Below are 54,750 nucleotides of genomic sequence, written 5' to 3'. Positions count from 1 at the left end.
AAACAATGCAAGGCGTGTGTAGGTATTTAGAATGATCTCTAAGGTGTCTCTAAGCCCCTCTGAGGGACTTTCTCAGGGGGTAAGGGGTATCAATTAGCTAGCGCTAAAAGTGGCTCAGACCGCCGCCCAGTGTTATTTTCACACCGTCAAAATGAGAGAATGTTTTTTAGTCAAAAGACTTGACAAGAGCAAAACAAGTTCATGTAGAAACACACCTAGCATAGTGTGTATTTTAGGCGTGAAGGACGACGCCATTTTTTAGACAAAGGAGATAATACGACGATAGAAATATTAGCTACTTGAGATGCCTGTATGATTTGACGTATTCAGAAAGTTAGACTTTACTTAAATTAATTTTGCCCTAAACAGTCAATGTCGTATGAGCTGAGTTTTCAATCGAAAACGCCCCAAAACTATATCCCCCTTTTTCAAGACCTAATACTTGATAGCCGCACGCTAGATAGTAGCATTCCTATAGAGTGCTTAAAGAATGCAAAAGTAGTCAACTTGTTTTGTGGTCCTAAAATGAATGACACAGATAAGCGTATAACCAATCAATATCCTGTATATGGCTTAATAAAAGCGAGTAAACCTGTTAAGTTTGAGCAAGTGACATGCTTAGGACAATTACCAAATAAGTTCATGAGTCGTATACCCATTAACAACGTTTTCCATATATGGAAGTTGTGCGTTAAAAAGCTGTGGGTTAGTGATAAAGGAGTTATAAAGACAACTATTGATATATTACTACCGGAGGAAAATTTTAAACAATGGCAGGACGCCCAAAGAAACCAACAGCCCTCAAGGAACTAGAGGGAACTGCAAGACCAGACCGAACAAACCCCAACGAACCAAAACCCGCCCGTGGTGCTAGTCCTCCAGACTATCTTGAAGAGGACCAGAAAAGAGACTTTCTTTCATTAGCGCGAGAGTTTAACGCCTGTAACTTATTGACGGTGTTAGATGCTCCCGCGCTTGCTATGTTTTGCGAGCTAATGAGTGACTACCGAGATTTAAAAGCCATCATAAAAGAAAAAGGAATGTTGGTTGATCATGTAGCAACGGGCGGGTTTACGGTTCAAAAGCTCAATCCTGTAGCACCTCAGTTAAATAAAACTCGTGACCAGATCCTAACATTACTTAGGGAGTTCGGTGCTACGCCAGCGGCTAGGAGTAAAGTTAGTACGGTGCAAGACATTGATAGCGGAACGGACCCGCTTGACGACTATTTAAAAAATAAAGGATTGTAATAACAAGGAGTGAAATATTAGTAATGGACCTTACTTTTTAACACCGAAAGATATCATCGAATACGCAGAAAAATCAGTCAGCGGTGAAATTGTTCAAGGCGAGCCTATGCGCTTAGCCTGTAAAAGATTTCTCAATGATTTAATGCGCTCAAAGCTCGAACCTAATTACCCTTATGAATGGGACCAATCAAAAGCGAAAGAACACTTAGACTTCTATCCGCTCTTTACTCAACACGTTAAAGGTAAACTTGCCGGACAGCCGATTGAGGTTGAGCCGTGGCAAGGTTTTATTGTGGGTAATCTCTTTGGTTGGGTACACAAAGAAACACGCTTAAGGCGCTTTAAAATCGCTTATAACGAGGTTGCAAGGAAGAACAGTAAATCGACTTTATCAAGTGGCATAGGTCTGTACATGACTGCCCTAGATAATGAGGGCGGTGCAGAAGTTTACAGCGCTGCTACAACCCGAGACCAAGCGCGGATTGTATTTAACGATGCTCAGCAGATGGTAAAAAAATCGAAAGCCTTATCAAAGCTTTTTGGTGTTCACCAACGAAACATACACCATCTTGCAAGCGGCTCTAAGTTCGAACCGTTATCAGCAGATGCAAATACACTCGACGGATTGAACGTTCATTGTGGCATTATTGACGAACTACACGCCCACCAAAAGCGGGATGTTTACGATGTTATCGAAACCGCCACAGGCGCGCGAGAGCAGCCGTTAATTTTCGTGATAACAACAGCAGGCTTTAACAAGCTAGGCGTGTGTTATGAGTTGCGCGAGTACGCAATGAAAGTCTTACGCGGTGTTGTTGATGATGATTCGTTTTTCGCTGCGATATTCACACTAGACGAGGATGATGATTGGCGCGATGAATCCGTGTGGATGAAGGCTAACCCGAACTTGGGCAAGTCTAAAAAATGGGATGACATGAGAAGGCTCGCGAAGAAGGCAAAGGAGATGCCCACTGCGAGAAATAACTTTCTAACAAAGCACTTGAATATCTGGGTGAATGCCGCAAGCGCATGGATGAACGCTGAAAAGTGGGCGGAGCTTCCAGAGTTTAAAGTTACTCATTCGTCCTGGCCTTGCTGGATTGGTTTAGATTTGTCATCAAAGCTTGATATCACCGCACTCATTGCACTTTTTCGGAATGGCGAGAACTACGCTTTCAAATGTAAGTTCTTTCTACCGGAAGAAACCATAATCACCAAAACGCAAACAATCGCGAATCTCTATCAAACATGGTGCGACTTAGGTTATTTGGAGTTAACCGAGGGAAACGTCATAGACCATGAAGCCGTGAAAGATACGATTCGAGAATGGGGCTTGTCTTTCAACGTTCAAGCGGTTTGTTTTGACCCTTGGAACGCTACGCAGTTAGCAACGGAATTGCTCGCCGAGGGTGTCCCAATGGTGGAAGTTCATCAATCCGTTAAAAACTTATCTGAAGCGATGAAAGAATGTGAGGCGCTGACTTATTCAGGCCGTATTGCAAAAGAAGTTAACCAATGTATGGATTGGATGATTTCAAATGTGACATGTCAGGAAGACAGAAACGGCAATGTTTTCCCAAGGAAGGAACACAGAGACAACAAAATAGATGGACCTGTCGCGTTGTTTACCGCACTTTCGCGCGCTCTTCTTAATGATGTCGCATATAACCCTTATGAAGATGACGATTACGAGGTGTTAATTTTATGAGAAACAACTTAATAGACTTACTGTTTTTACTGGGGCTTAGTTTTATAGCGTCCGGTATTTACTTACTTTTTGGATTGCCCGCGACACTGTTAACCATTGGCACAATATTGACAAGTTTAACGTGTGCGGCGTCCTTGAACATTTTTAAAAGATAAAACATGCTTACCTATTTATTTGAAAAAAGGAACGCTGAAAACCCAGATAAACCACTAACTAGCATGGCCCTAGAAGACTTAGGAGGAAACGAAAGCGCTTCTGGTGTTTCTGTAAACGAGGCGAATGCTTTACGACTCTCTGCGGTGTATACGTGTATTAATGTCATTAGTAAAACACTGGCGATGCTACCCGTAGAAGTCGGAGAGAAAACCAAGGAAGGTATTAACGTAAAACCTAAGCACCCGCTTAAAAACATCTTAAACCTTGAGCCGAACATGAGAATGACCGCTTATTTTTGGCGATTACAAAGTACAGCTCATGCGGCAGGCTGGGGGAACGCTTATAGTTACATCGAAAGAGCGGCTAGCGGAAGGCCCTTAAACCTCTTACCGCTTAATCCTTGGGAAACCGAACCCATAGTTAAAAATAACGGTGAGCTGATTTATAGAACGCTGGTTGGTACAGAGTATTTCGATGTACCCGCGCAAGATATTCTACATATACCCGCGTTAGGTTGGGATGGTGTGAAAGGAATCTCACCGATTAAACAGAACGCTGAATCGATTGGTTTAACCATCGCTGCTCAACGATTTGGCTCACGTTTGTTTAAGAACAACGCGCGACCCTCTGGTGTTTTGATTATGAAAGACCAGCTAGGGAAAGGAAGCAAAGCCGCAAGCAATCTTGCCAGTGCATGGAAGAAAGCACACGGAAGCGATGGTCAACTGGGTACAGCGGTGCTTGAGGGAAACATTGAGTATAAACAACTTACGATACCGCCAGAAGACGCTCAATATTTGCAAACTCGAAAGCTAGGACGCTCAGAGATTGCGGGAATATTTGGAGTACCCGCGCACATGATTAATGACTTGGAAAAGGCCACGTTCAGCAACATTACAGAGCTTAATATTTTCTGGGTGCAACAGACTGTGCAACCTTGGGTTACAGCTTGGGAACAAGAGATAAATAGAAAGTTATTCTTACCGAGTGAGAAAGGACGCTTATTTGTTAAGTTTAATTTGAATGCGCTTCTTAGAGGTACACCCAAGGACAGGGCTGACTATTACGGCAAGGGAATCAAAGACGGTTGGCTAACAAGGAATGAAGCCCGCGAACTTGAAGACCTTAACCCAATAGAGTCACTAGACGAACCTCTTGTACCGCTCAACATGACAACACCCGCACTATTGGAAGAACAAAGCAAGGAGGAAACGAGAGAGGAACCCGAAGAAGAACCACAGGAAGAGGAAGAAGATAACGACAAGGAAGAAACAAAGGAAGATGACGACGAAAACGGAGACAAGAAGCCATAACGGAGAAGTAAGAGCCAATAAAGGCGATGACGGACAAACCACTATCACAGGTTATGCGGCGGTTTTTAATTCGCTCTCTGAGAATCTAGGAGGATTCAGAGAACAAATCGAACCAGACGCATTTAACGAAGTGTTAGCGAACGATGTCAGAGCGCTATTCAATCATGATCAAAACTTTGTACTAGGTCGCTCTCAGTCAGGCACTTTGAAACTGAGTGTCGATGAAACTGGATTGCATTATGAAATCACACCGCCTGACACTCAGACAGTACGTGATTTAGTGCTTGAGCCTATGGCGCGTGGTGATATTTCGCAAAGCTCATTTGCGTTTACCGTCGAGGATGACGACTGGCGCGAAGATGACGAGGGGCGAATAGTAAGGACGATTAAAAAGGTTCGCTCATTGCTTGATGTGTCCCCCGTCACTTACCCCGCATACACCGATACAACATCGGCAAAACGTTCTTTAGATGAAGCTAAGGAAAGCAACACGATTCAAAAGAACGACGCCGAGCAACTTAAAACTGAAACGGAACAAAGAGACCGAGAACTTTATTTACTAGGTCTCTAATTTTTAATTTATAAAAGGATATTTAATTGAGTTATTTAGCAAAACTGAAAGAAAAACGCTCTAAGCTGGCCGCTAATATGGTTGCACTGAACAAAAAAGCCAAGGATGAAAAGCGAGGCTTTACCGCCGACGAGCGTGAACAGTGGGAAAAAATGTCTGGTGATATCACCGACTATGACCAACGGATTGAAACTGAAGAAAGGGCCGCTCTCCTAGAAGCCGAAGAAAGTAAGGTAACCAATCCTTTGCCAACTGGCGAGCAACGTAATAAAGAAAATGAAGACAAAGAAACGGCGTTAAACGCTGCTTTTGATAAATTCTTACGTCATGGACTCAGCGCGCTTGAAAGTGATGAGCGTAACTTGCTGCGAGAAATGCGAGCGCAGTCTGTCGGCACTCAATCCGAGGGTGGTTATTTAGCGCCTGACGAGTTTGGCAACCGCATTATCGAAACCATGAAAGCATTTGGCGGTATTCGTAGCGCTGCGACTGTCTTAACGACTTCTAACGGTAATCGTCTTCCTTTCCCAACAAATGACGGTACTAACGAAATCGGTGAAATCATCGACGAGAACACCCAGCACAATGATGGTGATACCGTATTCGGCGAGGTAGATATTAACGCCTACGCCTATAGCTCTAAAATCATTCGAGTGTCTGAGGCGCTGTTACAGGATTCTGCAATTAATCTTGAAAGCTTTATCGGTCGCCGTATGGGTATGCGTATTGGACGCGCTCAGGCTATCCACTTTGCCAAAGGAACAGGCACAAAGCAGCCTAAAGGTTTAATGGTGGCCGCGCCTGTGGGTTACACGGCTCCTTCTGCGACTGCGTTAACATGGCGTGATTTTATTAAACTGAAACACAGCGTTGATCCTGCTTATCGTTTGGGTGCGCGTTGGGCGTTTGCCGATTCTGTTCTTGAAGCTGCAAAGTTACTTACAGATGGGAATAACCGCCCCTTGTGGATGCCAGGTATTGCAAGTGCAAACGCTTCCACGATTGACGGTGATAGATACGTTGTTGATCAAGGTATTGATGCAATCGGGAATGCGAAGAAAGTCGCGGCGTATGGCGATTTAAGTCAATACTTAATCCGTGATGTGCGTGGTATTCGAGTTAAGCGATTAACCGAACGTTACGCCGACTATGATCAAGTGGGCTTCTTAGCCATCATGCGAACCGATGCCAATCTATTAGATACTGCGGCCATCAAAACTTTACAGATGGCTGCATAAAGAATCTAATCAAAAAACTCTAAGGGGGCTTCAAGTCCCCTTTTCTTTATCAAGGAATGATAAGAATGACACGAAAAATCGTAACCATGCTTGTGCCGATGTCTGGTGTTACACCGAGAAGTCAAGGCGATGAGATTGAAATGAATGCAAAGGAAGCAGAACGACTTATAAAGGCCGACTATGCAAAACCCTTCAAAGGAAAACAAAGTAAAAAAACCATCATCGAGTTCGATGAATCTGAAAAGAATGAAGATGCGGAAGATTCGGAGGTTGAATAAATGAGCTTGAGCAATCTATCCGCTCAAAGCCTAGTGACACTCGAAGACATCAAAAAGCACCTAATCATTGATAATAACTTTACTGAGGATGACACGTTAATCATGAGTTACGGATTAAGCGCGACTCAACATGTAGAAAGTTATTTAGGTTATGAACTGAAACTTGATGCTTTACAGAAAGCAACCGGACTGACTCTTGAGAAGTTTCCCGAGACCATCAAGCACGCTGTGCTTTTGCTCGTAGGACATTTTTATAACAATCGAGAAGCTACCAACACGTTAACCATTAAAAACGTGCCACTCGCTTTTGAGGCATTGCTATCGCCTTACAAAATACAATCAGTAGGTTAAAGAATGCAAACAGGGAAGTTAAGAGAAAGTATCACGCTTTACTCGACAGCCACCACGCGCAACGACCACGGACAGGTTATTGATTCAGAGGTGGTGTTAGGGACCATAAGAGGCGAGCTTTTAAACGAGTCAACACAGCTTACACATTCAGAGAGCCGAGACAACACCATATTAACAAAGCTCTTTCGTGTACGAAAAGACTCAAGGATTATAGCGGGCCTTAATGTATCACATAGAACTCATAAAGGAGAGTTAACGAAAATTGAGCATTTAAATAACCCGCTCCTTCTTAATATCACTATGGAGGTGAGAGAGTAAATTTTGAAAATGGATTTTAACGTTGAGGGGCTAAAGGAGATAGAAAAGGCTTTGTTGGAAGTCGAAGCAAAAGCAAGCGCTAAAGCCTTACGTGCAGCAGGAAGAAAAGCGATGAAACCTGTTAGAGAGGACGTGATAAACGGCGCAGGCTTCGACCCTTTATCGACAAGTAAACACATGCGCGATGATATCAAAATGTCTGCTCGCGTTGCGGGTCGTCGCTCTACAAAAACCGCTTTGAGCGTGACGGTATTCCCTCACAAAGCACATAACCATAAAGCGATTGCTCAGGAGTTTGGAACCGAGAGGCAGAGCGCTAAGCCCTTCTTAAGACCCGCGCTTGATAATAACGCCAGTCTGGTGATATCGATTTTTACACAAGAGATCAGAAAGGCACTTGAAAAGATAAACAAGAAAAATGGAAAGTAATCTAAAGGAATATTTAGAAATGCTCACAGGCTTAAAGGCGTATCCGTTCAAACGGCCAGAGGATAAAGGCCCCTGTTTAATTTACTTCTTAGTGAGTGAACAAAGAGGCCATGTGATAACACAGCGCTGGCAAGTCGATATCTGGGGCCAGGATTTTATAGTAACTCGAAACACTAGTAAGCTAATCGCAAACACCTTTGAGCGTTTCAGAGGAAATATAAACGGCGTAGAGATACAAAAAGGACATGTAGAGAACCGCCGAGAAAGTTTTTACAACAACGGGGAGTTAATAAACATCTCTCTCGATTTAATTTTAATCCATCAAATAAGGACATAAACATAGATGGCAATGGATGACGTTACAAAATACGCCAAAGTACCAGCGGGTACAATTTTCGAATTTGAAGACCCCGCAACACCGGACACATTTATAAAGCTACCTAACATTGATTCACTGGGTGAGGTGGGTCAAACGGGTACGTTTGTGGAAGTAACAACCCTAGTGGATAAAACAAAGAAATATGTAGCTGACCGACCGGACGCACCCGAAAAGGAACTGGTATTTATTGATAACGCAGGTGACGCCGATTTTAAGAAGTTTCTCGACGAAGCTGAAAAAGGTTCTAACGTGCGTTGCAAAATCACTTTTCCCAGTGGACGGGTTGCAGAAACAAAAAGCCTGACGCTTGCAGGCTGGAAGATGCAAGATGTTAGCTCAGGGGATAACAGCGCTATGAAAATTTCAGTGCTAGCTCGCCAGAATGATATTACATGGAGTAAGTCAGCATAATGGGAACGAAACACAATTTACTAAATCCAGTGAAAGCGAAAAAGAAGTCTCTGGATATCTTGGGGCGAAAGTACTTTGTTAGAAAGCTTCCCGCTAAGAAGCTTATTCGATACTTGAGCTTTGCAGACGGCGAGGCCGATTTCAAAATCATGATAGATGCCAATGCTGAATTGATAAAGCAATCGGTTATTGATGAAAACGGCAAGGTGGTATTGAAGGCAGAAAAAGCGGAAGTCTTAACTGAGATTTACGACCCGTTTGAATTACAAGAAGCCGCCGAGAAAATCATTGAGTTTAATTTACCTCAAGCGGTCGAAGTGGAACAAGCGAGAAAAAACTAATTAACTCTCCCTTAGTCGGCTTTCTGTTTATGTTAGCGGACCGACTCGGGGAGAGAGACCCGTATAAACTGGCAGAAATGCCTATAGACACGCTTATCTATTGGATGGGCTATCACAACATAGAAATAAAAGATAACAGCGCACAAGGAGAGGAAGAACGCGCGATTAGCCTATGGGAGAAGTAAAGGAATATGAAAAACGTTATAGGCACACTAACGCTGGCTTTAAAGGCAAACTCTGCGCAACTCGTAACGGCTCTTAAAAAAGGCCAAGACCGTATAAAAGAGTTTTCAAAGCAAGCAGGAAGATATTTAAAGAAAGCCCGTAAACATTTCAACAGTGTCGCAAAAGGATTTGCGGCGTTGGGTGCAGCGGGTGTTGCAGGATTAACCGCGCTTTACAATAAGCAAGCGGATACCATTGATCAACTGGCTAAGTTTGCGGATCAACTAGGTGTATCAACAGAATCCCTTATGGGGTTAAGGCATGCCGCCGCTTTGACCGGAACAGATACGGGAGTGCTTGACCGTTCATTAGTTAAGTTGCAAGCGAACATTGGGCAAGCGGCTCAAGGCGTGGGTGCGGCGGTAAGAAACTTTGATAAACTGGGTTTGCAAGCTAAAGACTTAGCAAAACTTGGCGCTGACGAACAGTTCAAAGCGGTTGCAGATGCTATGCAAAAGGTAGAGTCTCAAACCGAACGCAACACAATCACCTTTGAAATTTTCGGCCAGAAAGGTTCAGCGCTTCTTAATACAATGAAAGGCGGCGCTCAAGCTTTAACAGCAGCACAAGAAGAAGCAAAGAAACTAGGAATTACTTTAAACCGTTTAGACGCTGCGAAAGTTGAGGCGGCTAATGATGCGATGTGGCGAGCGTCGCAAGTAACTGAGGGTTTCGGGAATAAAATCACAGTGGCTCTCGCGCCTTACGTTGACGATTTAGCAACGCGCTTTTTTAACACTGCTAAAGAATCAGGGAACTTCGCAAACGTTGCATCAAGAGGTCTTAAGGTCGTTTTTGATGGTGTTGAGCTATTAGCTAAATCTTTACACGGTTTGTCTTTGTTATGGTCAAGTTTAAAAGTGGCTGCAAATGACGCCTTAAAGGGAATGCTTGAAGGTATCGCGGATAGCATCAAATGGATCAATAGCGCACTCGATACAGACATAGGGACAGGCTTTTTAGATGGTATGGTTGAAAGCTTTGATATCCAATCAAAACAACTTAATGAAGACCTACAAGAAAAGTTATTAAACCCGCTTGATGAACAGTTTGTAACATGGACTGAGGAAGTCGCAAGAAAATCAACCGAAAAAGCAAAGCTGGTTGCCGATGCGGCACTTGATGAACTCAGCAAGCAAAACCCTTATGCCGTATCAGCGGTTCAACTGGAAGAAGGCGAAAGCAACAAGGATAATAAGGAGGATGATAAAAAAGGGGCTTGTGGCGACGGCTGTGACGACCAGAAGCGGAACGAGTGCTTTAACAAAGAGAAAGGCTTTTTAGACCGATTGGCGGCATTAAAGATTAAGAACTCAAAGAAAATCTTTCTTGCTCAAAAAGCCATTAAATTAAAAGAAGCGATTGTAACGGGTTTTCAAGGCATTCAGTTGGCCGCGAGTTCCGCGCCGCCTCCCTTAAACATTCCTTTTATTGCTATGGCAACGGCAGAGATGGCCGCGAACATTGCAGGCATCAAAGGACAGCGGGCTAACGGTGGTCCTGTGGGGTCAAATCAATCATATCTAGTTGGTGAACGTGGGCCGGAATTGTTCACACCAACAACTAGCGGAAACATTACCAGTCATGAAGCACTAAAAGCTTCAAGGCCCGTAAGCGGTGATAAGACGCTCAACTTCAACATTAACGCAACGGACGCAAACGGTGTTGAAGAATTATTAATTAACAACCGCGCTCTGATTCATCATCTTGTTAGTGAAGCAATGGCCGAAGAAGGCACAGCACTATAAATAGAAATAAACAAAAAGGATTTTAAACAATGTCTACATTTCCAAACTTGATTGGCATTAGCGGTGTTACGCTGACCAGTCAGGCCCCCACAATCAGCACCGAATCAAAGAGTTTTCGGCGACATGTCGGAAGAATCCCCGCGCATCGTTTTGAGGTGCGCTTAAAAACAATCCCGCTTAACCAATCACAGCACCGCGAATTGTGGGGATTTATAACCGCCCTTGAAGGTTCTTTTAATTCTTTCTCGATGGCTTTACCGATTTACTCAGAGCCTAGAGGTGTTGCAACAGGCTCACCCAATGTTAAAGCGAATACGAACGCGGGCGCTAAGACAGTTCTGATTCAAGGTTATACGCCAAGTATTAATGGTATTGCTAAGGCGGGTGATGTCATTCGCTTTGCAGGCCATACAAAGGTGTATCAGGTTCGCGAGGATGCCAATAGTAATGCACAAGGAGAGACAACATTAAAACTTAGCTCTAACTTGATTGAAAGTGTGAAAGCCAATGAAGTATTAACGGTGCGAAATGTGCCGTTTACCCTTTCTTTGAAAAACGACGCTCAAGAATTTAAAGCGAGCGCACAAACAGATTTTATCACTATGGAATTGGACCTACAGGAAAGTTTTTAAAACATGTTGAATTTATCACAGCCCATCTTAGAGGCTATCGCAAATAAAACGGAATTTTGTCACCTCGTAAAAATAGATTTTACACCTACACCTCAATACTTCACAGATTGTATTTTCGATATCGAATATCAAAGTAACGTCTATCAAGGCAATGGATTGTTGTTAGCGCTTGACCCGATTCAAAACAAAACAGAGTTAACAGTTGGTATGGTAAAGCTCGAACTTTCAGCCGTAGACCAAACATTGATTTCTATTCTACTGAACCAGTCACAGGTTAATCGCGATATTACCATCTATCGGGTGTTTCTTGATGAGGGGAATGTCATAGATAAACCTATCGAAATCTGGAGCGGCATGATAACGGATGCGGCGATTGCAGAAGGTAAAGACGCGGTTATTAGGTTAAACGCGGCGAGTGAGTGGGCCGACTTTAAGAAAGTCATAGGAAGACGTAGCACCACTAACAGTCAAAAAAAGTTATTCCCAGATGATGAGGGGATGTCCTTTGCAAGTGTTGCGGGTGTGGAATATAAATGGGGACGTAATTAAATGGGACTAGGAAGTAAATTAAAAAAGGTTTTGAATATAACCTCACTGGGTTTATTCGGAGCGATTGAAAAATTCAGAAAAAAATTAGAATCTTGGCTTTTCCCAGAAGAAGAGCCGCAAGGTATCACAGTAGAAAAGAGCGGGACTGATCACGCTATTCCTGTTGTTTACGGTCGTCGAAAAGTACCGGCTATCAAAGTCTTTAAGGCGACCACGGATAGTCCAGGCGGTGCGCGTAATGAGTTCTTGCACTTGATTTGTGTATTCTGTGAGGGTGAAGTTGAGCTAATTGAAAATATTTTCTTTAATGATATCTCTGAGTTTACCAAGGGTAGTAAATGGCTGAAAATCGAAAGATACAACGGCTCTGATAATCAACAAGCGAGCGCTGAATTACGCGCCGCGTTTCCTGAGTGGACCACAAAGCATAGATTACAAGGTTTGTGCTATGCGTATATCCGATTGCAACAAAACTCTGAGGTAAATATCTGGCAAGGCGAGCCGGAAATTAAAGCGATTATCCAAGGTAAGAAAGTAAAAGATATCCGCACTAACACTATTAAGTTTTCAGATAACCCCGCGCTTTGTCTTTATGATTACCTTACCAATACGCGCTATGGTAAGGGCGCAAGAGAATCAAGGATTGATTTAGACAGCTTTAAATCGGCTGCGGATTTCTGCGAGGCGGGCGAAACCTATCGCCGCGCTTTATATACGTATTATTACGATGAAGAACAAAGGCAAACTTTCAGACGCTTTGCAGGGTATGAAGTATTGACCACCGCGCGTATGAGTTGCAATGCGTTGCTCGATACTAATCGAAAAGTGTTTGATAACGTTAAGACCCTTCTTTCTGGTATGCGTGGTTCTCTTCCACCATTAGGCGGTAAAATCAGACTGCGCATTGAGGACGCGGGGCAACCTGTCTATCACTTTGATGACCGGAATATATCTGGAAATATCACCAGCGGTCACGGAGGAAAGCGCGAGCGCTACAACCGTGTGATTGTTCGTTATGCAGATAAGGCGCTGCTGTATGAACAAAACGAGGCGGTTTACCCTCCTGTAAATTCAGAGAAGGAAACGCAATGGAAAGCCGAGGATAATGGCGAGCTGCTAGAGGTGTCGTTTAACTTCAATACTATCTCGACGCAAGCCGAAGCGTTGCAGATGGCACAATTGATTGCTAATCGAAGTCGTCAAGATGTGACGTGTTCATTCAATGCCTTGCCAGAGACATTAGTGGTTGAGCCTAGCGATATCGTGAGCATTTCTAACGCGCTGCGTGGATGGGATAAAAAGTTGTTTCGCTGTGACTTCGCTAAGATGCAAGCGGATGGCTTAATGAGCTTTAGTTTTACGGAGCATCAAGACTCAATCTATCCGTGGGCTGTCACTGACACGGTTGAGGAAATCCCCGATACCTTTCTAGCGCCGCCTGATGATATCGATGCGCCAACGAATGTTATCTTTACACCAGACAATAACAGCTCGACCCGTTCCGGTGTGGTGTCGTGGGATTCCATCGATAATCAGTTGATTACTTTCTTCAAGGTTCAGACAGTAAAAGATAATCAAGTCATTGAAACTTTTCTGACGCACAATAAGAAGATGGACTTGCCTTTTTATCCTAACGGTTCGGGGTATCACGTTCAGGTTGCGGCGGGTAACTCAAGCTATGAAACGGATTTTACAAAGTCGAGTGAGTTTACTTTAAGTAACTATGACCGCGTAAGTCATGCGAGCATTCAGAGTTCTATTAGCAACCTTTGGAGAAAAAGCAAAACGGACGTTTGGTCGCCTTCAATCAATACCAACACAGTCACCGCTAAATTTTATAAAGGTCAGGAAGTCTTAGCGGTTGAATCTGTAACGCTAACGCTTAATACGTCAACGGGAAACATTAACGCCACACAAGGAAGTGATAATCATAGCTCTGTCACATGGACCGCAACGGGTAATAATTCTGATAATGTGTTCTTAACCTTCGTTTATGATGACGGAACCTATCAACACTCTATTTCACAAAGCTTTATTACAGTGATTGATGGTGCTGATGGTGATAACGGTTCGAACGGTGAAAGAGGCTCTAAGAGCTTCTACAAGGACGTTAAAAGCCTGACAGCACCCAACAATAAGCAATGGTCTGAAAGTGCCGCAGAGAGTGCGATAACCAGCGAGGGACTGACTAAAGTTAACCGCGATGTTGTGACCCTGTATAACTCAGAGGCAAGCAACGCTTTTTCAGAAACTCGTTTTTGGAATGGCTCAAGCTGGGTTAAAGTGGGTCAGGTCATTGACGGTAACACCATTGTACATGGAACCGTTAGCGCCGATGCGTTAGACGTGGATAGTATCTTTGCGAAAAATATTAATGTTTCAGGAAGCATTAAGACGACCGAGAGCGGCGGCGGTGTTGCTCAGATGGGCGGTGCAAACTTACTGGAAGCGAAAGACCGACAAGGCGAGACGGTTTTCTCTGTGGACTCTCAAGGTAACGGATTGGTTAACGGAAACCACTTGAAACCTGCCTCAGTGAATCTTGAAGCACTAAGCCCTGATATCATCGAGCAACTAGGTAACGCGGGCGGTGGAAGTGGGACAGGTTCAACGGGTGGAACAGCGAGCGCTTATCAACACTTTACGACAAGCGCAACAGTAACACTCACACCGCCAAAGCATAAGCCAGGACAAAACATCAAGTTAACGGTGTCTGGTCGTGGTGGTGTTAATCGTCATCTTGGCTCTGTGCTAACCAAGCCAAGCGCTAAGTTAACTTTGAAACGTGGCTCTTTGGTCCTTGATGAACGAACTGTGACAGGTACAGCGGAATCAATGGGCGGCGTTGGTGAGCCTTTAGAGTCCTTTACAGCGTGGCCCGTTAGTTATTTTATTAATGATGACCCCACAACCGAAGATGTTGTCTATACGTTAACGGTTTCGAACGTGACGGGTGATATGGGAACAGCCACAATCACCTTATCGAGTGTTGAAGATTTTCAAGCGGGTTCAGGAAGCGTTATGCAACATACGCATTCAGAATATGCAGAGAAAAGTAAGAGTAATACTTTTAATGCTTCACAAGTCATTTCTGCGGCGGTCCCTACGCTCACTTTACGAGATGACAACAGCGAGAACGCCGCGCAAGCGGGTTGGATTTCCTTTAAAAACTTTCGGAATCAGGAAAAAGCATGGTTTGGGTTTGGTTCTGATGGCAACACTGATTTTTCTATGCGGAACTATCAAGGCGATGTAGAGCTTTACGGTAATTCAGTTAACTGGAAAACCTTAGACGGTGTGACAACGATTTACGGAAGTAATGACGGTGCAAGTAATATCAATTATATTTCTTTCAATCAAAAAGGCGGATTTCGTGATGGTTATGTGGGCGTAGGCTCCGCAACAAACAAGGCTCTTTATTTTCAATCTGATAATGGCGATGTGATTATACGTTCGTTCAATGGTGTTATATATAATCAAGTAGACGGCGTTACAAAATCATTAACCAATAAAGATACAACGTATTTTTTCCAAAAACTGAACATGAGCGCCAATCAAATTTACGGCGTTACGGATTATACTTTACATGCGGGCGGTGGTTTTTACACAACTTACAACAATGACTATATTCTCAAATGTCACAACAATGGAAATGTCACACTATCAGCGGCAAACGGTGAGTTGTATTTGGGTTATCAAAACACAACGCGAAATATTTTGTATTCTGACCTCGCCAATTATTCACGCACGTTCACTATGTTGAATAAACAAGGACAGCGCTTACAGTTAAGGAAGACTTACAACGATACAGCAGACACAGCTATTGATATCAATGCTGCAACGGGTTCTATTACAATTGATACAAGCGGCGCGAACTCTAACAACACGTTAGGACAACAAGCAGGCGCATTATCAATCGGTGAAAGTGGTCAAGGTGGTGCGAGCATTCACATGACTTATACGGGTGATGGATATGGTCATATTGGAATGGGGTCTATTACAGCAAACGCAGTCCCAGAATATAGAGCCATACGTTTTCACTATCAAACTAATGACATGTATTTTGATGGGCGAGCCGTGGCAAAATCTTGGGGCAATGGAACGAGCGGCGCAAAGGTCATGACGTGGGCCGACTTTACTTACCAAGACAACCCGCCAGCAGGTCTTGAAAATGTCATTAGTGCAAACTGGATTCAAGCGGGAGCAATCAGAGCGCATCATGTAAGCGTTCAATCGTCTGGTGATGAGTCGGGTAATAATTCAGGAGTGAAATTAGAACTTAACCCATTCTCAAGCTCTCCGCTGAACATTCGCGACAAAGCAACAGACGAAACCGTTTTCGCTGTTCAGTTAGTCGATGGGAAACCCCGCGCCTCTGTATTCGGCTCGGGTGGAGATGGTTTTATTAACGACCCCGCCGCAATCACTGACAACGTTAAGAAAAGTATTAATCAATATTTTCTTGGCGGTGGTACAAAGGCAAACGCAACGCCAACCAGTTTAGGTAATGGCGCTTATAGTAACTTTACAATCGCAACCGGAAGCGGTGGCCGTGTGGTGGTTAAGTTTAAGTTGTATGCGTCGAATAGTTATCGTAACAATGGAGCTAATAGAAACTGGACTGCGCCTGATTGGACTGTATCAATTCGCCGAGGCTCAGTAAGTGGCCCTTTGATTTATCAAAGACGTTATCAAGGAACCGCGAACAATGAGCAAGAGATTGATGTGGGCGGTCTTTGGTTCGGCTCTTATTCTATCAGTATCAATGATGGTTTCACCGATGACACAGCACCGATAAATAGTAATGAGCCTTACTACATCGTGTTGACTCGTCACGGTGGCACAACGACCGCATTAAACCTCTCTTTGTTTTCTGGGGAAATCTTATCGTTTCTTGAAAACACCATGTCAATGAATGAAACTGGCTATTGGCGTGATAAAGATACGGGCCTGATGATTCAATGGGGAAAAGCGACCGCCGCCGTTATCAACAACGCTAATCAATACTTTGCTTTCCCTGCGACATTCTCACAGGTGTATACCGTGGTAGGTTGTTCGAATGAAAATCATCTAGCGGCTGATCCCTGTCACCCTAGATTGTGGACTAATTCGGGTTGTACGTGGGTGAACGGTTCGCATCGAAACGGAACAACATTAAGTTGGATTGCGATTGGCTACAAATCATAAGGAGGTAAATATTTTTAAGGCGAATGAAGACAACGTAAGGCGGTTTGTGCGGCAAGTCGCAAAGGGTGAACTTGAGTTTTATCACGAAGATATAGACAAAGAGATCCCCGAAGACTGCACAGAGATCACTTATCAACAATGGCATGATGCGCTACACAGTGGCGCTAATTGTTTTGATAAGGACTTGCAGATATTTTATATCGAGGACTTGAGGAATTCTAAAGAACGTATCGCAGATGAACGCGCGTGGCGTGATTCTGAGTTGCAGAGGACCGATAAGTATATGACCTTAGACTATCCGCTCAAGGATGAGCAGAGAGAGGCGCTAAGGGCTTATAGGCAGGCTTTGAGGGATTATCCGAGGCATAAGCCTATCGATAGCTGGAAGCGGCCTAAACTCCAAATACCACTGTGACAATAACTCAATTGCGAGATTAAATTTAAAATAGATGTCGGCTGCTCTTGTTTTCCATTTAAGCAGCCTTATCTCTTCATATACAAATTCATTGTTTAAAACGGAGCATGTATGAGTATACTTAGTCAGTTTGTTAATATGTCAGAGCCAAGCACAATAGAGGACATTACTAGTCAATATCAATATGAAGATAAAGTTCCGGGAGGAAAAAATGACTCAGATTATGTCTCTTGTGGGCAAAATGGTTCTTATTGTGAGTTGCAAGAAATATATGACAAACATTTAAAATCATATGTTGAAAAGGGTGAAATAACAAAGCAAGACGCATTAAACGCTTTAGATTTTGCATGTAGGAAGCTAGAAAGTCCTAGGGACAGAGAAGAGTACTACAATGTGCTAAATGACAAGCTAGGTGTTGAGATATTTTGAGGGTAAACTAGAAGGGAGTCGTTAAACTCCCTTCACTATTTTTATTTACCAAACACTAAGTTATCAAAAGCCAAAAATGGCTCTAGCCTTTCCTCAACTTTATCAATGGCAGGTTTCAAGATTTCTTTAATACTCGCCCCATCTGAATACAAACCATAGGTTAGAGTTTGATTTCTGGAATGTCCACAAAGCCACGCGGCGGTTCGCTCTTCAATTTTTGCATTTTCGCAAGCTGTTGCAATATTACATCTTAAACTGTGGAATGATTTATAGCGGGTAGTGATGCCAAAGGTCCGCTTAGATTCTAGAATATTGCTGCTAAACCAGCCAGAGTGTTTATTTTTAGTTGGCAGAGCTTCATTGAATAAAAAGTCTTCTGGATTTCCTTCTGCAAGTTTTTTAATTACATCAATATATCGATTCATTACAGGAATATATCTAATTGCATTCTTAGTTTTAACTGTGCGGTTGTTATCATTAACATGAAAGCACAATACACCATCAACATATTTTATATCGCCCTTTCTAAGGCCGGATATCTCTTCTATACGCATGCCAGATGTAATACCTAGGAACATAAAGAGCTTAGCACCTATCGTTTTACATCTAGGTAGATAGTTTATAAGTATGCCTTCCCATTCTTCCAAAGTAAGGACTTCATAGGATTCACTGTCTAAAACCTCTAAAGCATGGTCAGTAAACGGTGATGGTTTATCAATAATATATTCTTTATTTGTTGCATAAATCCACGTTTTATTAAAGATTGATAATACATCGCGTATAGTTTTATTTTTCAGGTTTTCAACTTCTGAGAGGTGTTCAATAAATGCAACTACTTTTGCTCTACCGATATTTTTCAACGGCGTAGCTTCTTTGTCAAAATCCTCCCAGCGCGAAGCAGCTTTTAAGATTTTAGTTAAGTAATTATCCGACTTCTTACTGAGAATTGTATTTCTATATTCCTTAGTAACTTCTGATAGTGTGTAACCTTCTTGAACACCTGAAAACTTAGCCTCGCCGCCCTTAGCAATTCTAATAGCGTCAGCCATAATCAAATCACCTTGGTTGTAATAATACTCGGGGTCGTGTCCATCAAGCCAAGTTTGAGCGGTGTCATGATCTCCTAAAGATTCTTTATAAGATTGCTTAAGGTCTGCTACAAGAGAACGTAAGCGGTGGCCCTTTGGGTTAATCCCAGCTTGTAGCTTTAGGCTTTCCCATTCACGCAAAAAGGCATCTCTATGCGCTTTAGCTTCTCTTAAGTTATTTGTGCCTGTTGAGCGTGTTAGAACGGCTTTGTTGTTTGTTAAATGACGTAATGCTGTTGGTACAGCGATTTGAACCAAGAATACGCCGCCTGCTTTTTTTTGTTTTAGATATCTTCTATCTTGCTTAATTTGCATAATTTAATGACTCCTTGTCATATATTGAAATGAGATTTTATCAAGGGTGGAGCAAATTGAAAACCAATCGTACTTATAAAATATGTTAATTATTGAAATGTATAGAATCACTTTCATACCTTTTATATTTAGACCCTTATCTAGACCTCTGTCTATTGGGTAAATTAGTAAAAAGTGAGAGATGAAGCGGGCTGTAGACTATATTTACCCGCTAAAACACAATAAATAGTGACTAAAAAGGAGAGAATCTGTCTCCCCGGCTCAGACAATCCATTGATGTGCTTAATCAATAAAGGTTCCAGCTTATCGCCCTAGATACGACGATAGATTAAATCCCAGACGCCATGACCTAAACGCTCGCCACGCTGCTCAAATTTGGTGAGAGGTCGATCATCTGGTCGCGGAACAAAATCGCCGTCAGTCGCTGTATTCTCCCATCCCTGCGCTGATTTCATCACATCACTCATGTGCATAGCGTAGTGCTCCCAATCGGTCGCTAGATGGATCCAGCCGCCCGGTCGGATTTTTTTATGGCACATTTCGATAAATGCAGGCTGGATGATACGACGTTTGTTGTGCTTCTTTTTATGCCAGGGATCAGGAAAATAAACCTGCATACCGGTAAGTGACTCATCTGCAATCATGTTCTTTAGCACTTCAACAGCGTCATGATTACATACTCGAAGATTTTCAACGCCTTTTTCTTCTGCGGTAATCAAGCAAGCCCCCACTCCAGGCCTGTGCACCTCAATACCAATGTAATTACGCTCGGGATGCATGCTGGCCTGCTCGACTAACGACGAGCCCATACCAAATCCGATTTCTAATACGGTCGGAGCTTCACGACCGAACCGCTCGGACAGATCCAGATTTTGCTCCTGATAAGGAATCCCCCAAACAGGAAAAATCTCTTCCATTGCACGCTGCTGGCCCTTTGTCATTCGGCCTTCTCGTAACACAAAGCTACGGATGGTGCGCATTACTCGATTGTCTTTTTGCTCGGTCATTCCAGGTATCTATGCTGCTTTATTCACAGCTGCGAATTGTAGCAAAGTAAAGATAAGCTTGCGATTAGGATATACCCATGTATTCTTTAAAGAACGTCAATAAAAAACCTGATAATAAGTGGCTTGGATCGCTGACTTCTAACCAATATGACTGAACTACCTTCTTTGCCCAATAATCATGCATTAGCAATCCTGTTGTTAACAGTATTTGCTCTGTATTTATTCCGCCGTGATGACGTTAAACTCGAAACCAGCTGTCTGGTGGTTATGTTAATGGTCGCTGTAGGCTTTTCTCTTTTTCCTTTCGTGCCTAAAGGCGAAAGTGAGCCCTTACAAGCCATTGACTTTTTATCAGGATTTGGCCACGAAGCTCTGATCTCAGTATGTGCGTTAATGATGGCTGGCCAGGGGTTAGTTAGAACAGGGGCGTTAGAACCTATTGGTCGAGTACTTGCCAGGATCTGGAAAACCTCTCCAGTACTCTCATTGCTACTGACTTTGATCGTCGGCGCCATACTAAGTGCCTTTATGAACAACACGCCAATTGTAGTGCTGCTATTACCCATTTTGATCAGTGTCTCAATTCGCACTCAATCATCGGCATCGCCCATTTTAATGCCTATGGGCCTGGCAACCCTGGTAGGCGGTATGACCACCACCATAGGCACCTCAACCAATCTGCTGGTTGTGTCTGTAGCCGCCGATCTGGGAATGCGTCGTCTAGAAATGTTCGACTTTATGCCAGCTGCCGCTCTCGCTGGTGGCATTGCCATCCTCTATCTCTGGCTCATTGCGCCACGTATTATCCCTGAGCGAAAAACATCCCTGGATGATTCATCGCCACGACTCTTTACAGCTCACTTGATTATTGTTGAAGGTGGATTTGCTGATGGCAGAACCCTTGCCGAAGTCATTGAACAAGCTGGCGGTAACTTAAAAGTTGAGCGTATTCAACGTGGCATCGACAGTGACGCTCGAATCCTGCCCATGCCTGACGTGAGATTGAAAGCCGATGATCGTCTGCGCGTCAGCGATACTCCCGATAATCTAAAAGAATTCGAACAGGCTATTGGTGCCAACATGTTTGTTGGACGCCAAAAGGTAGACGAGGAGCATCCTCTTGTTGCTGATGACCAACAATTAGCCGAAGTAGTCGTGGTTCCGGGCTCTCCGCTGGCAGGCTCTACCCTGAAGCACGTACGCTTTATTGACCAATTTAAGATGGTCGCCATTGCTTTACACCGTGGCGGTAAAGCCATTGACCTATACCGTAAACTTGGCAACGTATCCCTGCATGTTGGTGATATTTTGCTGGTTCAGGGACCCAGAGACAAAATCGCCTCGCTAAAAAAAGAAGGCGATCTATTAGTTCTCGATTCCACCACTGATCTACCGCACAGTAAACGTGCGTCCATCGCTCTTGCTATCATGGCAGGTATCATTTTATTGGCTGCATTGGGGATTTTGCCGATTGCCATCAGTGCCTTATGCGGAGTGATCTTGATGATAATGACTCGATGCATGGACTGGCGCGATGCCTCTCTGGCGTTGAGCACTCAAGTTGTACTGATCGTTGTGGCATCACTCGCACTAGGCCAGGCCCTGCTGGCAACTGGCGGAGCCGACTATCTGGCGCAGTCTTTTCTAGCAATACTTTCGGGAGCACCGCCCGCTGTGATCTTAAGCGGACTCATGTTATTGCTGGCCGTTTTAACCAACGTTGTCTCTAACAATGCCGCAGCCGTTATTGGCACTCCCATCGCCATCTCTGTCGCTCAACAGTTAGGCCTTTCTCCCGAACCTTTTGTTATCGCGGTACTGTTTGGGGCCAATATGAGTTATGCCACACCAGTTGCTTACAAAACTAACTTGTTAGTAATGAATGCCGGGGGTTATCACTTCTCGGATTTCGTTCGAATTGGTGGGCCAATGGTGCTATTAATGTGGTTGGTGTTGTCTTTTATTCTGCCTATTTTACACCCACTAGTGTCAGTATAGTTTACACTTTAAAATCATTAACTTAGCTGCAAACATTAGGCTTAGTTATAATCCTATGAAGTGTATAGTGTTTTTATTTGTGGCACGGATGCTGCTTGATTTGCAACTCGAATGTTATATCGATTATAATGCGCACAGATAAACGCCTTTGGGAATGATCTTTTTAGAGGCGACAACAAGGAAGCGAAGTAAGAGGATTTATGACCGATCATCAGCAACCCAAAAGTCGACAAGATAAAAATATTAACAAGCCCCGTCGTCGCCTGTTAACAGGTTTATCAGTTTCTCCGATCATTATGTCGTTGAGCAGTCGTCCAGTGCTTGGAGCACAGAACTGTGCACCTTCCGGTTTTATGTCTGGAAACTTATCGCATCCTGATGCCAATGGTTCTTGTGGCGGTTACTCTCCAGGTTATTGGAAAACACATCAAAATAGCTGGCCAAGCCCGTTCTCAGCAGGTACCTGCGAGACTAAAAACAATGGCATGCCAAACTGTAGCGCAGGCGTTAACAGTGACGGCACAAAAATGAGCGAAGTGTTTTCGAATCCCAAATATCCAGACAAAACATTACTTCAAGTTTTGTGGGAGCACCCAGGCTCACTAGAATTTCATGTCATTGCCGCTCTACTTAATTCGGCTGCAAATATTGGCTCCTATGCATTAACAACAAATGAAGTGAAATCTATTTACAACAGTATCCAACAACAAGGCTACTACCGAACATCTAACGGGATCCGCATGTTTGCCCCCGATGTTCGCACTTTTATTGAAAATACCTACCACTAATCATCATTTATGGTTAAAAAAGCCACTGTCTTCTGTCTGACTCAGCCGACTCAGTTGATTCAGTGGCAAAATCAGGGCGTTCTCTTTCATCAACCTTCTCACACAACGACTCTTGTGAACCCTCTTATGTTCCAGGCGCTTGAGAATTTACAATCAGGCCCCAAAAGCATCAATGAGATCGTGGATAACTTTGAGCTGGCGGGAGAAATTGACCCTTCCGAAATATTTCAGCACATCGAAGAAGGTTTCACCAGCCTACAAATAGAAGGTATTTTAGTAGTCCAATGAAGCTTGTGGATCTATCGAGTAGCGAAATAAAAAAAGCGCTCTGTAACGAAGGATTGAGCTTGTTGACTCCTCCTTTCTCGACCCGATTTTTCTCTGATTGCCCACGAGTTATCCAAGGCATATCGTCAATGTATCGCGACTTTCAACTTTCAAAAGAAAAGTTTGCAGATTTTGATGTGCATATACGCCACCAGCGTCGCTGGTATAAGCCTCAAGCTCAATTTTATTTTGACGATTTTTCACCGTTTTTGCCTTTACCTTCGGCGCAAGATTACGCCATGCTCGAATGGGGCCTGAACTGGTGCTATGCCAACCATTCTCATCAATATTTGGTTTTACATGCAGCAGTGATTGCTTGCCAAGACCGTGCTGTTATCATGCCTGGATTTCCTGGTGCAGGAAAAAGCACCTTAACGGCAGAGCTCATGCTCAACGGATGGCGCCTGTTTTCTGATGAGCTGGCTTTGATTGATGAAGCCGGAAAACTCATCGCAGCACCAAGACCTGTAAGCCTTAAAAATGCGTCAATAGACATAATAAGCCAAAGGCATCCAGATGCCTTATTTACCAAGCCAGCAAAAGACACTAACAAAGGCACAGTTGCTCACTTAAAACTAGAACAATCAGAAGCCATAGAGCACTGTGAAGCTTCTCCCTTTGTTATCGTTTTTCCTAAGTATGTTGCTAACTCCGAACTGAATACGCAATACATGGACCCCGCAGAAGCTTTAGTGTCTATGGCGGAGCAAGGATTTAACTATCACATACTGGGAGCAGAAGGCTTCCGTCGCCTGTCGATGGTTGTAGAGCAATCCCGCTGCTTTAAGCTCGAGTACTCTTCTTTAGACGATGCTGTTGCCTGGTTTACTGAACTATCGGGGGCTTCCTGTGCTGCCGATTTGTGAGTTGTTAACGGAACAAGTGTTGCTTGAACATCTTTCTGAGCAGCAAATTGATGATGTGATAAAACAGGCCCGCAAGTCGCGACTGCTTCCTGAAGTTGCCGACAAAATATTGGCCAAACCCACCGACAAAATGCCAATGAGTTTTCAACGCCATTTGCACTCAGCCAGCATTTTGTCTAATGCTCATCAGCGAGCCATTAGCTGGGAATTTGACCGCATTGCTTCAGCTTTGGAGCAAATTGACAGTCCTGTGGTTTTACTAAAAGGCGCCGCCTATCTGGCTCAAAATATTGAACATAGTCGACGACGTTTATACGGTGATATCGACCTTCTGGTCGCCCATGACTATTTGGAAGAGGTAGAAGATCGATTACGTTGGGCAGGTTGGGTTTCGACCCATCATAACGATTATGACCAACGCTACTACCGTAAGTGGATGCACGAAATACCTCCGCTTCAACATGCTAAGCGAGGCTCGACACTGGATGTTCACCATCGCATATTGCCACCAACAGCACGCATTACTCTGCCAGGCGAACCTTTGATAGACAAAGCCATTCAGTGCGAACAACACCCATTCTTTTTTGTACTGTCTCCAGCCGATCAAATCATTCACTCTGCGGCTCATCTGTTTAGTGATGGGGAGCAGGATCACGGGCTTAGAGATCTCTACGATATCTATCGTTTACTGGAGCACTTCCAGGCAGATAACCCACAATTTATCGAGTTGGTCGTCGAACGGGCCAACACACTTGGCCTGTCGCGCTTTATGTTTTATGCCCTGAGGTATGTGCGCAAGTTCTTTGCACCTGAGCTCAGCTTGTCCTACGAAAAGTTTTGCGAGGCTAAACCTTCAAACGCATTGTTAACCTTAATGGACATCTTGTTTACGCGCGCCCTTGTCCCTGAACATTCAAGCTGCTCTCCCACTGGACAAGGCCTTTCTCAAAAAGCCCTGTACATACGCGGACATTACCTGCGTATGCCATTCAAACTTCTGCTCCCTCATCTACTTCGCAAAGCCTTTAGTACAGACAGCAAAGAAACAATTCGCTAAACTGCAGCGTTTACTATTTTTGGGGAAATTCGCTTGAAACCGCAGGATTTTCAATCTGCTATTCTAAAGTTCTACCAAGAGTTTGGTCGCAAAGATCTACCCTGGCAACAGAACAAAACCAGCTATCGAGTCTGGATATCTGAGATCATGCTACAACAAACTCAGGTAGCGACCGTTATCCCTTATTATCAACGCTTTATGGAGCGCTTTCCGGATTTAGAATCCTTAGCAGCAGCACCGCAAGATGATGTGCTAGCTCTATGGAGTGGTCTTGGCTACTACTCTCGTGCTCGCAACCTCCACAAGTGTGCACAAACACTTATCAACGACCATCAAGGCCAATGGCCTGATAATGTCGAAGCCATGGAAAGCTTGCCTGGAATTGGTCGTTCAACGGCGGGAGCTATTTTATCTTTGGCTCAAAATATTCGGGCTCCCATTTTAGATGGCAACGTTAAGCGTGTTTTATGTCGTTTTTATACGGTTGAAGGTTGGCCCGGGCAAACCAGTGTCGCTAAAAAGCTCTGGCAGATAGCCGAAGAGCAGACTCCCCAAAAGCAGGTAGCAGAATTTAATCAGGCGATGATGGATATGGGCGCTACCGTTTGTACTCGAAGCAAGCCTAAATGCACAAGCTGTCCGCTACAAAGTCACTGCCAGGCCCTTAGCAAACAAGTGCAAAGCAACTACCCTAACTCCAAGCCCAAGAAAGAAAAACCCACCAAAGAACAGCGCTTTGCTGTTATAAAGGTTGGCAACAAAGTCTTACTTGAGAAGCGTCCAGCTCCGGGTATTTGGGGCGGTTTATGGTGTTTACCAGAAATACCGGAGCAAGTAGATGACGATGCAGTGTGGATTCAATCCCAGTGGAAAGGAAAACTCGCGGAACAACATGAGATTGAACCTTTTCGCCACACCTTTAGTCACTATCATCTGATTTTAAAGCCTGCGCTAATGACTTTGACTAAGCAGCCAACGCAGGTCATGGACAGTGACCATGTTCGATGGCAGGATCTATCACAAATCGAGCAACTGGGCTTACCAGCCCCTATCGCTAAATTACTTAAACAATTGGAGCAGGAATCTTATGTCCAAGAAAGTCTTCTGTAAAAAACTGGGAGAAGAGCTGCCAGCAATCCCAATGGCTCCTTATCCAGGCGAACTTGGCCAACGAATAGTCAATGAGATCTCACATAAAGCCTGGATGCAGTGGCTTCAACATCAAACAATGCTGATCAACGAAAAGCGATTGAGCTTAGCTGATCCGGATACTCGCACCTATCTTGCGGGCGAAATGGAGAAATTTTTGTTCGGTGGTGATTACGAAATACCCGAAGGTTACATCCCACCAGAAAAATAGCATTATTTTTTATTTTAATGCTTGACTTCAAAGCTCGAAATCGGTTTAATACGCGCTCTCCATGGAGACGGCCTGGTAGCTCAGTTGGTAGAGCAGAGGATTGAAAATCCTTGTGTCGGCAGTTCAATTCTGCCCCGGGCCACCATTATTCCAAAACCCAGTTTTTTAACTGGGTTTTTTATTGCCTGAAAGAAACTGCCGACAAGGTGTCGACACAGGAGCGCCTGCCGGTTCGATTCCATCCCCGCACCCACATCATACGAAAGCTCAGTTTTTAACTGATTTTTAATTCATCTAATTTCATTACCAATACTTTCATTTGGCTCAATAGCCAGGGTTTGAATTTTGCCTGTTTTTTAAAACCAATTACTTGAATGTTCAGTTCTTTGCTTCCCTATAAATAATTAATTAGGTGGCTTTTCAGATCATTCAATAGATTCCGCTGCTGTTTTGTGAGGTTTGGAATACCTAAGAGCCATCTTATACATCTTAACTATTTATTAGTGAAGCTATCACTTTGTTTTTCTCTTTCAGGGTTTAAATACACAGCTAAACAGGTTGCAGTCTTTTCAAAGAACTGACGTTAATTTTTCTAACCATGACGGTGCCGCGTAAGAAGAGTGGCATTAAAAACGACATATTAAGTTTCATAGAATGATTTGTGCCCATGTTCAAAAATACAACCAACATGCTGACTGCTAGCATAAATGTTTCACACTCGAGGGTATTATCAGCTCTCTTAGGACTTTATTGCTCACTATGCGTACAAAATTAAGTGCCTTAACAAAAACATAAGCAAAACATTATCTAATCCTTACATTAGTTCATCACTTATCTCCTACCCTGAGCACGCCTTTCAGCCTTGGGCTGCCATTTACATTTAGGCATATCGTATTCCCGACAACATGAGCTGAGTATTCATTGCTCAGCTTTGTTTTTTGCTTAGGAGCAATATTAAAAATGAAAGCTTCATTATCAAGTAGCTTATCGCTCATCTCGCTTGTGCTAGGTGCAGCTATCAGTGGTGAGCTTAAAGCCGACACGGCCACTTTTTCGGTAGAAATTACCGCAAAGGGTGAAGAAGTCGTCGCTTACGAAAACAGAGAATTTACTGGCGAGTTCCCCTATTTCGATATTCGGGGAGGTCACTTTGGCGGTTGGCCATCCAGAACCGAAAGCGTTACCTACTGCCTACCTGCGGATATTATGCGTGATTGTGAGATTGACACCTCTCGAACTCATAGTACTCATACACCAGAAGGACCTGAGTATGGTCAAGGTGGTCCAGGTTTTGGGATTTTCATCGATACTGTTAATTCTCCCGGAGGAGCACAAAGCGCCAGCTACACGCTCAACCATGCGACAGGTTGTTTAACATCTACTGTCACGGTTAGAGCCAAGCGCCGAATGCGAGGCTGGTATCAAGGGCGTCATACCATTTATGCCCGTTGTCCTATTAAGCAGCAGTGGTCTCACACTCAAGCCAAAGGGCCTTTTACCATTGATAGCAATGATGGTTATCAACAGTTGGCTCAATATGATGGCCCCATAGGATCTGGCAGCGGAATTCCCGGTACAGCAGAAGTATTTACTAATGGTACTGGCTACACTGCCAATATTACTTCTAGCACACCTGCCGAAGCCCCAATCACCAAGGGTATGTTTAATATTTCACCTCAGCATGGCGTCAATGGACCACGCTTTTTTGCCTCCTACGAAGGCAACGATATCGCTGCCAGAGGTCTTGAAGTCACGCAGGGCATGCAGAATATCTACAATGATATGCCTCTGGTCGCCTTGCGTCGTACCATGGCTCGCTTTTACGTACAAAGTACCGTTCCAACCAATAACGTAAGCGCCGAGTTAAGAGCATTCCGCAACGGCACCGAATTGCCTGACTCACCTATTCTGGCTGAAAACCCAATCACAGTACGTGATGCAGGGATTGATAGAACACTACTTGATCACGCCTTTCTGTTTAAGATACCACAGCATTGGACCACTCAAGGCGAAGTCTCCTTTGTCGCCAGAGTGAATCAAAATGGTGCGCAACCGGATAGCAATGGCAACAATAATCAATGGACAGAAAATCTGACATTCAATCAGGCCCATCTTGATACAGTTGTCGAAGTACCACTACATCTTCATGATGGTGCTAATCGCGATAATCCTTTGCGCATTTATGAAGGCTCCCATCCTCATTACCCAGCTGTAATGGGTCATGTTGTACGGCATCATCCAACAACTGCGCTCGCCAGTTTTGATTGTGGATTTAAACCACTCAAACCCCTGTGGCACTTCTGGCCATTTAACAAAGAGTGGAACATTACTGATCGCGACCACTGGAGCCAAATCTTATCGCGCATGCAATGGAAGCGCTTCTGGAGTAGTTGTGGATTCACAGACTCCTTCTGGGCAGGCATGGTTCACCCAGATCTTCCGGAAGCTCAAGGCGGTGCTCCAGCAGTTTGGGGTATTGCACGCGGTCAACGAGTATCAACTTCGATTATGTTTGGTTTGCACAGTTACACTGACTGGAACAACAGTAACGGTGGAAACATCGTGAGTCATGAAATCGGCCACAATAAAAACCTTGATCACGTCTGTACAGCAAACAATCCAGCTAATCAGGATACTAATTATCCTTACCCTGATAACTGTGGTTTATCGCTCGGTAATTCCGCCTTTTTTGACAACGGCCATGACGGCTACTTTGGTATGGATGTTTACCACGACTTCTTTGGTCTGGCGCAGCCAGCGATTCTTGGCTCAGACAGTGCCAATGTAAACTTTCCCTGGAATCGTGACGTCTCTCCGGTGATGTCTTACCGTAGCCGCGAGTGGATTTCACCCTACAGCTACTGCAAGCTTTTATCAGAGCAAGGCGTTTACTGTGATCGACTGGCCATTGCTGCTCGTTATCAAAAACCAGGACACAAGGTAGAAACTCTGCTGGCAGAAGCAACCACAGAAACAGCTCATGAGGCGGCCTATCCTAATCCAAATCGTGCCCAGGAAACCTCAATCAAAGAAGAAAAACACTCTCATGCTAAGGTTACTCAAAAGCTCCCCGTACTTGATGATGGAAATGGCGAGATCATTCAACCCATTGATGACATCATTATTGAAGAACCTGCTCTGGATCTTGCTCAGTTGGTTATTTCAGGACACTTTAATACCAGTGACCGTACACTAAGCAACTTCATTTTAATGAAAACGGAACCCAGAAAAAAACTGATTCTGCCCACGCTTAATGACAGACAGGCAACAACTAAGCAAGCTTTGGCAGCGAACTTGTTACCCGTCGTCCAACTAAAGCAATACAAAGGAACCAAGCTTCTAAAACAAAACTTCATCATGATGACCCGTCTATCAGAAGATGCCACAGTAGGTGAGTATTCTTTCATGACCAGCTTGCCATTGGCTTTGGGAGCCACCAAGTTTGAATTGGTATACAACAATCAGGTTATCACGACCAAGCAAGTATCGACGAACAAGCCTCAGATACAACTGGAGTCGATTGCCGATATCAATATGAAATCGAATACCGTTCTAAGATGGAACGCCAGTGACGCCGATGGTGATAACTTAAGCTACTCTGTCTTCTATAGCGCAGATGGTGGTATTTCTTGGGTGTTGGTTGATTCACAAATCGCCAATACTCAATACCCACTCAACTCAGACACACCAGCAGGTGTTGCCGATCCTTTGCGCTATTACAAGGGCTCGAACAAAGGGAAGTTCAAGGTAACAGCGTTTGATGGTTATCACACTACCAGTGCTATCACGACAGAAAATCTGCTCATGCCAGGCTCAGCACCTCGCGTCAGCATTCTGCAGCAAAATGGTCTAGTGGTTCACTATGGCAAAACCGTCTACCTCACAGGTACGGTATCTGATATTGAAGACGGTCCCCTAATCATTGCAGGCAGCGCTCCTTCTCCATTCACTCTGCGCTGGCACTCCAATCTCAATGGTGACTTGGGTACTTCATCAGAGATCCGCACACGAAGCCTAAAGGTAGGAACCCATACCATTACGCTCAGTGCCACCGATAAGAATGGCGATACCGGGACTGCCAGTATTCAGCTAGTTGTCACCCGAGGCATTCCTCTTCCTGTAGCTAGATAAGGTTCACTACCCTGGCCGCGCTAAGATCACCGATCTTGGCGCAGGCTACGGCCCCATCTATTGGTATGCACCATTAAGTGATAAATATCTCAAATATTTTATCTTTTAAATACAATGAGATAGGAATAACTTCTGATAAATAGCATTAAATCTCAATTTTAAATTGACAAATCCTTGATCTTATTCACATAGCTAATAAGGCTGTGAATAACCTTGTTGCACGAGAGTGATGACTCATAAGAGTGGGATTAAATGATCAGCTTTTGATCAAAGAAAAGAACTTATTCACAAATAAATTATCATTAATTTTCAATAAGTTAATCAACTTACACACAGAATAGGAAGATATTTATCCTTTTATTTGTCATATTTCTTCAATGTGGATAACTATGTTCATAATAGGTTCTTAACATCTTGTTTTATCACCATTTTATCCCCAGAATTCCCAAGCCATTTTTGCCTGTGAATAAACCTGGAAATATTCGATGGCTCTTTAGCAGGATCTGGCCCTTCATAAAGACAAATGGATTCGTTTCCGTTAGTATCTTTGACCCGTTGTCGCTTAAGCCAACCGTAACAATAACCAAAATAAATTAAGTGGAACACCATGTGGGATCGGATCAAATCTTCTCTTAAATACATCAGCCAGTGGTCAGGTAAAGGCGTCTCGTTGTTGACGTTAATCATGGCCTTGCTGATGTTTACCAATGCCATTCTCAGTAATGTTTTTCAAATCAACTTTATTGCGTTACAAGAATCAACGACCTGGTTGCACGCCGCTGTATTTATGCTGGGTGCCGCTTATACGCTACAAAGCAACGAGCACGTTCGCGTGGATATCTTCTATCGCCAGTATTCAGCGAAAACACAGGCCATTGTCGATATTGCAGGAACACTACTGTTTTTGTTTCCTGTGAGTCTTTTTATCCTAATCAGTAGTTGGCGCTATGTCAGTCTCAGCTGGAAGCTTGGTGAGGCCTCAGCCGAGGTGGGCGGTCTTCCTGCTCTCTATCTACTGAAATCTCTGGTCATCGTTATGCCTATCCTTCTGCTCATCGAAGGCTGTCATCAAATCATGAATAACATAGAAAAGTTTCAGCAAGCAAAGCATGAGGAGTCCGTATCATGATGGAATGGCTACCCTTGATAATGTTTATCTGTGTCTGCTTGTGCTTAATGGCAGGCTACCCCGTTGCCTTTACACTCGCTGGCGCCTCGCTTTTGTTTGCAGGGTTAGGCGTTATGTTTGACTGGTTTAATCCTCTGTTGCTTAACGCAACCTTTAACCGAACTTTTGGTGTGATGACCAATCAAGTGCTTGTCGCTGTGCCTTTGTTTGTCTTTATGGGAGTGATGCTACAGCGGAGCCATATTGCAGAGAACCTGCTTGGCAGTATGGCTAAATTAATGGGTAATTTACGCGGCGGTCTGGCTATCTCGGTCATCATAGTGGGTGCACTACTTGCTGCAAGCACTGGCATAGTAGGAGCTACCGTTGTGACCATGGGCATGCTGTCTCTGCCAGCCATGTTAAAGCGAGGCTATGATCCTGCATTATCCACAGGCACCATTTGCGCATCTGGAACACTGGGGCAAATTATTCCCCCTTCTATCGTGCTGATTCTATTAGGCGAGGCAATATCCAGTGCTTACCGCAGTAGCTATGGTGGTGATCCGGTCAATGTAGGCGATCTTTTTATTGGTGCTTTGATCCCGGGCATTCTACTGGTGAGTTTATACATTTTATATGTGTTTGGGCGTGCCTTAATCAATCCAGAAGTTGCTCCCGAAGCACCACCAGAAGAGCAAGCTGGTTCTGGTAACTTGTTTAAAGAAGTGATTCAGAGTCTCGTTTTACCACTGCTACTAATTTTTGTTGTATTAGGTTCTATCCTGATGGGCTGGGCTACACCGACAGAAGCATCCGCCATTGGTGCAGTAGGTGCTTTGATTCTGGCACTGACTCAAAAACAGCTTTCGTGGCCAGTCCTTAAAGACGTTATGATTTCCACCACCAAAACATCTTCTATGGTGTTTATGATCCTGATCGGTGCATCCATTTTTTCGTTGGTATTTCGCGCCTTAGGAGGCGATGAGGCCGTTCAATCCTTCTTGCAACAAATGCCAGGTGGAGTAACGGGAGCCATGATCATCATAATGCTGGTGATGTTTTTATTGGGCTTTATTCTCGACTTTATCGAAATTATCTATGTAGTGGTTCCCATCGTCGCCCCTGTTTTATTACAGATGGGTGTTGATCCGATTTGGTTAGGAATCATGATTGCGATTAATTTACAGGCCTCGTTTTTAACGCCACCCTTTGGATTCGCACTCTTTTATTTGCGTGGTGTTGCACCGGAATCAGTCGCCACCAAGAGCATTTATCGAGGTGCTATTCCCTTTATTATTATCCAGCTAATGGTACTTCTGATCCTTGCGGCATTCCCAGAACTTGCCACCTGGCTGCCTAAATATCTTGCAGAATAAACAAACTAAAAAGCTCTCATCCCAAATAGGTGAGAGCTTTTTTTGTTGTTAGCGAATTCCCAAAAATGCCTGCTCAGAAATAGCATGCCAGGGTTGAACCTGTTGCTGAAACTGAGTGTAAGAGTCATAAACTTTACGCGAAATAGCATCTTGCTCAGCTTGCTCTGCAACCACTTCTTTTGAAAGCTCATGGAAGCGTTTAAGAACATCTTCTGGCAGTGGTCTTAAATCCACTTTGTGCTCATTGATCAGAGTTTTTAAAGCCGTATTATTTTTGTCAGTAAACTCCATCAGCATGTCACCATTGGCCATCAGACAAGCCGTCTTTACAATTTCTTGTAAGTCAGCAGGCAACGCATTAAGCGCATCTTTGTTAATAATCGCTTCAAGCGTCGTACCGGGCTCATGCCAACCGGGGTAGTAATAATATTTGGCGGCTTTATGGAGTCCGAATGCCAGATCATTGTAAGGACCAACCCACTCGGTTGCATCGATTCGCCCCATCTGCAATGCTGAGAATAGCTCTGCCCCAGGAATAAGCTCCGGTGTGCCTCCAGCGCGCTTAAACACTTCACCACCCAACCCAGGAATACGCATTTTTAAACCTTTGATGTCATCGAGACTGTTAATTTCTTTATTAAACCATCCCGCCATCTGCACGCCTGTATTACCCGCAGGCATAGGCACTAATCCCAAAGGTGCATACAGCTCTTGCCAAAGTTCTAATCCACCGCCTTTAAGCAACCAGCTATTCATCTCTTGCGCGTTAAGCCCAAACGGAACAGCACTAAAAAACGGAGCAATGGGTAATTTACCTTTCCAATAATATGCCGCTCCATGCCCCATCTGGGCCGTGCCTGCGGCAACCGTATCAAAAACTTCGAAAGCCGGAACCACTTCGTTAGCTCCAAATACTTTCACTTCCATGCGTCCGCCGCTGAGCTTGTTAATAAGTTGTGCCAGATATTCGGCACCTTCACCGAGTCCCTGAAATCCTTTAGGCCAAGTGGTTACCATCGTCCACTTAATAACTTCTTTATTTGAGCTATCTGTGCCACTTGCCTGATTACAGTTTTCTGCGGGTGAACATCCACTGAGTGTTGAGACAGCTAACCCAACGCCCGCAGCCCCTACAAATGCTCTTCTTTTCATTGTTATCACACTTCCTGTTCTCGTTGTTTGTGGGTCATTATACCCAAATTAAACAGGAATGCAGGTGACAGAGTCGGTGATGTGGGAGGGGAAAGAATTCATTAGCCGCGGGCAACCAACCACCCGCGGCCTCTTTTTAGACCGCAGATAACTTAGCGTAGGCAAGTACCAGCGTTTTTGGACCAGCAGACTCAAAATTAATATGGATCCGGGTTTGCGGGCCGGAACCTTCAAAATTAAGAATCACTCCAATACCAAAACGTGGATGCTCAACCATCTGACCGAGTTGAAAACCATGAGAATCGTCCGCTTGTTGACCCAAACCTAGACCAGAACTAAATGCAGGCTGTGATACCTGGGCTGTAATGCGTACTTCTTCAATAAGGCTGGCAGGAATTTCTCGCACAAAGCGCGACAAGGATGGATAAGACTCCTTGCCAAACATACGTCGTTTTTCGGCATGGGTGAGATAAAGTTTTTTCATCGCCCGCGTTATGCCGACATAACATAAACGGCGTTCTTCAGCGAGGCTATCGGGATCTTCCATCGACATCTGGTGAGGGAATAACTTTTCTTCAACACCAGCAATAAAGACGAGAGGAAATTCCAAACCTTTTGCCGAGTGCAATGTCATTAACTGAACACAGTCCTGATAAGACTCGGCTTGAGTGTCGCCTGCTTCTAAAGATGCGTGAGCTAAGAAAGCTTGCACAGGTGTTAATTCCTGTTCCTCTTCTTCCACTTCAGCCACATCAAAATTGCGTGCCGCAGTGACCAGCTCCTGTAAGTTTTCTTTGCGAGCCAGGCCTTTTTCACCTTTCTCTTTCAAATACATATCCAGTAAGCCAGATGCTTCAATAATAAATTCTATTTTTTGATGCAACTCAAACTCTTCGGTTTCATCATCCATGTTTTTTAGCAAGGTTTGAAAACCTAACAAAGCATTTTTTGCTCTTGCTGGTAACAGGCCATGTTCAATGACATGAGACGACGCATCCCACAATGAACAATTTTGAACTTTTGCCGTCGCTCGAATATTTTCGATGGACTTTAGACCCAAGCCACGTGTGGGCGTGTTAACGACACGTTCAAAAGCAGCATCATTATTGCGATTGGACAGCAAACGCAAATAAGCCAAAGTGTCTTTAACCTCAGCTCGTTCGAAGAAGCGTAAACCACCATAAATTCGATAAGGGATCTGGCGTTGAAGCAAGGCTTCTTCCATCACTCGAGATTGTGCATTAGAGCGATAAAGAATAGCTGACTCGTTATAACTATTGCCTTGATTGACCCAGTCTTCGATTCGCGCGGCGACATAGCGAGCTTCTTCTTGTTCATTAAAAGCTGTGTACAAGGAGATAGGTTCTCCTTCATCACCGGAGGTCCACAAGTTTTTGCCTAAGCGATCGTTATTATTCGCAATCACCGAGTTGGCAGCTTTCAGGATCGTATTGGTCGAACGATAATTCTGTTCTAATCGAATCGTGTCAGCGCCCGAGTAATCTTGTTGAAACTTATGGATGTTTTCAATTTTGGCACCACGCCATCCATAAATGGACTGATCATCATCTCCAACAATGGTAATGCGATTGCGGCCATTGGCAATCAAGCGGATCCAGGCATACTGAATCGCATTTGTATCTTGAAACTCGTCAACCAAAACGTGTTGAAAACGCTCCTGATAATGCACTCGTAGATGCGCATTATCTCTGAGCAATTCGAAAGCACGTAACAATAACTCGGCAAAATCAACCAACCCACCCTGGGCACAGGCTTCTTCATAAGCTTGATAAACAGTACACATGGTGGCGGTATAAAGATCGCCATTATGGGCAATATCCTTTGGACGTAGCCCATCGTCTTTTTTGGCATTAATAAACCACTGTGCCTGCTTGGGTTGCCACTCTTCCTCATCAAGCCCGAGTTCTTTCATCACGCGCTTGATAATGCGCAACTGATCATCACTATCCAGGATCTGAAAATTCTCATCCAGACGAGCATCACGTGCATGAGTTCTCAGCAGGCGATGAGCTAGCCCGTGAAAGGTTCCGATCCAAAGCGTGTTGGCAGGACGCCCTAACAGACCTTCGATCCGCCCTTTCATTTCTTGCGCCGCTTTATTAGTAAAAGTCACGGCTAACAAACTGTGAGGCGATAAATGATCTTCCTGAATTAACCAGGCCATACGATGTACCAGTACGCGGGTTTTTCCGCTACCAGCACCAGCAAGCACTAGCAACGCCGCTGCATCAGAGGTAACGGCTGCTTTTTGTGCATCATTAAGAAAATGTAATATTGGATGTTCCATAGTGCAGCCATTGTAACAGGTTTGGCATTTTCACGAACCAGAGAATTGGGGTATGCTGCGTAAAATTTCCCATCCAATAGCGGGAGCAAAAAATGAAATACTGTTATGGGCTTTTTTTTATTCTCTTGTACTCATCGATGGGCTGGGCCCAAGACCAAGTTGCTGAAGAACTTTTCTCTCGTTGGAAAAATAAACAACCCGCCGTTCATTTGAGTCAGCACTCCCCCGCTGCAACCTTGCAACAAGCCTACAAGGTGCAAGCTGAATACGTTGCTCTACGACAAAAAAACAAAGCTCATATTGCAGGCTTTAAAGCGGGCTTAACCTCAGCCGGAGGACAAAAAAAATTCTCGGTCCAGAGCGCATTAGCAGCCGTTTTATTTGCCAGCGGTAAGCATCAGTCAGAAGCTCCCATCGCCCTCAAAAACTTTCAAAAATTAATGATGGAAACAGAAATTGGTTTTCGTTTAGCCAAACCCATCGATAAAAAAATAAACACAATTGCAGAACTCAAACCTTATATAAAAAGTGTATTTCCGGTAATAGAACTTCCAGAACTCGCCTATCAAACTCCAAAGGCCATTAAAGGCATCGATTTGATCGCAGCCAATGTTGCCTCAAACGCATTTATTCTTGGCGAAGAAATCGGTCTTGCCAAAGCACCGAATTTGAACCAGCTTAAGATCACACTAAAGCGAGAAAAACAGCTGATTAATTCGGGTAAAGGCAGTGATGCGCTAAACGATCAATGGCAAGCCCTGCTTTGGCTTGTAAACACTTTAGTTGATCAACAATATACCTTGCAGCCAGAGCAAATATTAATCACTGGTGCAATAGGCAAAATGCTGCCCGCCAAAACAGGTCACTACCATGCCGATTTTGGTGATTTAGGTCATATCAATTACACCATAGTCCCATAGATGCAGAGAATTTAGTTATGAAAGCCGTATTTCTTGACGCTGGTACTTTGGTGCCAGGTAATGCAGAACCTTTAACATCGTCACTTTGGGATATCGACATCAGTGCACTTGAGCAATCAACCAGTGACATCGCTTTTCATTACCATACTCAAGCGCAAGATGTGGTGACTCGTTGCCAAGATGCCGACATTGTCATTACAAACAAAGTAGTTATAGATGCCGATGTCTTAAGCCAGCTCCCACAGTTAAAATTAATCTGTGTCGCAGCCACCGGTATCAATAACATTGATCTGAACGCCGCCCAGAATCAGAACATCGCTGTTACCAATGTAGCCGGGTACTCCACAGATAGTGTTGTACAAATATGCTTCACTTTAATTTTGTCGCTACAACACAAACTCACTCAAATTCATCACGACATGAATACTGAGGGTTGGCAGAATCAGTCCCAATTTGTCTGGTTGTCATACCCATTTCATGAACTTAAAGGCAAAACACTGGGCATTATTGGACATGGAACCATTGGTAAAGCTGTCGCCACTGTCGCACGAGCGTTCGGTATGAATGTGGTGATAGCCCAACTCCCCCATCGTCCACCACAAGCGGGGCGCATGCCACTCGATGATTTGCTAGGCCATAGTGACATTGTTAGTCTGCATTGCCCTTTAAACGAAGACACTCATCAAATGGTGGATGCAGCATTTTTAGGTAAAATGAAAAAGACAGCCCTGATAATAAACACCGCTCGCGGTGGTTTAATCGATGAAGCAGCACTTCGTCATGCGCTCTTAAATAATGAGATAGCAGGCGCAGGAGTCGACGTATTGTCAACAGAGCCTCCTGCCCAAAACAACCCTCTGCTTGATAATAGACTCACCAATTTATTAATCACCCCACACATTGGCTGGGCTAGCATCGAAGCCAGACAGACACTGGTGAATGAGATAGCAGAAAACATTCGCGCTTATACTGCTGGGAAATCACGCAACCGCATGGTATAAAATCCTAATAATAAAAACGACGACACGATAAAGTGAGGAAAGGTATGAATGCACGACAAGAGCCCGTAATAGAAAACGCAGGCATTGTGATGAAAGAGGCTTTTGAACAGCAACGACAGGCTTTTTTAGCACATCCATACCCTTCACTAAAAGAACGTAAGCAAATGCTGCTTGCGCTCAAAAAATCGTTACTAAAACATCAGGATCGCTTAGTGAAATCCTTGGCGGCTGATTTTTCTCATCGCTCAGAGGATGACACCCTATTGGCAGACTTTATGCCATCCATCATGGGGATCAAATACGCTCTGAGTAACCTGAAGCGATGGATGAAGCCCGAGAAACGCCATGTCGGCATACTTTTTCAGCCAGCTCGAGCTCGTATTGAATACCAACCGCTGGGTGTTGTAGGCATCATAGTGCCGTGGAACTATCCCATATACTTGTCTATCGGGCCTTTGGTTACTGCCATCGCGGCAGGCAACCGAGCCATGCTAAAGCTCTCTGAATTTACACCTTACACCAATCGCATACTAAAAGAAGTCATTGCCGAAGCTTTTGACTCTACCGAAGTATGTGTCATTGAAGGAGAAGCAGACATTGCAGCCCAGTTTTCTGCTTTGCCTTTTGATCACCTACTGTTTACAGGCTCAACAGCGGTTGGCAAACACGTCATGCGTGCTGCGGCCAACAATTTGACTCCTGTAACACTGGAACTAGGTGGCAAGTCTCCCGTCATTATTGCTGAAGACATGGACATTGATGGGGCGGTAGAACGACTCATGTATGGTAAGTGTTTAAACGCCGGACAAACCTGTATCGCTCCTGACTATGTATTATGTCAGGAAGGAAAAGCCCAAGATGTTGTTAAGGCTTTTCAAAATCACTTTGCCGCCATGTATCCCTCGATCAAAGATAATAAAGATTACACCGCGATCATTAACGAACGTCAATATGAGCGCTTGCAAGCCTGGATAGAAGAAGCCAAAGCCGCAGGCTGCGATGTCATCGCGATTAATCCTGCAAACGAAACCTTTGATAACAGTCAAAGGAAAATGCCCATGCACCTGGTTGTTAATCCTCCAGAAAATATTGCCATCAGCAGTGAAGAAATTTTTGGGCCAATACTTCCTGTTTTTACTTATTCGTCTATTCAGGATGCAGTGAAGTTTGTACAACAACGGCCACGACCTTTAGCCCTCTACTTAATGAGTCATAACAAGAAAACTCAAGACTATGTAATGAAGCACACTCATGCCGGTGGCATATGTTTAAATGACTCCATTAATCACATAGCCCAAGACGATCTTCCCTTTGGTGGTGTAGGCCCATCTGGAATGGGACACTATCATGGCATAGAAGGATTCAAAACTTTCTCAAAAGCCAAATCGGTTCTTATTAAAGGTCGCTTTAATAGTGCCAAGCTGGCCTTCCCTCCTTATGGACGTTGGATTCATAAACTCATCTATAAATTATATTTACGATAGCAGCGACTAACACTCTCTCACCAATGGTGAGAGAGTTGATGAGATAGATCCTCACAACAACCTGAATTATTTAATAATTTTTAATAACAATAAAACTTTATTGAGATTAAAAACATTACTTGCGTAACTTTATTGTGTTCCATCCACGAGAACTAAACGATGAATAAAAATATAATAAGCGTATCACTAGGAATTTTTGCACTTTTACAGACAACATCTTGCGCCACCTTAGACTGGGACAACTACCCACAAAAAAAGCTACTTTATAAAAATCGATGTGAACAGGTTGAGCCAAATAATAAGAACGACCTCGCCGACGAATCGAGGGCGAAAGCCATCGTTGTCATTCCTGCTCAATACCCAAGAAAAGCTGCCATGCATGGTATCGAAGGCTATGTTAAATTCGAAGTTGATGTTGACTCAGAAGGAAGACCTAAAAATATTAACGCAGTAGAGTCATACCCTTTAGATCTTTTTGTGACCTCAGCAACCCGAGCCATAGAAAAATGGCGTTTTGCACCTAAGAAGGAACAAGGTCAGGCGGTGAACGACCTATGCCACCGCTACACCATCGAGTTCGATGTTGCAAAGAATTAACCAGGAGCAGTTGCTCTTTGATGACACGATTTTAGACTCAAGGCTCTCCGTCTTTTAGGATTTCAAATAACGAAATACATCCTCTTTAAAGTCGGAGAGCGTTTTATAACGTAGGCAACGCGGCCCCAAATCAATATCTTCTTCATTAATTAAAATAGCGTAGCTCCCTGCATCCATTGCTGCTTGAGCATCATTAACAATATGATCGCCAACATACAAAAACTCATTATCATTTATATTGAATGCGTCATGGGCTTTCACAAACATGTCTTGATGTGGTTTTGCAATACCATCTGGGCCAGCACGGTATACAAGATCAAAGTAGTGATCAATACCCACCTGTTTTACATCAACGTTACCATTGCTGATAACTGCTAACTGAAAATCTTTTTTTAGATGATTAAGCAACTCAATAGCGTCGTCGTAAACCCGAACATTTTGCCGAGCCTCATAAAAAGCCTGATAAATATTATCTGCAATTGAAGCTTCCCAACCGTGCTCATTGGCAATGCTTTCTAATACTCGCAAACGCAAAGCCGAAACATCACTTTGCAACTCAGGTTCCTGACTAACGGTTTTATCAAGATGCTCTTTGTAAACGACAGCAATGCGCTCTTGCTCAAGTCCCTGCTTTACCAGGGCTTCGTTTTGAGCATTAACTGCGTCAATAATGGTTTGACGGTTGTCCCAAAGTGTATCATCAAGATCAAAGCCAACCGCTTTGATAGAAGGTAATAATTCGATTAATTTATTCATACTTTTTTTGTCGCTCTGGGATGAGCGGCGTCATAAACTTTAGCGAGGTGTTGAAAATCCAGATGGGTATAAACTTGGGTGGTCGATAAATTCGCATGTCCAAGTAATTCTTGAACAGCCCGCAAATCCGATGCGGATTCTAAAAAGTGAGTCGCACAAGAATGACGTAACTTATGTGGGTGGAGCCGACTGGGCAGCCCTAACGCTTTACCCCAATGTTCTAATCTCAGCTGAATACTTCTACGTTGTAAGCGTGTACCTTTTTGAGAAATAAACACCGCGCCATCTTCTTTTGCATACAAGTTTCGCAAAGCCAACCATTTTTCTAATGCGATCTTAGCTTTACTTCCTAAAGGGACATAGCGCATTTTCTTACCTTTACCAACAACATGAAGTTGTTGCTCTGGCAATTGAAGATGCTCAACGTCCAACCCATAGAGTTCTGACAATCGAATACCAGAGGAATAAAACAACTCCATCATTGCAAAGTCACGTACAGCAATGAAGCTGTCATCAGTTACGCCATCAAGGAGCTGAGAAACCTCATCAACATCAAATACTTTGGGCAAACGCTTGGGAACTTTGGGAGCTCGAACGCCTTTTGCAGGATTGAGCTTCACTTGCCCTTGTTTGAATAAATAATTGAAGAAGGAACGAATCGCAGAAAGCTTCTGTGCAATACTTTTAGGCGATAAGCTCTTGCGATGCAAATGGGCCAGATAACGACGCACTAAATGGCTGTCAGCCTGATTCCAGTGAGTGACATTAGCTTCATCGACAAAAGCCAGCCAATGTTCTAATGCTGTTTGATAACTTAGCAAGGTATGTTCTGATAGCTGCTTTTCTGTTTGGATAAACAGCAGGAACTGCTTTAAATCAGTTTGCAGCGCCATCACAACTCTCAGTCAAAATCTTTAAACTGGTTTAACATTTGCGTACAGACCGCCGACAAGAATTCCAGAAACAGCGATCCCATATCCGGTGAGAAGCGCAGCTGATCACGGCTGGCGAAAGCCAATACTCCAGCCTGGCCACCTTTACCTAACGGCAGTATCGCCACCGACCCCGTTTGAATGGCCACATTAGTGAATAACGAAGTGCGAATACTTTTATCCAGCCGCCCGCAAACCGGACCATTGCTCGGAAAATAGCAATCCAACTGTTGCGCCAGTCGCTCTGGCGATGCATATACACGTGCCGACTCTACTCGTTGCCAACGACCAAACAAAGTTAATGAAACAGCATCAAACTCAAACTCACGCTTTAATACATCGGTGAGCGTCATCGAAAACTGATCCAGTGACACACAATCGATCAGACACACAATCAGCTTGGTACATTTGGCCAGTAGATTTTCATTATCCTGAGCCGCTTTTAACATGTCGATCAAGCGCCCTTGAAGCTCGCGATTTTTCTCTCTAAGCACTTTTACCTGATGCTCAACCAGAGAGACCACTTCGCCTTCACTATGAGGAATACTCAAGTGCGACAACAATTGAGGGTGCCGACTTAAAAAGTCAGGATGAGAGGCTAAAAAATCGAATACCTGGCGTTCAGTGACGCTCTCTGCTTCTGTTATATCTTGATTCATACTTCTAACTGTCCTTCAAAAACAAACTCGGCCGGACCTGTCATATATAATGACTTTCCGGGTCCATTCCAATCGATAACCAAAGATCCGCCAGGTAAGTTAACCGTGACTCTGCTTGCCATATTATGTTGCAGTATTCCAACAACAGCAGCAGCACAAGCGCCGCTACCACACGCTTGTGTTTCGCCAACACCACGCTCAAATACTCGCAGGTTCATTTCTTTGTCAGACACCAGCTGCATAAAACCCACATTAACCTGCTCAGGAAACATAGAATGATGGCAGATGGCTTCTCCCAATTTATCCACAGGTGCCTGCTCAACATCTTCAACCGTTAGCACACAGTGAGGGTTCCCCAGCGACACCGCGCCAAAGCGATGACGAATCCCCTCTACTTCCAAACTGTAAGTAGTTTCTTTTTGTGCATAACGCATAGGTATGCGATCCGGCTCCAGCTTGGGCACGCCCATCTCAACAGTGACGTTGCCATCTCGATGAATTTTAAGCCCGAGGACACCACGAATGGTGCTCACTTTTAGACGATTCTTCCAGGTCAATCCCATCATACGTACAAATTGCGCCAGACAACGAGCGCCATTGCCACATTGGGCGACTTCGTTACCGTCGGCATTAAAAATACGATAATGAAAATCGACATCGGGTTGTTGAGGTGGCTCAACAATCAATAACTGGTCAAAACCCACACCGCGATAGCGATCAGCCAACCGACGTATTTGAGATTCATTAAAAAAGACCGGTTGAGCAATGGTATCAACGACCATAAAGTCATTACCCAGACCGTGCATTTTGGCAAAACTGATTAGCATTACAAACTCTCTTTTTGTGATTCTTCTTGAGACGGTTGTTGAGTTGTTTGTTCTTTCTCTGACTCGGCCTTTGCTGGCTCTTCAGGCTCCAGATAAAGTGCTTTTTTTTGGCCACAGGCCCCAAGAGTCACGACGACTATGGTAGCAATGAGCCACTGACTGATTGTTTTCATAAATTACCTGTTTGGCAGCATCAGTGGTCGTTCAAAAAAGGCATCATAGGCGCTCTTAGCAAGAGCACACTCGAACTTGATAGGTTTTATCAAACCCTCTGACCACCAAAGAGCCACTCAAAATCATTGTTCAATGTTGTTTAGTATAACCACAACTGGCAAAAGACTGGAAGCAGGTCATAAAATGTCAATGGGATTTAGGTCGAATACTGGGATCTGTCAACATTTTGCAAGCCGAGCATGGCGAAAAGAGCATCAATATTTGAACGGGGCCAATCAGGGCTTATTGTTGCTATATCAGCCCCAGCTGTTTCTCAATTCGAACTTTTTCTAACACGACCTGAGAACAGGTTAAGTGCTCATTATCAATAGCCGGAAACTCAACAGCATGCAGATAGGCTGCTTCGACGCCATGGCCCCAACATCGCTCCAGCCAGCTGCTCACTTTAAAGGCAAGCTTAGGATCTCGTTCTTCAAACTCGGCTCGCTCTCCTTTAGCCGTCAATATCAACTGGCGTCCGCTGGCAGAAGGATGGATCGCGACCGTTACCGCACAGGGGGGTAACTCCTCTGATTCAACAGAGTGCTCTGTTACCTTATCATCAACTAACTGCTCAAGGGATAGAGTAGAACTTGTAATATGGCACAGCGTATTGGTGTACAAAATAAAACGCTGCATTTGCTGCAAATAAGCATCAGAGGAAGTCGCCGGAACACTCCAGTACACAACGCCTCCCAACTCATCGACAAAACACAGTGATAGTGTGCGACTATCTTGTACTCTAAAGAGCAATTTTTGTTGATCGGGCTTGCTTCGTTCTAGCGCCGTATTGACGACCTTATCGGCAAAACACTGAGGATCAAAAACAATTTGCTGTTGTCGATCGCGCTGACTGATAAGTTGCTGAGCCAGCAGATGGCGATTTTCAGCGATAGAATAAGCATAAGCCTCTTCGCTTTCCTGTAGCATGCAATATTCTCCTCCCAGCCCAAAGACATAATAGAGTTGGCAAGGATGAGGTTGCTGGTATCGACCTAAAACCGCATGAAGTAGATTTTTTATACGACTAACCATCGCCTCTCCACGCATGGATGAAAAGCAATAGTAACGAAATTCCGGCTTCAGCTTCTGGCGCTGATAGAGTTCCAACAGAGCGATAGCACAATTAGGTAAAGCATTGTGGCCGCTAAAATGTACAACAAACAACTCGCCCCAGCTATTGGTATACACCAAATCCAGAGTTTCGATTAAATTGATCCCCTCATTGCCATAACTCAGCGGATCGGTTTTATCCGTAATAATATGGATCCCCTGGCGCGCCATTTCTGCCAGATGGTCATGAGCAAGATTAACAAACACCGTTATTTGGCTAATTTCGGGGGAATGCTCATAAACCTCATCGTCAACCACTTCAAACGAAAAGGAATGTTGAAAGTTGTGTCGAATAATCCGTTCTAGCTCACCGTAGCTCAATACCTGCATGGAGTCCCTAAATTGAATGGCTGTGCGTTCGTTTAACAATCCATTAATCTTTGACCAAAGTAACAACTCGATTAAAGAGTGGCACTGGTAGACGGGTTCAGCAGAACTCATCTCTGACTGACTCAAAGGATGATCAAAAAGCGACCAAAGTTCGATGTCTTTTGCCTTTTTCTGTCGGATCAATGTGAGATGACGCTCTTCGATGTAGCGCACAAAGTTCATATTCATCCACTCGATTTTTCCTGAAACCTGCTCCAATCGAGCACTGAGTTTGCGGCTTAGACGCATTAGATTGGCTCGATTGGCATGATACAGATCGGGATGTTTTTTGCTGTACTCCAAAATTTGGCGGAAAGAAGAAACCAACTGTTTCACATACAACCGCTTTTCGTCACTGATCTCTTCTATCGACCAATGCTGACGGCGATCAAACTGTTGAAGCTTCTCTTCACTCCATTGCCATTCATTAACTAAATCTTTAACTATCTGGACACTCAATGAGCGCTTGCGTTGAAACTTGGTAAGGCGAACTTTGATTTTGTGATACAAACAGCGACGAACAAATTCTAGGCGATCAAGCTGATTGGTTAACACCAGGTATTCTTCTACTTTTCGGTGCATCAAAAGATACGAATCAAATACGGTGGCATTGCTCACCAAATTATAAACAAAGGATTTATATTCCAGGCTGAGCGGTTTTACATTGGGGTATTGCGCCGCATAGGATTCCATCAAAACCAGCTTTAATGCGGTTTTATAAGGGGATGCCAGAGCTTTGTTGATGTACCAAATAGAGCTACGAATAAATTCGGTATCGGGTATTTTTTCTACCGTTCCAAAATCGACCCAATCATTTTCTGACAGGTATTTATTCTCAAAGAGCTTTTTCTTGTAAAGGTCGTAGTGGGAGTTCCATTCTTCCGGTATCACCCACCACAAAGGATACTTGCCTTCGATATAGATCAGCGTCCGATAAAACTCATCGAGTAACAGGCAAGGCTGCTCACTGTCTTCTTGGGCATCTTGTTTATCCAAAAAGTTCTCAGCGGTGACCAGATACAAAGAGACATCAATCCCTAAACTTTTAGCCCAGAGTTGGATCAGATCGCGCTTACGCTCAAGTTGGTTAATATCTGACTCTTGCAAATCTTCGCGAATGCACACCCACACATCCAGATCACTTTGACCGGTATAGGCCACGGAACCCGCACTGCCCATCAGATAAATACCGATGATGTCGAACTGGCGCAGCGCTCTGGGTTTGTACTCAAGACTACGGGCATACTTTTTGGCGAGCTGCACAACCATCCGATCCGGCTGATAGTTCACCAGGCCACAAGGCGCATCAGAATGGACAAACCCAGGTAAAGTAGGATGGTTAATGTGAAATAACAAAGGCAACAGGTGAATAAAGTTTTGCTCTGCCTCTTCGGCATTAGTCACCAATATCTCAAGACGCTTTTGATTGATATCAAGAAAACGCTGTAAAACCGATTTCAATTTCTTTCTATCGATTTCCAACTCAGTAAGATCATGATGACTAACAGGCTTGGCCATTATTTCAAATTATGCTCTTGGTCATAAATTCGCCCAGGCCAATAGTCATACTCTGGCATTCTGGCGGTAATTGCGTTAATAGTATAATAAAGGTAAAGATTTTGGGATGAATGACGATACAATAAGTATACCCAAAGTATTTCAAAGTGCACGTAGGTGACCAGCAAGCAAACTCCCAGAGTTTAAACACCTTAAGTGATCAGGGCGAAAGTGCATAGCCAACAACACCCGTGCGACTTGAAAAACAATGGATATATAACCGTTCCGAGCCATTCCGCAGAGGTTCACAGCAGTACCATATCTACTCACAAGTAGAGCCTATCTTAGGTGAAACGATAAATTGATGGAAAGCTGTTCGTTGAACAAACAAAAATATACTCAAATTGGCGTCACCAATGCAAAAGAATACAGAGTTTGATTATCAGCAACTCGCCTCAGAGTTGCTCAATGTTTCGAGCCTAGGATTACTTATTTTAGACGAAAATCGCCATATCGTTTGGTGTAATGGGCAGTTTGCCCAATGGGTTAATCAGTCTGCAGAACAACTGACACAGCAGCCCTGGGCATCGCTGCCTCTGGAGGCCTGCGATCAATCCGGCAGTTTTTATCTATTGTTTAACAAAGGCCGCGGTGATCCCGTTACTTTGTCTCACTGGGAAACCTTGCTTCCCTCAGTGCCAAACTATACGGTCCATTACTTCCGTGTAGAAGCTCGCAGCAGTCTTTCTCGCACGGCATCGAAAGCCATACCACAGGCGCCCAAACGTCCGAGCTGGGTGCAATTTCTTGACTACGAAGTCAGCCGCAGTCGCCGCTATAACAACCCACTGTCGTTGTTAAAATTGAGTATCGTTATCTTTAACTCTGATCAATTCTCAAAAGAAGAGGTCAACCAGGATATCTCTGAAACCTTGCGCGACGAATTGCGCTGGGCAGATATGATCGGCCATTCGGACGAAGGAGACTTCCTAATTGTACTTCCAGAGACCCCTCCCGAAGCCCTCGCTACACTGATCAACAAAATTGATGGAGCAATCAGCAGCAGGCTCAAGCACACCTACGACGCTCTGGATTATAAAGTGGTTACAGGTGAAGCTCACTGGCAAAAAGGTGACAATAGCGGAACACTGCTAGAAAGAGCACGAGATGATTTATTAGCCAAATTAGAGGTATTGCGAGATCAATACCAACAATCGGAAAGTATGACCTCATGACTACAAAAGCCGAGGGTATCATCCCCGACTTTTGCCAATTACCTAATGTTTTTCTCACCGTTCTCTTGTCAGAGATCCTGGCGGTGCTGGTGACCATTCTCGGTTATCAGCACGGTATTTCCCCTTGGTTTCAGCTGGGCCTACACAGCTTATTTATCGTTTGGAATACACTCTGCTCGGCGGCAGTTTTATGCCTGCTACGAGATTGGCTCAATCGCCGCTCAGTCGTTACCTTGTCTCTCTTCTGTATAGCAACGGTGCTAACGAGCACGCTGATAAGCAGTTTAGTAGCTATGTATTTTTATCATAGCCCTAGCCTGGATCTAAGCCACCCTGTGCAACAGGTCTTTATTATTCGAAATGAAGTGGCTGCGCTCCTCATCTCTGCGGTGGTTCTGCGTTATCTCTACTTAAATCATCAATATCGGCTCGGCATTGTGGCCGAAAGTAATGCGCGATTTGACTCTCTGCAAGCCCGCATACATCCACATTTTCTGTTTAATACCTTAAACACCATTGCCAGCCTGATAGCCATTGACCAAGATAAAGCCGAAAGAACGTTAGAAAACCTTTCGGCACTCATGCGCAGCGGGCTCAAGCAAAGTCAGCAACAAACGCCACTCAAGCAGGAGCTGAGCTTATGTCGCGCCTATGCCGACATTGAACATCAGCGATTAGGAGAACGGCTCTCTATGGAGTGGCAAATAGATCCTTCGCTGGAAGATTGGCCACTCCCTCCTTTTACATTACAACCACTCATCGAAAATGCCATTTATCATGGCATTCAAAGTTTGCCAGAAGGCGGTACCGTGCGAGTGGAAGGATATCGAAAGAAGCAAAGTCTTGTATTAAAAGTCACCAATCCGACACCAGACAATGCCCCACCTCATGGAAATCAGTCCGCTCATCAGAATATCCAACAGCGTCTATTGATTCGCTATGGAGCGGACGCCAAAATGCGCATTGAACACGAAGATAACACCTATAGGGTGACACTTGTTATCCCACAGGAGCCTGTGAATGAAAGTCTTGATCACTGACGACGAGCCACTAGCCAGACAACGACTAGAGCGCATGTTGTTGCAACTGGGCGATTTTGATATTGCTCAGGTGAGCCATGGGTTGGATGCGGTCAACTATTGCCAAAAAAATGCTGTTGAACTGGTTTTTATGGATATACGCATGCCGGGTATGGACGGACTCGAAGCCGCCTATCATCTAACCCAAATGGAAACCCCACCTGCGGTTGTATTTGTCACGGCTTATGATGACTATGCGCTACAGGCATTCTCGGTCAGTGCGGTGGATTACCTGCTAAAACCCGTCAAACAAGAAGATATAGAAAGCGCCCTGAGCAAGGCTTCGCGATTGAACCGAACCCAAGTGCAGCAGTTGATGGAAGAGTCCAAGCAACCGCAACGACAGCATATTTCGACCCGGCTAAGGGGCGAAGTTCATCTGATCCCGGTTAAAGATATCTTTTATTTTCAAGCCGACCAAAAATATGTCAATGTGCGCCACGTCAATGGCGAAGCTCTCATTGAAGAACCTCTAAAACAATTGGAACAAGAGTTTGATCAAACCTTTATTCGCATACATAGAAACGCCTTGGTCAACAAACATTGCATCAGTGGTTTGGTGAAAGACAGCGCAGGCCACCTGCTTATCCAGTTAAAATCGGATGACACGCAACTGGAGGTCAGTCGCCGCCACGCTGCCGAGGTAAGAAAGCTGATAAAATCTCTTTAATGTTATCAATCTCAATCAAATATATGAATTAAACGCATATTCCCCATACCAATACCTGAGTAATCATGGCCGTTGCAGCCGCGCAAGCCCATTTTTATATCAGGAATTTGGAGCCGAGCCGCAAGATATCATCATCACTCTATGGTAGGATAACCATTAGGTTTCTCAGTTTAACAGATGGTTATGACCTCTCTAATTCGAATCGCAACGCGCCGCAGTCCTTTGGCAATGTGGCAAGCCGAGTATGTTCAGTCGCGACTGCAACAACTCTATCCTGATTTAATGGTCGAATTGGTCCCGATAGTGACTCAAGGGGACAAAATTTTAGATTCACCTCTTGCCAAAATTGGTGGCAAAGGTCTTTTTGTTAAAGAGCTCGAAACTGCCATTTTAGAAAATCACGCAGACATTGCCGTACATTCCATGAAAGATGTGCCAGCAGAGTTTCCAGAAGGTCTGGGACTCAGTGTTATTTGTGAGCGCGAAAACCCTACCGATGCCTTTGTATCCAATATTTACCAAAGTCTGGATCAAGTACCTTCTGGCTCAATTATCGGTACTTCTAGCCTTCGTCGACAATGCCAACTTAAGGCGATCCGACCGGATCTCGAAATAAAAACATTACGCGGCAATGTGGGCACTCGCCTGAAAAAACTCGACGAAGAAATCTATGACGCCATTATCTTGGCATCAGCTGGATTGCTGCGTCTGGATATGCGTTACCGCATCAAGTCAGAGATTTCTCCCGACGAAATGCTGCCAGCAGCAGGCCAAGGCGCAGTAGGTATTGAGTGTCGTGTAAATGATACTAAGACACAAGAACTGCTGGCTCCTCTGAATCATGCTATCACTCATGCCAGAGTTACGGCTGAGCGTGCAATGAACCTGGAATTGCAGGGTGGTTGTCAGGTTCCTATTGGTGCCTTTGCAGAACTGCAAGAAGATGGAAAAACACTACGTTTGCGTGGTTTGGTTGGCGAAGCCGATGGCAGTCGCCTGTTAACCTTCGAACACAAAGCGCCGCTTGATGAAGCAGAATCCCTTGGCAAACAAGTAGCAGCTGCACTATTAGAAAAAGGTGCCGGAAAAATTATCGAGGCGCTGCTTTAACTCTTTCTATGGGTCGCATCATCGTAACACGGCCTGAAGGCCAGCAACATGAGCTAATGGCCGAGCTACAAGCGGCCGAACTACCCGTTGTGCATGTCCCTCTATTGTCTATTTATCCACAGCCAGTGCCTCCGCTGGCTACCGATAAGGCCGATATCCTTATCTTCATCAGTCCTAATGCGGCCACCTTTGCCTATCAACAGTTATCCACCGAACAATGGCAAACACTCAACAACAAAACATTGATTGCGGTAGGCTCAGCAACGCAAACAAAACTCACTTCGCTGCAACTTAACAACATATCTATACCGAATCATGCAAATAGCGAAGGGCTTTTGGCTATGAAGCTACTACAGCATGTGCAAAATAAGCGTATAATATTAGTGTGCGGTGTGGGAGGCAGGCAGCTCTTGCAGCAACAGTTGTTAGAACGGGGCGCAGAAGTCACCCGTTACGAAGTGTACCAACGCAAACCAATCACACCAGAATTATTGGTTAGCTATCAGCAAACGCTTGAAAGCAATGACCACTGGTTACTTACCAGCCAGGATGCCATAGACGCTTTGTGTCAGATCCCATGGGCTCACGTTCCACAAGCCATCGTAAGTAGCCAACGCTTAAAAAACTATGCCGAAGACAAAGGCATACATATAGATGCCGTCAGCACCTCGGCATTATCTTCAGATTTAATCCAGTGCGTGGTGCGTATGTCACGTCAGTGATCATGGAAATGTAATGATGAGTAAAAATAAAAAACAATCTCAAAATTCCGAAACGGAAAGCCCCCAGATCGAACCCCAAGAAGCTGTTGAAACAAGCTCCGAGGCAACAGAAACGGAAGAAGCCGTCCTGTTAGAGCCCGAAGATATTCACCAGCAGCCAACAGCAAACAAAACGTCGAATAAAGGCGTAGCCGTTGCCATTCTTTTCGCTTTGGCAGCCGCAGGCTTTAGTGGTTGGAGCTACTATCAGCAACAACAAGCGCTCGAAGCTCAGCAAGTTGTGGCCAATAAATATCAACAGTCGTTAGATAATGCTGAACAAACCATTGCGGATTTTGCCAGCCAGCTACAAGCTCGCAATACCCAGATCACTACGCTTAACCAACAGCAACAGGCCATTCAGCAACAGCAAACGCAAACCCTACAACAGTTAGCCATCGCCCAAGATCGAATCAGGCTGCTAACCAATCAAGGCAAAAATGAGTGGTTGCTTGAACAGGCCGAATATTACCTGACTTTGGCTCAGCAAAAACTTCTATTTGAACAAGATGTTCAAACTTCGCTGGCTCTGCTCGAAGAAGCCGATGCCAGCATTAACAAGATGAGCGATTTGCGCCTTAATACCATTCGCGAATCCATTGCCAATGATCGAGCTCATTTGCTCACACTACCTAAAGCCGATACAGCAGGTTTAATCAATCAGCTAGAAGCACTACGCTCTCAACTCTATAACCTGGAACCTGACACACTCAAACTACCGGATCTCGCTGAGCAAAAGCGCCCAGAAGGTAAAGAATGGTTCGACAAGCTGATGGAAACTCTTGGCAATCTGGGCGATGACTGGATTCGACCTCACTATCACGATCAAAAAGTTCCTAACTTCTTGCCACAAGAACATAAAGGCATTTTAGTAGCGACATTACAATTGGCTCTGTTACAAACTCAAGCAGCCGTCATGAACCACGACCAGAAACTGTTTGACTCACGCATCGTCGTGATGCAGCAATTGCTAAAAGACTTCTATCGGCTTAATGAGAGCGCTCAAGCGATTTCAGATGAGATAACCGCTCTGTCTCAGCAGTCTGTCGAGAATACTCAAGAACCCATTTATCTTTCTTCTTTGAATCAACTCAAACAAGAAAAAGAAGCTCGTCGACTGGAGTGGCTCAACGCTAATTCAGGTGTCGACACAGAGGAGCTTTGATCATGAAATGGATTATTCTTATTTTACTGATGTGCGCTGGCGCTGCTGGCCTTACCTTGCTCATTCAAGTCGAAGGCTTCATGGTCATTGCTCGCGAAAACGTTACCTATGAAATGCGAATCGGCGTTTTTCTGTTTCTATTAACATTGCTCATAATTACTATTAGCGTTGGCACTTTATTTTTGTCATCAGTTTTGCGCCTGCGAAAAGTATTTAGCTCATGGAGCTCTACCCGTGGTAGCAAACGTTCTCGTAGCCAAACAGTGAATGGCCTAATTGCTCTAACAGAAGGTCACTGGGAGAAAGCCGAAAATTATTTTAATAAAGCCATAAAAAAATCGGATACTAAACTCATCAACTTACTGTTAGCAGCTAAAGCCGCTCAAGAACAAAATAACCCCCATCAGAGAGATCTCTATTTAAAAGAGGCCGCTAAATTTGAACCCGAGGCGAATATTGCGGTGAGTGTGACTCAGGCAGAGCTGCAATTTAATAGTGAACAATACGAGCAAGCGTTAGCGACTTTAACTCAGTTGAGAACTCAAATTCCTAAACACCCTTATATATTAAAACTATTATCACGCTGCTATGCAGAGCTTAAAGACTGGGAAAAACTCTACGACTGTTTGCCCGATATCAAAAAGTTAAAAGTATTTAACCGAGAAAAATACTTGCAGCTACAAACGATGTGTTTGCACCAGTTATTAGTTACAACCGCAGAGAAAGGTTGCGAAGCCCTGCAACAAAAATGGCAACAACTCAAAAATGAATACAAGAAAGAACCTAAAACCGTAGAGAGTTATGCTCGACTTCTTATCGAGCTAGGAGCACAGGCCGAAGCTGAAGCACTGCTTCGCAGCACCTTAAAAAAACAATATTCTACGGAACTGGTCTACTGGTATGGCAAAACCATTGGCAGAGATCAAACCAACCAAATTGCCTTTGCTGAGAGTTTATTAAAAAAGTTAGAGAAAAGTGCAGAGTTATATTTGGCACTAGGTACCTTGTGTCATAGAGAGGAGTTATGGGGCAAAGCTAAAGATTACCTGGAGCAATGCATAGAACTCAATGGTCCAGTAGAGAGCTACCTGATTTTGGCTGATACTTTAAAGCATTTGAATGATGAAGAGGGTGCAAATAAAATAATAAAAACAGGGCTCAATAAGTCAGTTCAACAACAGTCGAATAACTTAATCAGTTCGCAGTCAATGCTATCTCTGACTCACGGTATTTATTAAATTTTATATGAGCGCTGTCTATTCAGCGCTCGCAACTTCTTTCTCTTCCTTTCGTAAAATTATCTATTACTTCATCCCCATCAAGAACATAATTATAAAGTCTAACCTCACCGATACTCCCAGGAAAAAATCCTGATAAGGAAGAGGTTCTGCTACCTAAACGTAAGACTTCATCATTTGAAAGCGAGCCCATTCTGTCTCTTGGATCCGCTGATGACTTTAGCTCACCGTCTAAATAAAACTTAATACCATCGGCTTGTTTTCTTGCAACGGTTACATGCACCAGATGCCACTGTCCATCAGCGACAAAAG

Annotated in this window: 48 protein-coding genes and 1 tRNA gene (1 of these 49 running past the window's edge); 38 read left to right on the top strand and 11 right to left on the bottom strand. The window is 44.1% G+C overall.

From position 1 onward, the window contains the following. The first annotated feature begins 770 nt into the window (after positions 1–770). From NH399_RS22875 to NH399_RS22800, 16 genes are all read left to right on the top strand, one after another. On the top strand, positions 771–1,250 hold the full coding sequence (locus NH399_RS22875) for a phage terminase small subunit P27 family (protein ID WP_253043545.1): 480 nt from the start codon (positions 771–773) through the stop codon (positions 1,248–1,250). A 106-nt stretch (positions 1,251–1,356) separates the two neighbouring features. Then, a complete protein-coding gene (locus NH399_RS22870; protein ID WP_253043543.1) occupies positions 1,357–2,958 on the top strand; it encodes a terminase large subunit in 1,602 nt (533 codons plus the stop codon). A gap of 158 nt (positions 2,959–3,116) precedes the next feature. Further along, positions 3,117–4,427 carry a phage portal protein gene (locus NH399_RS22865; protein WP_253043542.1) on the top strand — a complete coding sequence of 437 codons (1,311 nt, stop codon included), beginning with the start codon at positions 3,117–3,119 and terminating at the stop codon, positions 4,425–4,427. Then, positions 4,396–4,998, top strand: a complete 603-nt coding sequence (locus NH399_RS22860) for an HK97 family phage prohead protease (protein WP_253043541.1) — start codon at positions 4,396–4,398, stop codon at positions 4,996–4,998. The genes NH399_RS22865 and NH399_RS22860 overlap by 32 nt, the downstream gene beginning before the upstream one ends. Before the next feature lie 26 nt (positions 4,999–5,024). Further along, positions 5,025–6,236, top strand: coding sequence for a phage major capsid protein (locus NH399_RS22855; RefSeq protein WP_253043540.1), 1,212 nt, complete (start codon positions 5,025–5,027; stop codon positions 6,234–6,236). A gap of 65 nt (positions 6,237–6,301) precedes the next feature. Next, on the top strand, positions 6,302–6,514 hold the full coding sequence (locus NH399_RS22850) for a hypothetical protein (protein WP_253043538.1): 213 nt from the start codon (positions 6,302–6,304) through the stop codon (positions 6,512–6,514). Beyond that, a complete protein-coding gene (locus NH399_RS22845; protein ID WP_253043536.1) occupies positions 6,515–6,865 on the top strand; it encodes a head-tail connector protein in 351 nt (116 codons plus the stop codon). It abuts the gene before it with no gap. 327 nt (positions 6,866–7,192) lie between these two features. Next, the gene (locus NH399_RS22840) at positions 7,193–7,612 is read left to right on the top strand and encodes an HK97-gp10 family putative phage morphogenesis protein (protein ID WP_253043551.1); all 420 of its coding nucleotides are present in this window, start codon (positions 7,193–7,195) and stop codon (positions 7,610–7,612) included. A 343-nt stretch (positions 7,613–7,955) separates the two neighbouring features. Further along, the gene (locus NH399_RS22835; RefSeq protein WP_253043534.1) at positions 7,956–8,402 is read left to right on the top strand and encodes a hypothetical protein; all 447 of its coding nucleotides are present in this window, start codon (positions 7,956–7,958) and stop codon (positions 8,400–8,402) included. Next, entirely contained in the window at positions 8,402–8,743 is a 342-nt protein-coding gene (locus tag NH399_RS22830) for a hypothetical protein (RefSeq protein WP_253043533.1), read from the top strand. The genes NH399_RS22835 and NH399_RS22830 overlap by 1 nt, the downstream gene beginning before the upstream one ends. A 191-nt stretch (positions 8,744–8,934) precedes the next feature. Continuing rightward, the gene (locus NH399_RS22825; RefSeq protein ID WP_253043531.1) at positions 8,935–10,716 is read left to right on the top strand and encodes a hypothetical protein; all 1,782 of its coding nucleotides are present in this window, start codon (positions 8,935–8,937) and stop codon (positions 10,714–10,716) included. Positions 10,717–10,745: 29 nt separating this feature from the next. Then, entirely contained in the window at positions 10,746–11,348 is a 603-nt protein-coding gene (locus tag NH399_RS22820; protein ID WP_253043530.1) for a hypothetical protein, read from the top strand. Positions 11,349–11,351: 3 nt separating this feature from the next. After that, positions 11,352–11,897: a hypothetical protein gene (locus tag NH399_RS22815; RefSeq protein ID WP_253043529.1), complete on the top strand. Its 546-nt coding sequence runs from the start codon at positions 11,352–11,354 to the stop codon at positions 11,895–11,897. After that, positions 11,898–17,084 (top strand): phage tail protein, encoded by a 5,187-nt coding sequence (locus NH399_RS22810; protein WP_253043527.1) that lies wholly within the window; start codon positions 11,898–11,900, stop codon positions 17,082–17,084. After that, on the top strand, positions 17,068–17,499 hold the full coding sequence (locus NH399_RS22805) for a phage tail assembly chaperone (RefSeq protein WP_253043526.1): 432 nt from the start codon (positions 17,068–17,070) through the stop codon (positions 17,497–17,499). The genes NH399_RS22810 and NH399_RS22805 overlap by 17 nt, the downstream gene beginning before the upstream one ends. Before the next feature lie 111 nt (positions 17,500–17,610). After that, positions 17,611–17,928, top strand: coding sequence for a hypothetical protein (locus NH399_RS22800; protein ID WP_253043525.1), 318 nt, complete (start codon positions 17,611–17,613; stop codon positions 17,926–17,928). Between the two features lie 41 nt (positions 17,929–17,969). Here NH399_RS22800 and NH399_RS22795 read toward each other — a convergent pair whose 3' ends face one another. Both NH399_RS22795 and trmB read right to left on the bottom strand, forming a co-directional pair. Next, a complete protein-coding gene (locus NH399_RS22795) occupies positions 17,970–19,331 on the bottom strand; it encodes a tyrosine-type recombinase/integrase (protein ID WP_253043523.1) in 1,362 nt (453 codons plus the stop codon). A 311-nt stretch (positions 19,332–19,642) separates the two neighbouring features. Further along, positions 19,643–20,338, bottom strand: coding sequence for a tRNA (guanosine(46)-N7)-methyltransferase TrmB (trmB, locus tag NH399_RS22790; protein ID WP_253043522.1), 696 nt, complete (start codon positions 20,336–20,338; stop codon positions 19,643–19,645). Positions 20,339–20,485: 147 nt separating this feature from the next. Between trmB and NH399_RS22785 the strand changes: the two genes are divergently transcribed. The 11 genes from NH399_RS22785 (at position 20,486) to NH399_RS22735 (ending at position 33,352) form a co-directional block, all read left to right on the top strand. Continuing rightward, on the top strand, positions 20,486–22,336 hold the full coding sequence (locus NH399_RS22785; RefSeq protein ID WP_253043521.1) for an SLC13 family permease: 1,851 nt from the start codon (positions 20,486–20,488) through the stop codon (positions 22,334–22,336). Between the two features lie 200 nt (positions 22,337–22,536). After that, entirely contained in the window at positions 22,537–23,124 is a 588-nt protein-coding gene (locus NH399_RS22780) for a hypothetical protein (protein WP_253043519.1), read from the top strand. A 9-nt stretch (positions 23,125–23,133) separates the two neighbouring features. Beyond that, complete coding sequence (locus tag NH399_RS22775; RefSeq protein WP_253043518.1) at positions 23,134–23,412, top strand: hypothetical protein; 279 nt, start codon at positions 23,134–23,136, stop codon at positions 23,410–23,412. Beyond that, on the top strand, positions 23,409–24,317 hold the full coding sequence (locus NH399_RS22770; RefSeq protein WP_253043517.1) for an HprK-related kinase A: 909 nt from the start codon (positions 23,409–23,411) through the stop codon (positions 24,315–24,317). Before NH399_RS22775 ends, NH399_RS22770 begins: the two co-directional genes overlap by 4 nt. Then, positions 24,301–25,374, top strand: a complete 1,074-nt coding sequence (locus tag NH399_RS22765; protein ID WP_253043516.1) for a nucleotidyltransferase family protein — start codon at positions 24,301–24,303, stop codon at positions 25,372–25,374. The genes NH399_RS22770 and NH399_RS22765 overlap by 17 nt, the downstream gene beginning before the upstream one ends. Before the next feature lie 33 nt (positions 25,375–25,407). Continuing rightward, complete coding sequence (mutY, locus tag NH399_RS22760; RefSeq protein ID WP_253043514.1) at positions 25,408–26,484, top strand: A/G-specific adenine glycosylase; 1,077 nt, start codon at positions 25,408–25,410, stop codon at positions 26,482–26,484. After that, positions 26,462–26,734, top strand: a complete 273-nt coding sequence (locus tag NH399_RS22755) for an oxidative damage protection protein (RefSeq protein WP_253043513.1) — start codon at positions 26,462–26,464, stop codon at positions 26,732–26,734. The genes mutY and NH399_RS22755 overlap by 23 nt, the downstream gene beginning before the upstream one ends. A 69-nt stretch (positions 26,735–26,803) precedes the next feature. Next, positions 26,804–26,879: transfer RNA gene (locus tag NH399_RS22750), tRNA-Phe, on the top strand. Between the two features lie 815 nt (positions 26,880–27,694). Next, on the top strand, positions 27,695–30,865 hold the full coding sequence (locus tag NH399_RS22745; RefSeq protein ID WP_253043512.1) for a hypothetical protein: 3,171 nt from the start codon (positions 27,695–27,697) through the stop codon (positions 30,863–30,865). 607 nt (positions 30,866–31,472) lie between these two features. After that, complete coding sequence (locus tag NH399_RS22740; protein ID WP_253043511.1) at positions 31,473–31,994, top strand: TRAP transporter small permease subunit; 522 nt, start codon at positions 31,473–31,475, stop codon at positions 31,992–31,994. After that, positions 31,991–33,352, top strand: coding sequence for a TRAP transporter large permease subunit (locus NH399_RS22735; RefSeq protein ID WP_253043509.1), 1,362 nt, complete (start codon positions 31,991–31,993; stop codon positions 33,350–33,352). The genes NH399_RS22740 and NH399_RS22735 overlap by 4 nt, the downstream gene beginning before the upstream one ends. A 48-nt stretch (positions 33,353–33,400) precedes the next feature. Here NH399_RS22735 and NH399_RS22730 read toward each other — a convergent pair whose 3' ends face one another. Both NH399_RS22730 and uvrD read right to left on the bottom strand, forming a co-directional pair. Then, positions 33,401–34,504, bottom strand: coding sequence for a TRAP transporter substrate-binding protein (locus NH399_RS22730; RefSeq protein WP_253043507.1), 1,104 nt, complete (start codon positions 34,502–34,504; stop codon positions 33,401–33,403). A 136-nt stretch (positions 34,505–34,640) separates the two neighbouring features. Continuing rightward, positions 34,641–36,812, bottom strand: coding sequence for a DNA helicase II (gene uvrD / locus NH399_RS22725; RefSeq protein WP_253043505.1), 2,172 nt, complete (start codon positions 36,810–36,812; stop codon positions 34,641–34,643). 92 nt (positions 36,813–36,904) lie between these two features. Here uvrD and NH399_RS22720 point away from each other — a divergent pair, with 92 nt between their 5' ends. The 4 genes from NH399_RS22720 (at position 36,905) to NH399_RS22705 (ending at position 40,814) form a co-directional block, all read left to right on the top strand. Beyond that, the gene (locus NH399_RS22720) at positions 36,905–37,732 is read left to right on the top strand and encodes a 2-keto-4-pentenoate hydratase (protein ID WP_253043503.1); all 828 of its coding nucleotides are present in this window, start codon (positions 36,905–36,907) and stop codon (positions 37,730–37,732) included. Between the two features lie 17 nt (positions 37,733–37,749). Then, the gene (locus NH399_RS22715; RefSeq protein ID WP_253043502.1) at positions 37,750–38,733 is read left to right on the top strand and encodes a D-2-hydroxyacid dehydrogenase; all 984 of its coding nucleotides are present in this window, start codon (positions 37,750–37,752) and stop codon (positions 38,731–38,733) included. A 44-nt stretch (positions 38,734–38,777) separates the two neighbouring features. Further along, a complete protein-coding gene (locus NH399_RS22710) occupies positions 38,778–40,217 on the top strand; it encodes a coniferyl aldehyde dehydrogenase (protein ID WP_253043500.1) in 1,440 nt (479 codons plus the stop codon). A gap of 159 nt (positions 40,218–40,376) precedes the next feature. Further along, positions 40,377–40,814: an energy transducer TonB gene (locus NH399_RS22705; protein WP_253043498.1), complete on the top strand. Its 438-nt coding sequence runs from the start codon at positions 40,377–40,379 to the stop codon at positions 40,812–40,814. 54 nt (positions 40,815–40,868) lie between these two features. Here the strand turns inward: NH399_RS22705 and NH399_RS22700 are convergent, their stop codons facing one another. From NH399_RS22700 to NH399_RS22675, 6 genes are all read right to left on the bottom strand, one after another. Next, complete coding sequence (locus tag NH399_RS22700; RefSeq protein WP_253043497.1) at positions 40,869–41,570, bottom strand: HAD family hydrolase; 702 nt, start codon at positions 41,568–41,570, stop codon at positions 40,869–40,871. Next, the gene (xerC, locus tag NH399_RS22695) at positions 41,567–42,463 is read right to left on the bottom strand and encodes a tyrosine recombinase XerC (RefSeq protein WP_253043495.1); all 897 of its coding nucleotides are present in this window, start codon (positions 42,461–42,463) and stop codon (positions 41,567–41,569) included. Before xerC ends, NH399_RS22700 begins: the two co-directional genes overlap by 4 nt. Positions 42,464–42,471: 8 nt before the next feature. Continuing rightward, the gene (locus NH399_RS22690) at positions 42,472–43,161 is read right to left on the bottom strand and encodes a DUF484 family protein (protein WP_253043493.1); all 690 of its coding nucleotides are present in this window, start codon (positions 43,159–43,161) and stop codon (positions 42,472–42,474) included. Further along, on the bottom strand, positions 43,158–43,988 hold the full coding sequence (dapF, locus tag NH399_RS22685) for a diaminopimelate epimerase (RefSeq protein ID WP_256489777.1): 831 nt from the start codon (positions 43,986–43,988) through the stop codon (positions 43,158–43,160). Before dapF ends, NH399_RS22690 begins: the two co-directional genes overlap by 4 nt. After that, positions 43,988–44,161: a lipoprotein gene (locus NH399_RS22680; RefSeq protein WP_253043492.1), complete on the bottom strand. Its 174-nt coding sequence runs from the start codon at positions 44,159–44,161 to the stop codon at positions 43,988–43,990. The genes dapF and NH399_RS22680 overlap by 1 nt, the downstream gene beginning before the upstream one ends. Positions 44,162–44,453: 292 nt before the next feature. Further along, on the bottom strand, positions 44,454–47,201 hold the full coding sequence (locus tag NH399_RS22675) for a class I adenylate cyclase (RefSeq protein WP_253043491.1): 2,748 nt from the start codon (positions 47,199–47,201) through the stop codon (positions 44,454–44,456). A gap of 395 nt (positions 47,202–47,596) precedes the next feature. Here NH399_RS22675 and NH399_RS22670 point away from each other — a divergent pair, with 395 nt between their 5' ends. The 7 genes from NH399_RS22670 (at position 47,597) to NH399_RS22640 (ending at position 54,438) form a co-directional block, all read left to right on the top strand. Further along, positions 47,597–48,415, top strand: coding sequence for a GGDEF domain-containing protein (locus tag NH399_RS22670; RefSeq protein ID WP_253043490.1), 819 nt, complete (start codon positions 47,597–47,599; stop codon positions 48,413–48,415). Further along, positions 48,412–49,455, top strand: coding sequence for a sensor histidine kinase (locus tag NH399_RS22665; RefSeq protein ID WP_253043489.1), 1,044 nt, complete (start codon positions 48,412–48,414; stop codon positions 49,453–49,455). The genes NH399_RS22670 and NH399_RS22665 overlap by 4 nt, the downstream gene beginning before the upstream one ends. Continuing rightward, on the top strand, positions 49,436–50,164 hold the full coding sequence (locus tag NH399_RS22660; protein WP_253043488.1) for a LytTR family DNA-binding domain-containing protein: 729 nt from the start codon (positions 49,436–49,438) through the stop codon (positions 50,162–50,164). The genes NH399_RS22665 and NH399_RS22660 overlap by 20 nt, the downstream gene beginning before the upstream one ends. Before the next feature lie 183 nt (positions 50,165–50,347). Beyond that, positions 50,348–51,274: a hydroxymethylbilane synthase gene (gene hemC / locus NH399_RS22655; protein ID WP_371876113.1), complete on the top strand. Its 927-nt coding sequence runs from the start codon at positions 50,348–50,350 to the stop codon at positions 51,272–51,274. An 8-nt stretch (positions 51,275–51,282) separates the two neighbouring features. Continuing rightward, positions 51,283–51,996 (top strand): uroporphyrinogen-III synthase, encoded by a 714-nt coding sequence (locus NH399_RS22650; RefSeq protein WP_253043486.1) that lies wholly within the window; start codon positions 51,283–51,285, stop codon positions 51,994–51,996. 13 nt (positions 51,997–52,009) lie between these two features. Further along, positions 52,010–53,200: a uroporphyrinogen-III C-methyltransferase gene (locus NH399_RS22645; RefSeq protein WP_253043485.1), complete on the top strand. Its 1,191-nt coding sequence runs from the start codon at positions 52,010–52,012 to the stop codon at positions 53,198–53,200. Positions 53,201–53,202: 2 nt separating this feature from the next. After that, positions 53,203–54,438: a heme biosynthesis protein HemY gene (locus tag NH399_RS22640; RefSeq protein ID WP_253043484.1), complete on the top strand. Its 1,236-nt coding sequence runs from the start codon at positions 53,203–53,205 to the stop codon at positions 54,436–54,438. A 22-nt stretch (positions 54,439–54,460) separates the two neighbouring features. On the opposite strand, the gene NH399_RS22635 is transcribed toward NH399_RS22640, so the two are convergent. Beyond that, on the bottom strand, positions 54,461–54,750 hold the final stretch of the coding sequence (locus NH399_RS22635; RefSeq protein ID WP_253043483.1) for a LamG-like jellyroll fold domain-containing protein. 814 nt of this gene lie beyond the right edge of the window; the window shows 290 of its 1,104 coding nt (coding positions 815–1,104); its start codon lies beyond the right edge, outside the window; its stop codon occupies positions 54,461–54,463.

It is taken from the genome of Pleionea sp. CnH1-48, assembly GCF_024124665.1.
GTDB lineage: Bacteria > Pseudomonadota > Gammaproteobacteria > Enterobacterales > Kangiellaceae > JAMXSB01.
Note: the sequence above shows the minus strand (reverse complement) of the source record. Positions and strands in the feature narration are given on the sequence as shown.

What these genes read in the sequence shown, in the direction of transcription:
- NH399_RS22875 (WP_253043545.1), top strand. Translation starts at nt 771, where the DNA reads ATGGCAGGACGCCCAAAGAAACCAACAGCCCTCAAGGAACTAGAGGGA.
- NH399_RS22870 (WP_253043543.1), top strand. Translation starts at nt 1,357, where the DNA reads ATGCGCTTAGCCTGTAAAAGATTTCTCAATGATTTAATGCGCTCAAAG.
- NH399_RS22865 (WP_253043542.1), top strand. Translation starts at nt 3,117, where the DNA reads ATGCTTACCTATTTATTTGAAAAAAGGAACGCTGAAAACCCAGATAAA.
- NH399_RS22860 (WP_253043541.1), top strand. Translation starts at nt 4,396, where the DNA reads ATGACGACGAAAACGGAGACAAGAAGCCATAACGGAGAAGTAAGAGCC.
- NH399_RS22850 (WP_253043538.1), top strand. Translation starts at nt 6,302, where the DNA reads ATGACACGAAAAATCGTAACCATGCTTGTGCCGATGTCTGGTGTTACA.
- NH399_RS22845 (WP_253043536.1), top strand. Translation starts at nt 6,515, where the DNA reads ATGAGCTTGAGCAATCTATCCGCTCAAAGCCTAGTGACACTCGAAGAC.
- NH399_RS22840 (WP_253043551.1), top strand. Translation starts at nt 7,193, where the DNA reads ATGGATTTTAACGTTGAGGGGCTAAAGGAGATAGAAAAGGCTTTGTTG.
- NH399_RS22835 (WP_253043534.1), top strand. Translation starts at nt 7,956, where the DNA reads ATGGCAATGGATGACGTTACAAAATACGCCAAAGTACCAGCGGGTACA.
- NH399_RS22830 (WP_253043533.1), top strand. Translation starts at nt 8,402, where the DNA reads ATGGGAACGAAACACAATTTACTAAATCCAGTGAAAGCGAAAAAGAAG.
- NH399_RS22825 (WP_253043531.1), top strand. Translation starts at nt 8,935, where the DNA reads ATGAAAAACGTTATAGGCACACTAACGCTGGCTTTAAAGGCAAACTCT.
- NH399_RS22820 (WP_253043530.1), top strand. Translation starts at nt 10,746, where the DNA reads ATGTCTACATTTCCAAACTTGATTGGCATTAGCGGTGTTACGCTGACC.
- NH399_RS22815 (WP_253043529.1), top strand. Translation starts at nt 11,352, where the DNA reads ATGTTGAATTTATCACAGCCCATCTTAGAGGCTATCGCAAATAAAACG.
- NH399_RS22810 (WP_253043527.1), top strand. Translation starts at nt 11,898, where the DNA reads ATGGGACTAGGAAGTAAATTAAAAAAGGTTTTGAATATAACCTCACTG.
- NH399_RS22800 (WP_253043525.1), top strand. Translation starts at nt 17,611, where the DNA reads ATGAGTATACTTAGTCAGTTTGTTAATATGTCAGAGCCAAGCACAATA.
- NH399_RS22795 (WP_253043523.1), bottom strand. Translation starts at nt 19,331, where the DNA reads ATGCAAATTAAGCAAGATAGAAGATATCTAAAACAAAAAAAAGCAGGC.
- trmB (WP_253043522.1), bottom strand. Translation starts at nt 20,338, where the DNA reads ATGACCGAGCAAAAAGACAATCGAGTAATGCGCACCATCCGTAGCTTT.
- NH399_RS22785 (WP_253043521.1), top strand. Translation starts at nt 20,486, where the DNA reads ATGACTGAACTACCTTCTTTGCCCAATAATCATGCATTAGCAATCCTG.
- NH399_RS22780 (WP_253043519.1), top strand. Translation starts at nt 22,537, where the DNA reads ATGACCGATCATCAGCAACCCAAAAGTCGACAAGATAAAAATATTAAC.
- NH399_RS22775 (WP_253043518.1), top strand. Translation starts at nt 23,134, where the DNA reads ATGGTTAAAAAAGCCACTGTCTTCTGTCTGACTCAGCCGACTCAGTTG.
- NH399_RS22770 (WP_253043517.1), top strand. Translation starts at nt 23,409, where the DNA reads ATGAAGCTTGTGGATCTATCGAGTAGCGAAATAAAAAAAGCGCTCTGT.
- NH399_RS22755 (WP_253043513.1), top strand. Translation starts at nt 26,462, where the DNA reads ATGTCCAAGAAAGTCTTCTGTAAAAAACTGGGAGAAGAGCTGCCAGCA.
- NH399_RS22745 (WP_253043512.1), top strand. Translation starts at nt 27,695, where the DNA reads ATGAAAGCTTCATTATCAAGTAGCTTATCGCTCATCTCGCTTGTGCTA.
- NH399_RS22740 (WP_253043511.1), top strand. Translation starts at nt 31,473, where the DNA reads ATGTGGGATCGGATCAAATCTTCTCTTAAATACATCAGCCAGTGGTCA.
- NH399_RS22735 (WP_253043509.1), top strand. Translation starts at nt 31,991, where the DNA reads ATGATGGAATGGCTACCCTTGATAATGTTTATCTGTGTCTGCTTGTGC.
- NH399_RS22730 (WP_253043507.1), bottom strand. Translation starts at nt 34,504, where the DNA reads ATGAAAAGAAGAGCATTTGTAGGGGCTGCGGGCGTTGGGTTAGCTGTC.
- uvrD (WP_253043505.1), bottom strand. Translation starts at nt 36,812, where the DNA reads ATGGAACATCCAATATTACATTTTCTTAATGATGCACAAAAAGCAGCC.
- NH399_RS22720 (WP_253043503.1), top strand. Translation starts at nt 36,905, where the DNA reads ATGAAATACTGTTATGGGCTTTTTTTTATTCTCTTGTACTCATCGATG.
- NH399_RS22715 (WP_253043502.1), top strand. Translation starts at nt 37,750, where the DNA reads ATGAAAGCCGTATTTCTTGACGCTGGTACTTTGGTGCCAGGTAATGCA.
- NH399_RS22710 (WP_253043500.1), top strand. Translation starts at nt 38,778, where the DNA reads ATGAATGCACGACAAGAGCCCGTAATAGAAAACGCAGGCATTGTGATG.
- NH399_RS22705 (WP_253043498.1), top strand. Translation starts at nt 40,377, where the DNA reads ATGAATAAAAATATAATAAGCGTATCACTAGGAATTTTTGCACTTTTA.
- NH399_RS22700 (WP_253043497.1), bottom strand. Translation starts at nt 41,570, where the DNA reads ATGAATAAATTAATCGAATTATTACCTTCTATCAAAGCGGTTGGCTTT.
- xerC (WP_253043495.1), bottom strand. Translation starts at nt 42,463, where the DNA reads ATGGCGCTGCAAACTGATTTAAAGCAGTTCCTGCTGTTTATCCAAACA.
- NH399_RS22690 (WP_253043493.1), bottom strand. Translation starts at nt 43,161, where the DNA reads ATGAATCAAGATATAACAGAAGCAGAGAGCGTCACTGAACGCCAGGTA.
- dapF (WP_256489777.1), bottom strand. Translation starts at nt 43,988, where the DNA reads ATGCTAATCAGTTTTGCCAAAATGCACGGTCTGGGTAATGACTTTATG.
- NH399_RS22680 (WP_253043492.1), bottom strand. Translation starts at nt 44,161, where the DNA reads ATGAAAACAATCAGTCAGTGGCTCATTGCTACCATAGTCGTCGTGACT.
- NH399_RS22675 (WP_253043491.1), bottom strand. Translation starts at nt 47,201, where the DNA reads ATGGCCAAGCCTGTTAGTCATCATGATCTTACTGAGTTGGAAATCGAT.
- NH399_RS22670 (WP_253043490.1), top strand. Translation starts at nt 47,597, where the DNA reads ATGCAAAAGAATACAGAGTTTGATTATCAGCAACTCGCCTCAGAGTTG.
- NH399_RS22665 (WP_253043489.1), top strand. Translation starts at nt 48,412, where the DNA reads ATGACTACAAAAGCCGAGGGTATCATCCCCGACTTTTGCCAATTACCT.
- NH399_RS22660 (WP_253043488.1), top strand. Translation starts at nt 49,436, where the DNA reads ATGAAAGTCTTGATCACTGACGACGAGCCACTAGCCAGACAACGACTA.
- hemC (WP_371876113.1), top strand. Translation starts at nt 50,348, where the DNA reads ATGACCTCTCTAATTCGAATCGCAACGCGCCGCAGTCCTTTGGCAATG.
- NH399_RS22650 (WP_253043486.1), top strand. Translation starts at nt 51,283, where the DNA reads ATGGGTCGCATCATCGTAACACGGCCTGAAGGCCAGCAACATGAGCTA.
- NH399_RS22645 (WP_253043485.1), top strand. Translation starts at nt 52,010, where the DNA reads ATGATGAGTAAAAATAAAAAACAATCTCAAAATTCCGAAACGGAAAGC.
- NH399_RS22640 (WP_253043484.1), top strand. Translation starts at nt 53,203, where the DNA reads ATGAAATGGATTATTCTTATTTTACTGATGTGCGCTGGCGCTGCTGGC.